This is a genomic window from Prescottella sp. GW823-FHT02E09, from assembly GCF_058797375.1.
In genome coordinates this window covers 246778-302644 of sequence record NZ_JBXAJP010000006.1, presented here as the reverse complement: position 1 = coordinate 302644, position 55867 = coordinate 246778, and the positions used below count along the sequence as shown (strand labels likewise).

General features: G+C 68.4%; 57 protein-coding genes, 2 tRNA genes and 1 pseudogene (2 of these 60 running past the window's edge). 41 read left to right on the top strand and 19 right to left on the bottom strand.

Features of this window, described 5'->3' with window-relative positions:
* From AC1RIF_RS17640 to AC1RIF_RS17605, 8 genes are all read left to right on the top strand, one after another.
* Positions 1-675, top strand: the 3' portion of a protein-coding gene (locus AC1RIF_RS17640; protein ID WP_492602651.1) for an enoyl-CoA hydratase/isomerase family protein. It extends 111 nt beyond the left edge of the window; only the last 675 of its 786 coding nucleotides appear in the window; its start codon lies beyond the left edge, outside the window; it ends in the stop codon at positions 673-675.
* Positions 676-684: 9 nt separating this feature from the next.
* Positions 685-1845: an acyl-CoA dehydrogenase family protein gene (locus tag AC1RIF_RS17635; protein WP_492602650.1), complete on the top strand. Its 1161-nt coding sequence runs from the start codon at positions 685-687 to the stop codon at positions 1843-1845.
* 44 nt (positions 1846-1889) lie between these two features.
* Complete coding sequence (locus tag AC1RIF_RS17630) at positions 1890-2648, top strand: 3-hydroxyacyl-CoA dehydrogenase (protein WP_492602649.1); 759 nt, start codon at positions 1890-1892, stop codon at positions 2646-2648.
* Between the two features lie 11 nt (positions 2649-2659).
* Positions 2660-3136 carry a MaoC/PaaZ C-terminal domain-containing protein gene (locus AC1RIF_RS17625; RefSeq protein ID WP_492602648.1) on the top strand — a complete coding sequence of 159 codons (477 nt, stop codon included), beginning with the start codon at positions 2660-2662 and terminating at the stop codon, positions 3134-3136.
* Between the two features lie 120 nt (positions 3137-3256).
* On the top strand, positions 3257-4018 hold the full coding sequence (locus tag AC1RIF_RS17620) for a 3-oxoacyl-ACP reductase family protein (protein WP_492602647.1): 762 nt from the start codon (positions 3257-3259) through the stop codon (positions 4016-4018).
* Positions 4015-4785, top strand: coding sequence for an SDR family oxidoreductase (locus AC1RIF_RS17615; protein ID WP_492602646.1), 771 nt, complete (start codon positions 4015-4017; stop codon positions 4783-4785). The genes AC1RIF_RS17620 and AC1RIF_RS17615 overlap by 4 nt, the downstream gene beginning before the upstream one ends.
* Positions 4785-5237, top strand: coding sequence for a MaoC family dehydratase (locus tag AC1RIF_RS17610; RefSeq protein WP_492602645.1), 453 nt, complete (start codon positions 4785-4787; stop codon positions 5235-5237). Before AC1RIF_RS17615 ends, AC1RIF_RS17610 begins: the two co-directional genes overlap by 1 nt.
* 215 nt (positions 5238-5452) lie before the next feature.
* The gene (locus AC1RIF_RS17605; RefSeq protein WP_492602644.1) at positions 5453-6823 is read left to right on the top strand and encodes an MFS transporter; all 1371 of its coding nucleotides are present in this window, start codon (positions 5453-5455) and stop codon (positions 6821-6823) included.
* A gap of 68 nt (positions 6824-6891) precedes the next feature.
* Here AC1RIF_RS17605 and AC1RIF_RS17600 read toward each other — a convergent pair whose 3' ends face one another.
* Complete coding sequence (locus AC1RIF_RS17600; RefSeq protein WP_492602643.1) at positions 6892-7989, bottom strand: glycerophosphodiester phosphodiesterase family protein; 1098 nt, start codon at positions 7987-7989, stop codon at positions 6892-6894.
* A 104-nt stretch (positions 7990-8093) separates the two neighbouring features.
* On the opposite strand from AC1RIF_RS17600, the gene AC1RIF_RS17595 reads away from it, so the two are divergent.
* Positions 8094-8264: a hypothetical protein gene (locus tag AC1RIF_RS17595; protein ID WP_492602642.1), complete on the top strand. Its 171-nt coding sequence runs from the start codon at positions 8094-8096 to the stop codon at positions 8262-8264.
* A gap of 25 nt (positions 8265-8289) precedes the next feature.
* Here AC1RIF_RS17595 and AC1RIF_RS17590 read toward each other — a convergent pair whose 3' ends face one another.
* Genes AC1RIF_RS17590 through AC1RIF_RS17580 form a run of 3 tightly spaced genes read right to left on the bottom strand, consistent with a single transcriptional unit; the run spans position 8290 to position 10771 of the window.
* A complete protein-coding gene (locus AC1RIF_RS17590; protein WP_492602641.1) occupies positions 8290-9120 on the bottom strand; it encodes an NAD-dependent epimerase/dehydratase family protein in 831 nt (276 codons plus the stop codon).
* A gap of 60 nt (positions 9121-9180) precedes the next feature.
* Positions 9181-9585, bottom strand: coding sequence for a very short patch repair endonuclease (locus tag AC1RIF_RS17585; protein ID WP_492602640.1), 405 nt, complete (start codon positions 9583-9585; stop codon positions 9181-9183).
* Between the two features lie 22 nt (positions 9586-9607).
* Positions 9608-10771, bottom strand: a complete 1164-nt coding sequence (locus tag AC1RIF_RS17580; RefSeq protein ID WP_492602639.1) for a DNA cytosine methyltransferase — start codon at positions 10769-10771, stop codon at positions 9608-9610.
* A gap of 136 nt (positions 10772-10907) precedes the next feature.
* Here AC1RIF_RS17580 and AC1RIF_RS17575 point away from each other — a divergent pair, with 136 nt between their 5' ends.
* Positions 10908-11831, top strand: a complete 924-nt coding sequence (locus AC1RIF_RS17575; RefSeq protein WP_492602638.1) for a GNAT family N-acetyltransferase — start codon at positions 10908-10910, stop codon at positions 11829-11831.
* A gap of 28 nt (positions 11832-11859) precedes the next feature.
* Here the strand turns inward: AC1RIF_RS17575 and AC1RIF_RS17570 are convergent, their stop codons facing one another.
* Positions 11860-14361, bottom strand: coding sequence for an ATP-dependent Clp protease ATP-binding subunit (locus tag AC1RIF_RS17570; RefSeq protein WP_492602637.1), 2502 nt, complete (start codon positions 14359-14361; stop codon positions 11860-11862).
* Positions 14362-14525: 164 nt separating this feature from the next.
* Between AC1RIF_RS17570 and AC1RIF_RS17565 the strand changes: the two genes are divergently transcribed.
* The 3 genes from AC1RIF_RS17565 (at position 14526) to AC1RIF_RS17555 (ending at position 17019) form a co-directional block, all read left to right on the top strand.
* Positions 14526-15587, top strand: a complete 1062-nt coding sequence (locus AC1RIF_RS17565; protein WP_492602636.1) for a hypothetical protein — start codon at positions 14526-14528, stop codon at positions 15585-15587.
* 68 nt (positions 15588-15655) lie between these two features.
* Positions 15656-16267: a putative glycolipid-binding domain-containing protein gene (locus AC1RIF_RS17560; RefSeq protein WP_492602635.1), complete on the top strand. Its 612-nt coding sequence runs from the start codon at positions 15656-15658 to the stop codon at positions 16265-16267.
* 155 nt (positions 16268-16422) lie between these two features.
* Positions 16423-17019 carry a CueP family metal-binding protein gene (locus AC1RIF_RS17555; protein ID WP_492602634.1) on the top strand — a complete coding sequence of 199 codons (597 nt, stop codon included), beginning with the start codon at positions 16423-16425 and terminating at the stop codon, positions 17017-17019.
* Between the two features lie 15 nt (positions 17020-17034).
* Here the strand turns inward: AC1RIF_RS17555 and AC1RIF_RS17550 are convergent, their stop codons facing one another.
* A complete protein-coding gene (locus AC1RIF_RS17550) occupies positions 17035-18381 on the bottom strand; it encodes an amidase (RefSeq protein WP_492602633.1) in 1347 nt (448 codons plus the stop codon).
* A complete protein-coding gene (locus AC1RIF_RS17545) occupies positions 18378-19343 on the bottom strand; it encodes a prephenate dehydrogenase (RefSeq protein ID WP_492602632.1) in 966 nt (321 codons plus the stop codon). The genes AC1RIF_RS17550 and AC1RIF_RS17545 overlap by 4 nt, the downstream gene beginning before the upstream one ends.
* A 49-nt stretch (positions 19344-19392) precedes the next feature.
* On the opposite strand from AC1RIF_RS17545, the gene AC1RIF_RS17540 reads away from it, so the two are divergent.
* From AC1RIF_RS17540 to AC1RIF_RS17495, 10 genes and pseudogenes are all read left to right on the top strand, one after another.
* Entirely contained in the window at positions 19393-19935 is a 543-nt protein-coding gene (locus AC1RIF_RS17540) for a tRNA adenosine deaminase-associated protein (RefSeq protein ID WP_492602631.1), read from the top strand.
* Positions 19936-19951: 16 nt separating this feature from the next.
* On the top strand, positions 19952-20410 hold the full coding sequence (locus AC1RIF_RS17535; RefSeq protein ID WP_492602630.1) for a nucleoside deaminase: 459 nt from the start codon (positions 19952-19954) through the stop codon (positions 20408-20410).
* A gap of 145 nt (positions 20411-20555) precedes the next feature.
* Positions 20556-20753 (top strand): CsbD family protein, encoded by a 198-nt coding sequence (locus tag AC1RIF_RS17530; RefSeq protein ID WP_225021425.1) that lies wholly within the window; start codon positions 20556-20558, stop codon positions 20751-20753.
* A gap of 51 nt (positions 20754-20804) precedes the next feature.
* Positions 20805-20895: transfer RNA gene (locus tag AC1RIF_RS17525), tRNA-Ser, on the top strand.
* A 172-nt stretch (positions 20896-21067) separates the two neighbouring features.
* Positions 21068-21502, top strand: a complete 435-nt coding sequence (locus tag AC1RIF_RS17520) for a hypothetical protein (RefSeq protein ID WP_492602629.1) — start codon at positions 21068-21070, stop codon at positions 21500-21502.
* A gap of 127 nt (positions 21503-21629) precedes the next feature.
* Positions 21630-22309: pseudogene (locus AC1RIF_RS17515) on the top strand (MBL fold metallo-hydrolase).
* 69 nt (positions 22310-22378) lie between these two features.
* Complete coding sequence (locus tag AC1RIF_RS17510) at positions 22379-23698, top strand: TerD family protein (RefSeq protein ID WP_492602628.1); 1320 nt, start codon at positions 22379-22381, stop codon at positions 23696-23698.
* 55 nt (positions 23699-23753) lie between these two features.
* The gene (locus AC1RIF_RS17505; protein WP_492602627.1) at positions 23754-24173 is read left to right on the top strand and encodes a GlcG/HbpS family heme-binding protein; all 420 of its coding nucleotides are present in this window, start codon (positions 23754-23756) and stop codon (positions 24171-24173) included.
* Between the two features lie 131 nt (positions 24174-24304).
* Positions 24305-24637 carry a histone-like nucleoid-structuring protein Lsr2 gene (locus AC1RIF_RS17500; RefSeq protein WP_492602626.1) on the top strand — a complete coding sequence of 111 codons (333 nt, stop codon included), beginning with the start codon at positions 24305-24307 and terminating at the stop codon, positions 24635-24637.
* A gap of 2 nt (positions 24638-24639) precedes the next feature.
* Positions 24640-25518, top strand: a complete 879-nt coding sequence (locus tag AC1RIF_RS17495) for a hypothetical protein (protein WP_492602625.1) — start codon at positions 24640-24642, stop codon at positions 25516-25518.
* A 78-nt stretch (positions 25519-25596) separates the two neighbouring features.
* Here AC1RIF_RS17495 and AC1RIF_RS17490 read toward each other — a convergent pair whose 3' ends face one another.
* Both AC1RIF_RS17490 and AC1RIF_RS17485 read right to left on the bottom strand, forming a co-directional pair.
* Entirely contained in the window at positions 25597-25929 is a 333-nt protein-coding gene (locus tag AC1RIF_RS17490) for a DUF4352 domain-containing protein (protein ID WP_492602624.1), read from the bottom strand.
* Positions 25930-26071: 142 nt separating this feature from the next.
* Positions 26072-26656, bottom strand: a complete 585-nt coding sequence (locus AC1RIF_RS17485; protein ID WP_492602623.1) for a helix-turn-helix domain-containing protein — start codon at positions 26654-26656, stop codon at positions 26072-26074.
* Between the two features lie 169 nt (positions 26657-26825).
* Between AC1RIF_RS17485 and AC1RIF_RS17480 the strand changes: the two genes are divergently transcribed.
* From AC1RIF_RS17480 to AC1RIF_RS17450, 7 genes are all read left to right on the top strand, one after another.
* A complete protein-coding gene (locus tag AC1RIF_RS17480) occupies positions 26826-27614 on the top strand; it encodes an aldolase (protein ID WP_492602622.1) in 789 nt (262 codons plus the stop codon).
* Between the two features lie 24 nt (positions 27615-27638).
* Positions 27639-28529 carry a dihydrodipicolinate synthase family protein gene (locus AC1RIF_RS17475; protein WP_492602621.1) on the top strand — a complete coding sequence of 297 codons (891 nt, stop codon included), beginning with the start codon at positions 27639-27641 and terminating at the stop codon, positions 28527-28529.
* A 115-nt stretch (positions 28530-28644) separates the two neighbouring features.
* The gene (locus AC1RIF_RS17470) at positions 28645-29316 is read left to right on the top strand and encodes an MOSC domain-containing protein (protein ID WP_492602620.1); all 672 of its coding nucleotides are present in this window, start codon (positions 28645-28647) and stop codon (positions 29314-29316) included.
* 143 nt (positions 29317-29459) lie between these two features.
* Positions 29460-29918 (top strand): MarR family winged helix-turn-helix transcriptional regulator, encoded by a 459-nt coding sequence (locus AC1RIF_RS17465; RefSeq protein ID WP_492602619.1) that lies wholly within the window; start codon positions 29460-29462, stop codon positions 29916-29918.
* A complete protein-coding gene (locus tag AC1RIF_RS17460) occupies positions 29915-31243 on the top strand; it encodes an MFS transporter (protein ID WP_492602618.1) in 1329 nt (442 codons plus the stop codon). Before AC1RIF_RS17465 ends, AC1RIF_RS17460 begins: the two co-directional genes overlap by 4 nt.
* Positions 31244-31276: 33 nt before the next feature.
* Complete coding sequence (locus AC1RIF_RS17455) at positions 31277-32317, top strand: DNA polymerase III subunit beta family protein (protein WP_492602617.1); 1041 nt, start codon at positions 31277-31279, stop codon at positions 32315-32317.
* Between the two features lie 41 nt (positions 32318-32358).
* Positions 32359-32841 carry a hypothetical protein gene (locus tag AC1RIF_RS17450; protein WP_492602616.1) on the top strand — a complete coding sequence of 161 codons (483 nt, stop codon included), beginning with the start codon at positions 32359-32361 and terminating at the stop codon, positions 32839-32841.
* A 25-nt stretch (positions 32842-32866) separates the two neighbouring features.
* Here AC1RIF_RS17450 and AC1RIF_RS17445 read toward each other — a convergent pair whose 3' ends face one another.
* Entirely contained in the window at positions 32867-34315 is a 1449-nt protein-coding gene (locus tag AC1RIF_RS17445) for a carotenoid oxygenase family protein (RefSeq protein ID WP_492602615.1), read from the bottom strand.
* 198 nt (positions 34316-34513) lie between these two features.
* On the opposite strand from AC1RIF_RS17445, the gene AC1RIF_RS17440 reads away from it, so the two are divergent.
* On the top strand, positions 34514-35197 hold the full coding sequence (locus AC1RIF_RS17440; RefSeq protein WP_492602614.1) for a YceI family protein: 684 nt from the start codon (positions 34514-34516) through the stop codon (positions 35195-35197).
* Here AC1RIF_RS17440 and AC1RIF_RS17435 read toward each other — a convergent pair.
* Entirely contained in the window at positions 35129-36091 is a 963-nt protein-coding gene (locus AC1RIF_RS17435) for a sterol desaturase family protein (RefSeq protein WP_492602613.1), read from the bottom strand. The genes AC1RIF_RS17440 and AC1RIF_RS17435 overlap by 69 nt on opposite strands.
* A gap of 121 nt (positions 36092-36212) precedes the next feature.
* Between AC1RIF_RS17435 and AC1RIF_RS17430 the strand changes: the two genes are divergently transcribed.
* Positions 36213-36668, top strand: coding sequence for an RrF2 family transcriptional regulator (locus AC1RIF_RS17430; protein WP_492602612.1), 456 nt, complete (start codon positions 36213-36215; stop codon positions 36666-36668).
* Between the two features lie 252 nt (positions 36669-36920).
* On the opposite strand, the gene AC1RIF_RS17425 is transcribed toward AC1RIF_RS17430, so the two are convergent.
* The 5 genes from AC1RIF_RS17425 to AC1RIF_RS17405 form a co-directional block, all read right to left on the bottom strand.
* Positions 36921-37547 (bottom strand): non-canonical purine NTP pyrophosphatase, encoded by a 627-nt coding sequence (locus AC1RIF_RS17425; protein WP_492602611.1) that lies wholly within the window; start codon positions 37545-37547, stop codon positions 36921-36923.
* Between the two features lie 86 nt (positions 37548-37633).
* Positions 37634-37705: transfer RNA gene (locus AC1RIF_RS17420), tRNA-OTHER, on the bottom strand.
* Between the two features lie 34 nt (positions 37706-37739).
* The gene (locus AC1RIF_RS17415) at positions 37740-39080 is read right to left on the bottom strand and encodes an aminotransferase class III-fold pyridoxal phosphate-dependent enzyme (RefSeq protein WP_492602610.1); all 1341 of its coding nucleotides are present in this window, start codon (positions 39078-39080) and stop codon (positions 37740-37742) included.
* 423 nt (positions 39081-39503) lie between these two features.
* A complete protein-coding gene (locus tag AC1RIF_RS17410; protein WP_492602609.1) occupies positions 39504-39968 on the bottom strand; it encodes a GNAT family N-acetyltransferase in 465 nt (154 codons plus the stop codon).
* A 120-nt stretch (positions 39969-40088) separates the two neighbouring features.
* A complete protein-coding gene (locus AC1RIF_RS17405; protein ID WP_492602608.1) occupies positions 40089-41315 on the bottom strand; it encodes a benzoate/H(+) symporter BenE family transporter in 1227 nt (408 codons plus the stop codon).
* Positions 41316-41402: 87 nt separating this feature from the next.
* On the opposite strand from AC1RIF_RS17405, the gene AC1RIF_RS17400 reads away from it, so the two are divergent.
* Positions 41403-42785, top strand: a complete 1383-nt coding sequence (locus tag AC1RIF_RS17400) for an aminotransferase-like domain-containing protein (protein ID WP_492602607.1) — start codon at positions 41403-41405, stop codon at positions 42783-42785.
* A 257-nt stretch (positions 42786-43042) separates the two neighbouring features.
* Here the strand turns inward: AC1RIF_RS17400 and AC1RIF_RS17395 are convergent, their stop codons facing one another.
* Complete coding sequence (locus AC1RIF_RS17395; RefSeq protein ID WP_492602606.1) at positions 43043-43828, bottom strand: class I SAM-dependent methyltransferase; 786 nt, start codon at positions 43826-43828, stop codon at positions 43043-43045.
* A gap of 164 nt (positions 43829-43992) precedes the next feature.
* Here AC1RIF_RS17395 and AC1RIF_RS17390 point away from each other — a divergent pair, with 164 nt between their 5' ends.
* The 6 genes from AC1RIF_RS17390 (at position 43993) to AC1RIF_RS17365 (ending at position 52415) form a co-directional block, all read left to right on the top strand.
* On the top strand, positions 43993-44601 hold the full coding sequence (locus AC1RIF_RS17390) for a TetR/AcrR family transcriptional regulator (RefSeq protein WP_492602605.1): 609 nt from the start codon (positions 43993-43995) through the stop codon (positions 44599-44601).
* A 27-nt stretch (positions 44602-44628) separates the two neighbouring features.
* Positions 44629-46977, top strand: coding sequence for an MMPL family transporter (locus AC1RIF_RS17385; protein ID WP_492602604.1), 2349 nt, complete (start codon positions 44629-44631; stop codon positions 46975-46977).
* 100 nt (positions 46978-47077) lie between these two features.
* Positions 47078-48811 carry an ABC transporter ATP-binding protein gene (locus tag AC1RIF_RS17380; protein WP_492602603.1) on the top strand — a complete coding sequence of 578 codons (1734 nt, stop codon included), beginning with the start codon at positions 47078-47080 and terminating at the stop codon, positions 48809-48811.
* Complete coding sequence (locus tag AC1RIF_RS17375; protein WP_492602602.1) at positions 48808-50736, top strand: ABC transporter ATP-binding protein; 1929 nt, start codon at positions 48808-48810, stop codon at positions 50734-50736. The genes AC1RIF_RS17380 and AC1RIF_RS17375 overlap by 4 nt, the downstream gene beginning before the upstream one ends.
* Position 50737: 1 nt before the next feature.
* A complete protein-coding gene (locus AC1RIF_RS17370; RefSeq protein WP_492602601.1) occupies positions 50738-51901 on the top strand; it encodes an acyl-CoA dehydrogenase family protein in 1164 nt (387 codons plus the stop codon).
* A 52-nt stretch (positions 51902-51953) separates the two neighbouring features.
* Positions 51954-52415, top strand: coding sequence for a PPOX class F420-dependent oxidoreductase (locus AC1RIF_RS17365; RefSeq protein WP_492602600.1), 462 nt, complete (start codon positions 51954-51956; stop codon positions 52413-52415).
* Between the two features lie 40 nt (positions 52416-52455).
* Here the strand turns inward: AC1RIF_RS17365 and AC1RIF_RS17360 are convergent, their stop codons facing one another.
* Positions 52456-53634, bottom strand: a complete 1179-nt coding sequence (locus tag AC1RIF_RS17360) for an acyl-CoA dehydrogenase family protein (protein WP_492602599.1) — start codon at positions 53632-53634, stop codon at positions 52456-52458.
* Positions 53635-53837: 203 nt separating this feature from the next.
* Positions 53838-54638, bottom strand: coding sequence for a DUF1206 domain-containing protein (locus tag AC1RIF_RS17355; RefSeq protein ID WP_492602598.1), 801 nt, complete (start codon positions 54636-54638; stop codon positions 53838-53840).
* Positions 54639-54801: 163 nt separating this feature from the next.
* Here AC1RIF_RS17355 and AC1RIF_RS17350 point away from each other — a divergent pair, with 163 nt between their 5' ends.
* Together AC1RIF_RS17350 and tgt are read left to right on the top strand one after the other, a co-directional pair.
* Entirely contained in the window at positions 54802-55641 is an 840-nt protein-coding gene (locus AC1RIF_RS17350) for a class I SAM-dependent methyltransferase (RefSeq protein ID WP_492602597.1), read from the top strand.
* 31 nt (positions 55642-55672) lie between these two features.
* Positions 55673-55867 carry the 5' end (the start) of a tRNA guanosine(34) transglycosylase Tgt gene (gene tgt, locus AC1RIF_RS17345; protein ID WP_492602596.1) on the top strand. It continues 1071 nt past the right edge of the window, so only the first 195 of its 1266 coding nucleotides appear in the window; its start codon is at positions 55673-55675; its stop codon lies beyond the right edge, outside the window.

Here is a 55867-nt window from a genome sequence, read left to right as displayed (position 1 = left end):
GACAGCGAGTTGCAGGCACTGCAGCATGACGAGCGGACGCGTGCGGTGGTCATCACCGGTGCCGGTGGCGTCTTCTGTGCCGGCGCCGACATCACCGGATTCGACGAGATGCGCGAGGTCGCGCTGATCGGTGATGCCAGGGCGATGGACACGCGGTTGTGGCCCGTGCTGGCGGGATTCCCCAAGCCGGTCATCGCCGCAGTCGAAGGGCCCGCGCTCGGCGGCGGCCTCGAGCTGGCGCTCGCCTGCGACATCGCCATCGCCGGTGCCTCTGCGCGGTTCGGGGTCCCCGAGGTCAAACTCGGGGTCATCCCCGGTGCCGGCGGCACCCAGCGACTGGTCAAGGCAGCCGGTAAGTCCAAAGCCATGACCATGCTGCTGTCCGGCGACTTCGTCGATGCCGACACCGCGCTCGCGGCCGGGCTGGTTTCGGAGGTGGTGCCCGACGGCCAGGCTCTCGAACGTGCACTCGCGCTGGCAGTCCGGATCGCGCGCAACTCGCCGATGGCGGTGGCGCTCGCCAAGGACGCCGCCCTCGCCTCGTTCGAGACCAGCCTCAGCCACGGCCTGCAGCACGAGAAGCGCAACTTCCACATCGCGCTCGCGTCGGACGACTGCCGTGAGGGTCAGGCCGCGTTCATGGGCAAGCGCACCCCCGACTTCACCGGAAAGTAGAGAAACGACATGTCCGAACTGTTCCCCGATTACCGCTCGCCCTGGGAGACTGACGATCAGGCGATGCTGCGCAAGCATGCCGCCGAGTTCTTCCGACGCGAGGCGACGCCCCACCAGGAGCGTTGGGCCGAACAACACGGAGTCGACCGCGACTTCTGGAACAAGGCCGGAGACGCCGGACTGCTCTGCCTCGAACTGCCCGAACAGTACGGCGGCAGCGGAGGCAACTTCGGCCACGACGCCGTCGTCCAGCAGGAGCTGACCCGGGCCGGCGACTCGGCATTCGGGTACGGCGTGCACTCGACGATCTGCGCCCACTACATCTCGGAATGCGGAACCGAGGAGCAGCACGCGCGGTGGTTGCCGAAGGCGGCCACCGGCGAGTCGGTCATCGCGATCGCGATGACCGAGCCTGGTACCGGATCGGACCTGCAGGCGGTGCGCACCACTGCTGTCCGTGACGGCGACGAGTACGTGATCAACGGCTCGAAGACGTTCATCTCCAACGGATCCCACTGCAATCTGCTGATCATCGTCGCCAAGACCGATGCCTCGAAGGGTGCAAAGGGGATCTCCCTGATCGTTGCCGAGACCGAGGGGTTGGCCGGCTTCGAACGCGGCCGGGTGCTGCGGAAGGTCGGCCAGCACGGGCAGGACACCCGCGAGCTGACCTTCGTCGACATGCGGGTGCCGGTGCGCAACCTGCTCGGCGGGGTCGAGGGTCAGGGTTTCTACCAGTTGATGAAGCAGTTGCCCCGGGAGCGGCTGAGCATCGGGATCGTCGGTGTGGCCGCCGCCGAGGCGGCTGTACTCGAGACGATCCGATACGCCAAGGAGCGGCAGGCTTTCGGCAAGCCGATCCTCGACTTCCAGAACACGAAGTTCGTTCTGGCCGAATGCAAGACCGAGGTCCTGGCCGGAAAGACTCTGATCGACCACTGCATCCAGCGCGCGATCGACGGCACCCTCGACGCCGCGACCGCGTCGATGGCGAAGCTGTGGGGCTCGGAGATGCAGTGCAAGGTTGTCGACCGGTGCCTGCAGGTCTTCGGTGGTTACGGCTACATGATGGAGTACCCGATCGCGCAGATGTACACCGCGGCGCGCGTCCAGAAAATCTACGGCGGCACCAACGAGATCATGAAGGATCTCATCGCCCGCACCCTTTGATTGCTGAAATCGTTTCTACAACAGAATTTTCGAGGAGGCAGTAAATGGATATCGCAGGAAGTGGTGCGCTGGTCACCGGTGGTGCGTCGGGCCTCGGCCTGGCCACCGTCACCGCGTTGGCCCGCTCCGGGGCGCGAGTCGTCGCGATAGATCTTCCGTCTGCGAACACCGATGCGCTCGCCGCGCTCGGGCCGGCGGTCGAGTTCGCTCCCGCCGACGTGACCGACGAGTCGGCCGTCACCGCGGCCGTCGAACGCGCCAACGCCGATGGGACTCTGCGGATCACGGTCAACTGTGCCGGCATCGGCAATGCGATCAAGACCGTCGGCAGGAACGGCCCGTTCCCGCTCGCCGACTTCGAGAAGATCATCAAGGTCAACCTCATCGGAACATTCAATGTGATTCGTCTCGCCGCGCATGCGATGTCGCAGAACCAGCCGGTGGACGGCGAACGCGGTGTCATCGTCAACACCGCGTCGGCCGCGGCATTCGAGGGCCAGATCGGCCAGGCCGCGTACTCGGCATCCAAGGGTGGCGTGGTGGGCGCGACGTTGCCGATCGCTCGCGATCTCGCGTCGCTGCTGATCCGGGTGAACACGATCGCGCCCGGGCTGTTCAAGACCCCACTGCTGGGCACCCTGCCGGAAGAGGCACAGCAGTCGCTGGGCGCGCAGGTGCCCCATCCGAGCCGACTGGGAGACCCGGCCGAGTATGCCCAACTGGTCGAGGCGATCGTCGCCAACCCGATGCTCAACGGCGAGACGATCCGCCTCGACGGTGCGATCCGCATGGCACCGCGCTGACGCAGAGTGCCATGACATCGACCGACGAATGTAACTCGTACGCACAGGATCTCGAGATCGGTCGGGTCTACCGACTGGGCGACTACACCGTGACTGCCGAAGAGCTGGTCGAGTTCGCGTCGGCGTGGGACCCGCAGTGGTTTCACGTCGACGCGTCGGCCGCCGAACAGGGGTCGTTCGGCGGTCTGATCGCCAGTGGCATCCACACCCTTGCGATCTTCCAACGGCTCGCTGTCACTGCTGTTTTCGATCACTGGGCCGTGATCGCGGGGAAGAGTCTGCGTGAGGTCCGCTTCCTCCGCCCGGTACGACCGGGCGACCGGCTCACCGGTTCGATCACCGTCGACGCCATCCGGACAAGGCCCGAGCGAGGCCGTGCCCAGGTGACCACCACGGCCTTCCTGGTCGACGGGGCTGGTAACGCCGTCCTTTCCGTAGTGGCCGACATCGTTCTGATGTACCGGCCCGTATCCGAGCCCAACCGATAGGAACCGACATGCCGGAGATTCGTCAGCCTGGCTGACCCGAGGCAATCACGAAGGACATCACCGGGCGCGATCTCGCCCCGTGGCAGACGCCGGCATCGGCCGGTAGAAGGGAACCAACCCATGACCGAGGCCATAGCAACGGCTCCGTCCAATCTGGCATTCGACTTCATCGGTCGGACAGTGATCGTCACCGGGGGCGCGCGAGGAATCGGCCTCGAACTCGGGCGCTTCTTTCATCAGTCGGGTGCAACGACGTACCTCGTCGACTTCGATGGCGAGGCGCTCGCCGAGGGAGCCGCGGCCGTGGGCTGCCGCTCGGTGGTGGCGGACGTCAGCGACAGCGAATCGGTCCAGGCCGTCGTCGACCGCGTCGCGTCTGAGACCGGCCGAATCGACGTGCTGATCAACAACGCCGGCATCCTCCGCGACCGCGTGGTGTGGAAGCTCACCGACGACGACTACGAGCAGGTGATGGCCGTGCACGCCGGTGGCACCTTCCGGTTCACGCGCGCGTGCGTCCCACATTTCCGCACCCAGCGCTTCGGACGGGTGGTCAACGTCACCTCGTACACCGGGCTCCGCGGGAACGCGGGACAGTCGAACTACGCCATGGCCAAGGCCGGCATCATCGGATTCACCAAGACGACCGCAAAAGAACTGGCCCGCTTCGGCGTTACCGTCAACGCGATCTCCCCGAACGCCGAGACCCGGATGACAGCGTCGATCCCCGAGGACAAGAAGGCCGAGTTGATGGCGCAGGTCCCGCTGGGCCGATTCGCCGAAGCCGAGGAGATGTCCGCGGCGGTGGCGTTCCTCGCCTCCGCCGAGGCCGCGTACATCACCGGTGCCGTCGTGCCCGTCGACGGAGGTATCTCCATATGAGCGAGTTCGTAGCAGGCGCAGGACGTTTCGAGGGTCGCGTCGCCGTCGTCACCGGTGCCAGTCGTGGGATCGGGTTCGCGGTGGCGCAGCGCCTCGTCGCGGAAGGGGCCCGCGTGGTTGTCACGGCCCGCAAGGCGGACGCGCTCGAGCGGGCCGTGGCCGATCTCGGAGGTGCCGCGGTGGCGGTGGCGGTGGCCGGACACGCGGACGACGACGCCCATCAGCAGGCAGCGTTCGCGCGCGCCGTGGATGCCTTCGGTCGCGTCGACGTCCTGGTCAACAACACCGGGATCAACCCGGCCGCGGGCCCCGTACTGGACACCGACCTGTCGGCGGCACGAAAGATCCTCGAGGTCAATGTTCTCGGTGCGCTGGGTTGGACCCGGCACTTCCGACAGCACCTCGGTGACCGGTCGGGGACCGTGGTCAACGTCGCCTCTGTCGCGGGCGTCCGTCCCGCCGCCGATATCGGCGTGTACGGCGTGAGCAAGGCGGCGGTGATCGCGTTGACCGCGCAGCTCGCGATGGAGAACAGTCCCACCGTCCGTGTCAATGCAGTCGCACCCGCCGTGGTCCGGACGAAGTTCGCCGGACCACTGTTCGAAGGCCGCGAGGCCGACGTCGTGGCCCGCTACCCGCTGGCCCGGCTCGGTGAGCCGGAGGACGTGGCCTCGGCCGTCGCCTTCCTCGCCTCCGACGACTCGGCGTGGATCACCGGCCAGACGCTCGTCGTCGACGGAGGCCTGACACTCGGGGGAGGTGTGTGATGGCGAGGTTCGCTTCGCTCGACGAACTGCGGGCATCCGCCGTCGCGGACCTGGGCGTGAGTGACTGGGTTACCTTCTCCCAGAAGAGGATCGATGCGTTCGCCGACTGCACCGAGGACCGGCAGTGGATTCACACCGATCCGGTACGCGCGGTCGACGGCCCCTTCGGTGGCCCGATCGCACACGGCTATCTCACGCTGTCGATGCTCTCCCGGTTCCTCGAGGACCTGATCGCGGTGGACGGGGTGAGCGCCGCCGTCAACTACGGCCTCGACCGGGTGCGGTTCCCCGCCCCCGTTCCGGCCGGTGCGCGGCTTCGTGGACGCGGAACGCTCGCGTCCGTGCACGACATCCCGGGGGGAGTCCAGGTGTCCCTCGGTATCACCGTCGAATGCGAAGGTGTCTCCAAGCCGGTCTGCGTCGCGGAATCGCTGGCCCGCTACCTCGCCTGATCCGGCCGGTACTCCTGTACAGGGTGTGGCTCTCCGACGCTGCCGGAGAGCCGCGCCTTCCTTCCCTCGTGCCCTGACGAAGCGCATGCCGCACTCAGGGGAACGCCGGCGCCGGCGAGGGGCTGGGAATCGACTGCTGCGCCGCACCCGATCGCGTTCCATTTCCCGTCCTGTTGTTTCTCCCTTCCTGTACGACCCGTACGAGAGGCAAACCCATGGCTTCAGCTCGAGAACTGATCGACTCGGCACCGATCAGCAGACTTCAGATACGCGTACTCATCGTGTGCCTCGTCGCCAACATGGCCGAGGGCTACGACGTACTGTCCATGTCGATTGCTGTCGTACCGCTTTCGGACGCCTGGGGCCTGTCCGGCACCCAGACCGGACTCCTCCTGGCTATCGGGCCGATCGGCATGGCTGTCGGATCGATCCTCCTCGCACCGCTGTCCGACCGCTACGGCCGCCGCGCTCTGCTAATCCTGTCGTTGATCGTCATCGCAGTCGGTCTCGCTCTCTCAGCGGGCGCGAGCGACCTGAATCAGCTCGCCGCGTTCCGCCTGCTCGCTGGTATCGGCATGGGTGGAATGCTGCCCGTCCTGACCATCACCGTCGGTGAGTTCGCGCCCGTCAAGCGACGTCCCGCCGCCATCGCACTGTTGTCGTCCGGAATGGCACTCGGCGGCGTGATCGGGGGAGCTATCGCGGCAGCGCTGATGTCGTCGACGAGCTGGCGCAGCGCCTTCGTTCTCGGCGCCGCGATCACGGCAGTTGCCTGCGTCCTCGTCGTCGTCACCGTCCCGGAGACTCCGGATTACCTCGCCACGAAGAACTCCGAGTCCGCCAAGCGGAAGCTGACCGAGCTGCTCGCCAGAATGGGAATCGAGACACCGGCGGATGGTATCCGCACTTCCGTGCCGACGCGAAAGCAGACTACGCCAGGCTCGACCCCTGCCGGAATCCCCATCCGGTCGTGGAAGACGGTCATCGTCGTTCTGATCTTCGTCCAGGTAGTCACGACCTACTACTTCGGCAGCATGTGGCTGCCCAAGCTCCTGGTCCTGGCCGGTATGTCCGCCAATGAGGGGATCAGTGGGGTACTGCTGCTCACATTGGGTTCCGCGGCAGCGGGCGTCGTCATTGCCTTCCTATCCGGCCGTTTCTCACCATTCGCGCTCACAGTTGCGTTCGGGATGGCGTCCGCGGCTCTCCTCGGCGTGTTCGCGATGGTTTCCGCGAACCTCACTTTGGCCCTCGTCATCGCTCCGCTACTGGGACTGTGCCAGTTCGCGACAGCGATTGGGCTCTACGCGCTGGTTCCGGAACTGTTCTCGGCCGATAACCGCTCAGCAGCAATGGGTCTCGGGGTTGGTATCGGACGAATCGGTATGATTGCGATGCCGCTCGGCATCGGCATGCTCATCGACAGATCGTGGCAGCCGGAATCACTGTTCCTCCTGATGATCATTCCCACCGTCATCGCGACCGCACTGGTGTACTACCTCTGGCGAACCCAGCGCACGGTGCGGGCCGTTCCGGCATCCACTGGCACACCGGACCGTGCCGCAACGGTCGACGCAACGAGCTGACGCACCGGGCTCCGGCAAATGCGGAAGCCCCCGCCGACATCGGCGGGGGCTTCTCGAAAGGGACGGTCCTACTTCTTCGCGGCGGGTTCGGGCAGTTCGAGGCCACGCTCGGTGAGGACGGTGCGCAGGCGGTCCGGGCGGTCGGTGATGATGCCGTCGACGCCGAGGTCCATCAGGGCGTGCATGGTCTCGGGATCGTTGACGGTCCACGGGATGACCTTGATGTCACGCGCGTGGGCCGAGTCCACCATCTCCTGGGTCACGTACAGCGTGAAGCCGGGGTCGGACACCTTGCCGCCCTGCGGGGTTCCCTGCACCGGAGAGTACGCCGACGCCCCGAAGGTGGAGATCGCGGCGATCGCGTCCCCGCCGAAGTCGTCGATGTCGAGTCCGCCGAGCCACGGCGAGGCGCCGTCCTTGCCGATCTGCAGGAAGTCGCCGTTGGTCAGTGCGACGACCGGAACGGACGGCGCGAGCTGACGGGTGAGCATGAGCGATCCCCAGTCGAAGCTCTGGATCGTGACGCGGTCGAGCATGCCGGCGTCGCGGATGGTGTCGAGCACGGTGCTCACGAACAGCTCGCGGGGCGCGGTCTCCGACGGCGCGCCGGCCTCCACCTTGGTCTCGATGTTCATCATGACGTCGGGTGCGTTGTACGACTTGACCAGGTCCAGGACCTCGGTGAGGGTCTGCATCTTCGCGCCGGGCACGGTCTGCTGTTCGGGGTGGTCGGCCAGACGCAGCGAGCCGCAGTCCATCGTCTTGACCTGAGCGAGCGTCAGGTCCTTGATGTACTTGCCGACGTACGGGAACTCCGGATCGCCAGCCGTCGCCGGGGCGGTGTCCTGACACTTCTTGTTCGAGATCTTGCGGTCGTGGGTGACGACGGCGACCCCGTCCTCGGTGATCTGGGTGTCGAGTTCCAGTGTGGTGACACCCATTTCAAGTGCGTTCGAGAAGGCCGGGAGGCTGCTCTCGGTGTACAGGCCCAGGCCACCGCGGTGCGCCTGGACGTCGAAGTTGGGCTCGGCGGGGGCGCTGCTGCCCGCCGAACCGAACCAGTCGAGGCTGCCGGTGGCGGAGGCGACGGCCGGAGTGAGGGTCGCGAGCGGCAGGGCCGCGAAGGACGCGACGGCAAGGGCGGAGACGGTACGGCGGAAGCTCATGCGGGCAAAGCTAGGTGGCGGTAGTGGACGCGTGGTGGTTCTCAGGTAAACGAAAGGTAATGATTCGATTCGCCCACTTGTCGGGGTCCCCGAGTCTGGTTCGGTTGGAAGTCAGCAGCCCCGAGCAGTGGGTGGTGATCTACGACATGGAAGATGACGCCGTCTGTGTCGAGCCGCAGTCGGGACCACCCAACGGGGTCAACACGATGCCGCGACTGGTGACGCCGGAATCCCCGCTCGTCGCCAACTGCCGATGGGCGTGGAAGCGTCTCTAGGTCGTGATGTGTGAAGTGCCCGTCGTCAATCCGACATCCCCGTCCGCCACGACGGGTACCGGGGCACCCAACCGAGCCGGCGTGCCTTGGCATTCGACGCCCCGCGTCCGTGGCCGGGGCCGAGGCCGCTCGGCTCCTGCGCACCCACCCAGCGACAGAACGTCGGCACCCAGGTGTCCGGTCCGGCGGGCTCGTCGTCGACGATGTTGACGATCCCGGCGGGCCAGTCGAGGGCAGCGACGGTGGGGGTGACGGTGTCGGTGATGTGCAGGAAGCTCTCGATCCCGTTGCCGGCGAACACGCCGTCGCGTGCGGCGCGGCCGAAGTCGCCGTCGGGGGAGTACCACGTGCCCGGTCCGTACAGCTTGCCGTAGCGCAGGATCACGTGGTTCGGGATCTCCGCCGACGTGTGCTCCATCGCCACGACGCCCTCGACGGTGCGGGCGCTCGGCCCGGTAGGCGCCATCAGAGGCACCGTCTCGTCGGCGAGACCGTCGCCGTCGGCGTAGAGCCACGCGATGGACTGCGTGATCAACCGTTCGACGCCGTACCGGCGCATCGCGTCGACCAGGTTGCGGGTGCCGACGATGCGCAGTTCCGCGTTGGCCTCGAGGTCGACGGCGGACAGGTCGGTGAGCTGGTGGATGACGGCGTCGGGCCGGGCTTCGGCGACGGCATGATCGACGGAGGCGGCGTCGAAGGCGTCCAACCGCACGACGGTGGCGCCGGCCTCGCGTAGTTCGGGACGCGTGTCCGGATTACGCGAGGTGCCCACCACCTCGTGGCCCTGCGCGATCAGTTCCCGGGTCAATGGCAGTCCGACGACGCCCCCGGCGCCGGCGACGAGGATCCTCATGCCGACGAGCCTAGGAAACTGGCGACGGCTGCGCCGGTTTCGCGGCCGATTCGAGACCGATCACCCGTCGATCAGGACGGCCTGCACCCGGTCCGCGGCTTCCGTCGGATCCTCGTGTTCCCACACCCGCACCACCGTCCAGCCGGCCGCGGCCAACCGTGTGTCGGTGTCGCGGTCACGAACGACGTTGGCGGCCAGTTTGTCCGCCCACCACTGCGCGTTGTTCTTGGGTGCCGTCGCGTGCAGCGGGCAGCTGTGCCAGAAGCAGCCGTCGACGTACACCGCGACCCGCTTGCGGGGGAACACGAGATCGGCCCGCCGCCGCAGCCCGCGCAGTGGCGCCCGGTCGACGAAGAAGCGGGCCCCGCGGCGGTGCAGTTCGCGGCGCAGTGCCACCTCCGGCGCGGTGTCGCGCCGGCGCTGCGCCCGCATCCGGGCGCTGGTCAGGGGATCGGTGGACGGCATCGCCACCATCCTCGCACCGGTGTCAGGCGGCCGCTTCGGGATAGCCGCCCATCCGGTCGAGGTGGCTCTCGACGTCGTCGAGGAAGCCGGGGACGAACCGCAGGCTGCCGGTGCGGGCGCGCTTGAGGAACCCGGCGGTGGCCCGCGCCGACAGCAACTGCGAGTGCTCGAGGAACCCGCTGAGATCCTCGTACGGGTCCTGCACCGGCCAGTGCGACTCGTGGACCCGGAACGCCTGCCGGTTGCGGCCCCACGCGGCGCTGGGCCATGCGTCGCCCGGCCTCAGCGGCGTCTCGTGGTCGGGGCTGTAGTGGATGCGCTCGGTGAGACGTCCGCCTGCCCACGCCGCCATCCGAACGCTCACGGCGTTGCCCACCAGCCGCCACCGGTGACCGTTGCGGACGCCCTTCGCCTCGACGGCCGGGGCGGTCCAGTCCGGGTCGAAGCCCTGCAGGCGTTCGGCGTCGATCAGGCCGGGGGTGACGATCTCGCCCGACGGCAGCCGTACTGCGGGCGGCGATGCGATCCCGACGGTGGAGCCGCCCTTGAGTGTGGGTACCGCATTGACCGCCCAACCGAGACCGCGGATGCCCTCGGTCCAGTAGAAGCCGCACGGGTGCAGCGATGCGTCGCCCTCGTCGGGGGTGCCGGCGTCCTGCCCGAACAGCACCTCGCGGGGGTCGTCGGTGCGCGACGCCAGCATCAGAACGCGCTGCCGACGCTGCGGTAGGCCGAACGCGCGGGCGTCGACCACCCGGTACGCCCACGTGTAGCCGAGGTCCTCGAGCGCATCGGTGATGTGCCGCATCGCGGCACCGCGGCTCAGCTGCAGCATGAACGGCACGTTCTCGATGAGGAGCCAGCGCGGGCCCTTCTTGCGCTTGACCAGCCGGAACACCTCGTCGACCAGGCCCGAGCGGGAGCCGGTGATGCCGGCGGTGCGGCCGGCCTGCGACAGGTCCTGGCACGGGAAGCCGGCCGCGACAAGCTCGGTGGCCTGCGGCAACGACCGCAGTCGGGTGACGTCACCGTGCAGTTCGACGCCCGCGAACCGTGTCCGCAGCACCTGCTGCGCCCCGGGGTCGATCTCGCACAGCAGTTCGGTTTCCCAGCCGTGGCCGCGCAGACCCAACTCCACCCCGCCGATGCCGGCGAACAGCCCAACCATGTTCCCCGTCGACGTCACGGCACCCTTCCTCACGCACAGATACAGGAGCACGTTACTCGAGTCCTACGACGTGTCCGCGTCACACCGCCCGCCCGCCCGGGTCGACGCACCCGCCGGGTGGGCGGAGCCGACTTGTCTGACTAAAGTCAGCTAAATGAGAGACCTACCGAAGGACACCGCCGCACTGCGCTCGTTCAACATGGGCATCACCGAGCAGTTGGGCGTGCTGCACGATCGCTACCTTGATCTGCCCCGCCCGTACTCGCAGGCGCGGATCCTCTGGGAGGTCGGCCACGACACCGTCCGAGTGCGCGATCTGCGTGCGCGATTCGACCTCGATTCCGGCTACGCCAGTCGTCTCCTCGCGGCCCTCGCCGACGACGGGGTCCTGCGGATCGAGCCCGATCCGGACGACGGCCGCGGGCGGGTGGTCACGCTCACCAGTGGCGGGCGCACGGAGTACGACGCCCTCGAGAAGGCGTCGCAGGACAGAGCCGAGCGGATCCTCGGGGCGCTGCCCGACCGTCAGCGCGCCGAACTGCTGGCCGCGATGGGCACCGTGACGCGTCTGCTCGACGCCGCGGCCGTCGAGATCGCCGTCACCGATCCCGACTCGGAGGCGGTCCGCTTCTGCTTCGGCCGCTACTTCGACGAACTGGACGAGCGGCTCGACCGGGGTTTCGACCCGGCCGCGAGCACGCCCGCCGACGGCGACGAACTGCGTGCCCCCAACGGCGCCGTCCTGATCGCGGACCTGCGCGGCACCCCGATCGGTTGCGGCGCCGTCAAACTGCACGACGGTGTCGCGGAGATCAAACGCATGTGGGTGTCCCCGGACGCGCGCGGTCTCGGTCTCGCGCGCCGACTGCTCGACGACCTCGAGACCCGCGCCGCCGACCACGGCGCACGAACGGTCCGGCTCGATACCAACGCCGCACTCACGCAGGCCGTCACGCTCTACGAGCGCTCCGGCTACCGGCGCATCCCGCCCTACAACGACAACGCCTACGCCACCCACTGGTTCGAGAAGGACCTCGTGTCCCGGTCCGGGGAGGACCGCGCGTCCGCGGCGGACTGATCGCCCACCGCGGACGCGCGGATCGCCGTCACGACTCCGACGCCGCGGTGGCCCCCGACTTCTCCGACTTCTCCGGCCCGGTCGGCAGCGAACCCTCACCCTTGCCGGGATGCACGACGCCGAGTTCGAGGCCGCCGTTCGCCGACACCCGGACGATGTCCTCGGGTTCGAGCTCGCCCGACAGCAGCAGTCCGGCCAGGCGGTTGTCGAGTTCCTTCTGGATGGTCCGGCGCAGCGGGCGCGCGCCGAACTCCGGCTGGTAGCCCTTGTCGGCGAGCCAGTCGACGGCGTCCTCGGTGATGTCCAGCTCGACGTTCTGGGCGTGCAGCTGGCGGCGGGTGCCGTCGAGGATGAGCTCGATGATCTGCCGCAGCTCGGTCTGGTCGAGCCGGTGGAAGACGATGGTCTCGTCGATCCGGTTGAGGAACTCGGGCCGGAAGTGCGACCGCAGCCGCTCCATGAGCGTGGGCACCAGATCCTCGACGTCCTCGCCCTTCGCCCCGAGGATCAGGTCCGAACCGATGTTGCTGGTGAGGATCACGATGGTGTTCTTGAAGTCCACGGTGCGGCCCTGCGCGTCGGTGACGCGGCCGTCGTCGAGGAGTTGCAGCAGCACGTTGAACACGTCCGGGTGGGCCTTCTCGACCTCGTCGAACAGCACCACCGAGTACGGCTGCCGCCGCACCTTGTCGGTGAGCTGCCCGGCCTCCTCGTAGCCGACGTAGCCGGGCGGGGCGCCGACGAGCCGGGAGACGGTGTGCTTCTCCTGGAACTCGCTCATGTCGAACCGGATCATCCGACCCTCGTCGCCGAACACGGCCTCCGCCAACGCCTTCGCAGTCTCGGTCTTGCCGACGCCGGTGGGACCGAGGAACAGGAACGAGCCGATGGGCCGGTTGGGATCGGACAGCCCGGCGCGCGAGCGGCGGACCGCCTCGGCCACCGCGGTGACGGCCTCGTTCTGCCCGATCACCCGGGAGTGCAGGACGTCCTCGAGCTTCATGAGCCGCTCGCGCTCCTCGGACGTCAAGTCCGCTACCGGGATTCCCGTCTGCCGCGACACGACGTGCGCGATGTCGTCGACGGTCACCTCCGGGGTGGATTCATCGGGAGCCGTGTCCAGCCGTTCTCGGGCCTCGGTGATCTGCCGCTTGATGGCGTTGGCGCGCTCGTAGTCCTCCTGCCCGACGGCGGAGTCCTTCTCGCGATTGAGTCGGGCGATCTCCTCCTCCGCGGCCCGGGTGTCGACGTCCGGGGTGCGGGTGCGCAGGCGCACTCGCGCGCCGGCCTGGTCGACGAGGTCGATCGCCTTGTCCGGCATGAACCGGTCGGTGATGTACCGGTCGGACAGTTCGGCCGCCGCGACGAGCGCCTCGTCGGTGTAGTGCACCTGGTGGTGTGCCTCGTAGCTGTCGACGAGGCCGCGCAGGATCTCGATGGTGTCGTCCACCGACGGCTCCGCGACCAGCACCGGCTGGAAGCGCCGCTCGAGCGCGGCGTCCTTCTCGATGTGCTTGCGGTACTCGTCGATGGTGGTGGCGCCGATGGCGTGCAGTTCGCCGCGGGCCAGCGCCGGCTTGAGCAGGTTGCCGGCATCCATCGCGCCCTCGCCGCCGGCCCCGGCGCCGACGATGGTGTGCAACTCGTCGATGAACAGCACCAGTTCGTCCGAGTGCGCCTTGACCTCGTCGAGGATCTTCGTCAGCCGCTCCTCGAACTCGCCGCGGTACTTGGTGCCCGCGACGAGCGACCCGACGTCGAGCGCGACGACCCTGCGGTCCGCGAGCGTCGACGGCACGTCGCCGTTGACGATGCGCTGCGCGAGACCCTCCACGATCGCGGTCTTGCCTACGCCCGGATCGCCGATGAGGACCGGATTGTTCTTGCGGCGGCGGGACAGGATCTCGATGGTCTGCTCGACCTCCTTGGCGCGGCCCACGACCGGGTCGACGTTGCCGGCACGGGCCTCGGCGGTGAGGTCGCGGCCGTACTCGTCGAGCGTCGGTGTGGAACTCGGCGGCGCCGACGTCTTCTCGCCCTCGATGGTGGCGCCCAGCAGCGCCTTGCCGGCGGGACTCTCCGAGTTCGCGGCGATGCCGATGAGGATGTGCTCGGGACCGATGAAGCTGCTGCCCGACTCGCTGGCCTGCTGCTGTGCGGTGCGCAGTGCGAGCTTCGCGGCCGGACTGAGGCTCGGCGCGCCGGGTGTGGTCTTGGGGGTGCCGTGCTTGTCCAGGTGCGCGGCCATCTTGGAGGCCAACTCGTCCGGATCCAGATTGATGCTGCTGAGCACGCCGCGCGTCGGATCGTTCTGCGCCGCCGCGTACAGCAGGTGCTCGGGGGTGATTTCGCTGTTTCCCCATTCGCTCGCCGCATCCCGCGCGACGGCGATCAGGTGGCGGGCGTCGTCGTTGAGCAGCCGACCCAGATCGACGCGTTGGACCGGGGGCTGAGACGACAACCCCGATCCGAAGAACCTCGCGAAAATGTCGTCGAAGGGGCTGTCCATGCGTCCCCAACCTTCGGTCATGTCCTATCCTCCAAATCTCTGACTACAGCTATCTGGTTCGGACTCGTCCTCACTTCCGGGTGGACCACCCTCAACCTTGCGACCACCACGGATGAAAGTAAAGAGTCCTCCGCCCCGAGTTCGCGGCACGTGCCGCCGACACCTGCCGAAAGGGTTTGTGCCGCATGGTGACCGCTCCTGCACCCACCGAACACCCATCCAGGACCCGTAATCCGAGGCTGCTGCGTGACGCGCAGGCCGGTGCGCTGGTCGAGGCGTTCGTCGTCATCGGAATCCTGACGATCCTGGTGACCCGCGCGTATCTGCACGCGACCGGATACCCGCAGATCGGTGGCGCCACGCTGCACATCGCGCACTCGCTGTGGGGCGGACTCGGCCTGGTGATCGCCCTGGTGGTCGTCTTCTCGTTCCTCGGTGACCTGCCACGAATGGTCGCGGTGGTGGCCGGCGGCATCGGCTTCGGTCTGTTCCTGGACGAGGTCGGCAAATTCGTGACCAAGACGAACGACTACTTCTTCCAGCCCGCGGTCGCGATCATGTACGTGGTCGTCGTGGCATTGCTGCTGATCAACCGCTGGATCCACGACGCCCGGCAGCGGACCGTCGCCGAGGACCTCGTCAACGCCGCCACCACCGCCGCGGATGGACTGGGTCGTGGTCTCACCCCGAACCGCCTGACCCAGGCCCGCCGGCAGTTGCGTCGGGCCGCGGCGGACGGGGCCGATCCCGCGGCGATCGCGAGTGTCGAGGACCTGCTGTCGCGGTGCGCGCCCCGTCGGATCGGACGCCTCGACACCGTCGGCGCGTGGTTCCGCGAGCACCTGTCGCGGGTGTTCGACGGCACTCGCGCGCTGTGGATCGCCGCCGTCGCGCTCGCGCTGTTCTCCACCGCCGGTCTGGTCAACGCCGTGGTCACGCTGGCCGACGACCTCGCGGGCGGGACCGGCACCGACATCACCACGATCGGCCAGATGTGCGGGTCGACCGTGGCGTTCGTGCTGTGCTGGGTGGCGATCGGCCGACTGAAGGGCGGCGGCGTCTGGCCGGTGCGGATGCTGCGGGCCGCGGCGCTCGTGACGATCCTGCTGACGGAGGTCTTCAACTTCGTCGCGGAGGAGTTCGGCGCACTCATCAACGTCGCGGTCGGCCTGAGTGCCCTGGTGGTGTTCTCGCGGCGCATCGCGGTGCTCGAGCGCGCCGAGGGACGCGCCGAATTGTCCGAATGACGACCCGCGCGAACCAATCCCACCCGCGGTCCACGCCTGGACGGCCTTCGTCGCCTACCGTAGAGACCGTGAGCAACCCCGTCCCCGGCGCATCCCGGGCGTCCGCGAGCGCCGCGTCACGCTGGCCTGCCGTCCTGACGTGGCGTGCGCACGACGCGCCCCGCATGGAGTCGGTACGGGTGCAGCTGAGCGGAAACCGGATCAAGGCCACCGGACGCGTCGTCGGCGGCCCGTGCCCCGAGCACCCCGCGTTCAGCGCGTCCTACGACCTCGTCACCGACGAGAACGGCGTCACCCGTCGTCTATCGCTGCACACCGCGCTCGCATCGGGGGAGCGGCACATGTCGATCAGCCGTGACGAGGAGGGCGTCTGGATGGTCGAGACCGGAACCACCCACCTGCGCTCCGGGTTCGCCGGTGCGAAGGACGTCGACGTCGTGCTCAGCCCGTTCTTCAACACCCTGCCGATCCGACGCTTCGGCCTGCAGCACGGGTCCGAGGACATCCAGGTCCCCGTCGTGTACGTCAACCTGCCCGACCTCGCCGTGCAGGAGGCGTCCCTGACCTACAGCAGCGGCGCCGACGGCATCCACGTGCTCTCGCCGGTGTCGAGTTCGTCGATCACCGTCGACGAGGACGGTTTCGTCCTCGACTACCCGGGCCTGGCGGAGCGGATCTGATCGGTCGCCGAGCCATGCTCGCGCCGAGCTGGCCGTCGAAAGGTGTTGCCGCAGTTTTCGATACGTAGACGTCTCGGCGAGGTGCGTCCGCGCTCGTCGGCTCGCGGCCATGCCGCATACCCCTACCCCGTAGCTGTCAGGTTACGGTGGGAGGCATGGCTTCCAACCGGTTCGCGAAGACAGTCACGGCCCTCGCCTGCGCCCTGGCGGGGGTGGGGCTCCTCGGCGGATGCGCCTCGACCGACGGCAACGAGCCGTCGACGACGGCGTCCGAGGCGCTGCTCGCCGAACACGACCTCGACGGACTCGACGCTCGCGAGGTGATCACTCGACTCGACACGATGCCGGTCGCCGACCGCCCCGCCGACCTGCTCGCCTCGGTCAGATCCCGCACCGTCGAACTCTCCGACAGCAACGGTGCCACGGTGTCCCTGCCGCTCCCGGACGACCAGTTCTACGTCTCGATCGCGCCCTACGCCACGCAGACCCACGAGTGCTACCTCCACAGCCTCACCACGTGCGTCGGCGAGATGTCGAACGAGGACATCCGGGTCGCGGTCACCGACCGGGCGAACGGCGCCGTGCTCGTCGACGAGACGCTCCGCACCAACGACAACGGGTTCCTGGGGCTGTGGCTGCCGCGAGCCGTCGACGCGACGATCACGCTCGAGGCCGGGGGCCGCTCGACCACCTCGGTGATCTCCACCGGCGACGACGACCCGACCTGCGTGACGACGCTGCAGCTCACCTGACCCGCCGGCGCGCGGTCAGCCCACCGCCAGTGCGCAGGCGAGCGCCACGGACTCGGCCGGGTGCGACCCGTGCCCGCCCGCGGTAGTGGGCAGTCCGATCAGCTGGATCCCGACCGGTGCGCCGTCGTCGATCGTGACGGGCGCCGAGATCGCCGGGATGCCGAGCGCGTTGAAGGGACTGCACATGCGCAGCAACGGGGTTCGGGCCACGGCGGGATCGGTCGACAGGGCCTGCTCCCGGGTGACGGTCCGCAGGGGAGAGGTGGCGGTGATCAGCGCGTTCAGGCCCAGGTCGCCGCGTAGCCGTGAGAGTGCCTGGCGGCGCAGCCGTTCCACGGTCCGCAGCGCGTGCAGGTACTCGACGGCGGGACGGTCCTTCTGCGCGGCCAGCAGCGCGGCCGTCGGCGCCTGGTAGCGCTCGGGCGTGGACTCGAACCAGGCCCGGTGCGTCTCGTACGCCTCGGAGCCGGTGACGATCGGGTACGCGGCCAGGAGTTGCGGCGTCTCGGGCAGTTCCACGTCCACCACCTCGGCGCCGGCGTCGGAGAGGCGGCGGCAGGCCGCGTCCACCGCGGCGGCGATGCCGGCGTCGGCGACGTCCCAGTTATCCCCGCGCAGCCGCCCCACCCGCAGCCCCGCGACCGGGGTGCGGACGTGCGCGATGCCGGGGATCGCGCCCCACGCCAACGAGACGTCGAGGACGTCGGTGGCCAGCAGGCCCACATGGTCGAACGTGGTCGACAGCGGGAACACCCCGCCGGTCGGCAACGCGTCGAAACTCGGCTTGAAACCGACCACACCGCACAGGGCGGCGGGAATGCGTGCGCTGCAACCGGTGTCGGTACCCAGCGCGAGCGGGACGACACCCTTCGCGACCAGCGCCGCCGACCCGGACGACGAGCCTCCGGTGATCAGCACCGGATCGTGGGGGTGCGCGGCCGGGCCGGACGCGTTGACGGCGCCCGTCGGGCCGTACGCGAACTCGTGCAGGTGCGTCTTGGCGACGACGATCGCGCCGGCCTCCCGCAGCCGCGTCACGATGCGGGCGTCGGACGCGGCGGGCGGGGCGTCGGCGAGCACGGCGCTGCCGCAGCGGGTCGGCATCCCGGCGACGTCGATGTTGTCCTTCACCGCGACCGCGACGCCGTGCAGCGGGCCGATCCAGTCGCCGTCGGCGATCGCGGCGTCCGCGCGCGCGGCGGCGGCGAGGGCGGCCTCGTCGTCGCGCGCGGCCACCAGGTTCGCCCACGGCGTGCCCAGCAGCGCGTCGAGCGCGTCGAGTGTCGCCCGCACGTGCTCGCCGGCGGTCATCTCCCTCTTGGCGAGCAGTCCCGCGACGTCCCGCAGCGTGGGCATGCTCACGGTCGCAGCACCCCGCCGCGGCGGCCGGCGTCGCGCAGCCGTTCGAGCCAGTCCGCGGAGCCGGGCTCGACGTCTGTGATGGTCCAGCGCTCGCGCTGCTCGTAACGCAGGCGGGCCGCGTGGCCGGACTCGACCAGCTCGCGCAGAGTCCCCTGCTCGGACAGTTCGGTGCGCGCGCGGTTGAGGACGTCGAGGGTCTCGTCCAGCGCGGTCAGCAGCGCGTCCCGGTTGCCCTCGCACATCGCCCGCACCAGGCCCGGCGCGCTGCCGGCGACGCGGGTGCCGTCGCGGAACGACCCGGCCGCCAGACCCAGTGCCAGATCGCCGCCCGCCGCCCCGGACAGTGCGAGCGCCTCGGCGAGCACGTGCGGCAGGTGCGAGATGCGGGCGACGGCGGCGTCGTGCGGGGCGGACTCGGCGGGCACCACCACCGACCCACAGTCCAGCGCCAGCCGCGCCACCTGCGACCAGATCTGCGGGTCGACGCCGTCGTCGGCGCTCACCACCCACACTGCGTCACGGAACAGGTCGGCGTCCCCGGCGCCCCACCCGGACTGCGACGTCCCCGCCATCGGATGGCCACCGACGAACCGGTCCCGCAGACCGTGCCGGGCGACCGCGGCGGCCACCTCGGCCTTGACGCTGACGACGTCGGTGACCGGGCAGCCGGGCGCGTGCTCGGCGATCGCGGCGAGCGTTGCGTCGACGGCGGGCATCGGCACCGCGACCACGATCAGCGCGCGGGACTCGGCGGCGCGGCGCAGCACCGCGACCAGGTCGGTGTCGGCGTCGAATCCGTCCGCGCGGGCGGCGTCCACCGCCCCGGCCGAGCGGTTCCAGCCCCAGCCGTCACGTCCCGCCGCCACCGCCGCACGGAGCAGGGATCCACCGATCAGGCCCAGCCCGAGAACACAGACTTCAGGTGCGGAAACGTCGTCAGCCACCCGAACAGGTTGGCACATTTGCCGCTGGACTTCTTATAGCGGCACTGCGCGGGCTACCGTTGCGCGCATGGGTGCACAGCGCGCGAACGACAACAGCGCCTCCGCGGGTTCGATGGAGGACCTGGACGGCTTCGGCATGGCCGTCGTCCGCGAGGAAGGCCGCTGGAAGTGCACGCCGCTCACCGGCGGCGCACTGACGAGTTTGCGGACCGCCGAGAAGGAACTGCTCGAGCTGCGTAGCTCCGGCGCCGTGTTCGGATTGCTCGACGTCGACGAGGAGTTCTTCGTCATCGTCCGTCCCGCACCGACCGGCACCCGCCTGCTGATCTCCGACGCGACCGCCGCGATCGACTACGACATCGCAGCCGACGTCCTCGAGTCCCTCAACATCGAGATCCCCGACATCGACCCCGACGAACTCGACGACGTCGAACCGTGGGAGGAGGGCGACCTCGGGGTGCTCGCCGATCTGGGTCTGCCCGACGCCGTGCTCGGGGTGATCCTCGCCGAGACCGATCTGTACCCGGACGAGCAGCTCGCGATGGTCGCGCAGCGCTGCGGATTCGAGGCGGAGCTGTCGGCGGAGCTCGACAAGCTCTCGTCGCGCTGACCGCGGGCGGTCCGGCGTGAGCCTGCAGGACGACCGACGGATGATCCGTGTCGCCCTCGACGCGGCCGCCGCCGCCACGGACGCGGACGTGCCGGTGGGCGCGGTGGTGTTCGACGCGGACGGTGTGGAGCTGGCGCGGGCGGCGAACGCCCGCGAGGCGGCCGGTGACCCCACCGCGCACGCCGAGATCCTGGCACTGCGCGCCGCGGCGAAGGTGCACGGCGACGGCTGGCGACTCGAAGGTACGACGCTCGCGGTGACGCTGGAACCCTGCACGATGTGTGCCGGCGCGCTGGTCCTCGCTCGCGTCGGCCGGGTCGTGTTCGGCGCATGGGAACCCAAGACCGGAGCGGTCGGTTCGCTGTGGGATGTCGTCCGGGACCGTCGCCTCACCCATCGCCCGCAGGTGCGCGGCGGGGTCCTCGAGGACGAGTGCGCGGGTCTGCTCGAAAATTTCTTCCGGGATCAGCGATGAGCCTCTGATCTGCGCAAACGTCCCGCTGGCGGCCCGATCGGCGCGGAGTTCCTCGGCAGAGTTCGTCGGATCGTGCTCTGGTGGAGACAGGTGCTCGTGTGGCACCGGGACCGCAAGGTCCACGCAGATTCACGGAGGAGTGCTCATGGGAATCGCAGACAAGGCACAGAACAAGGCTCAGGATCTCGGCGGTAAGGCCAAGGAGGCTGCCGGCAAGGCGACCGACGACGAGGATCTGAAGAACGAGGGCAAGGGCGACCAGGTCGAATCCGCCGTCAAGGATGCAGGCGAAAAGGTCAAGGATGCCGCCTCGACGATCAAGGACAAACTGACCGGAAAATAGCGCTGACCTGCCGATTTCGGGCTGAGCTTCGGCTCCGGTACAGTTCTCGGCGGTGGCGTGTCCGAGCGGCCGAAGGTGCAGCACTCGAAATGCTGTGTACGGTAACCCCGTACCGAGGGTTCAAATCCCTCCGCCACCGCCACGAAAGTCCCTCACCTGTGAAGACAGGTGGGGGACTTTTTTGTCTCCGGGACTGTCGGGAGGGTCTTCTTCGCATCGCTCTTGACTGCACGAGTCATGATTAATACGGTGACTTAAATTGTCGCCATCAGTACGACCCCCCCTTCGGTACGACTCGAGGAGCAGACCGCGCCGTGAAAGCCGATCCGACCCACGCTCGATTGGAATACCTCGACGCGGCCGCAGCCGAGGGTCGTGTCCTCGGAGTACGGGAACTCGTCCAGGCGGTGGTGTACCCGCTCGCGGACCATATTCGGGACGCACCGCCGCCCTCCGACTTCGCCCGGTACGCCGCACGCATGACCCCGCGCGTCGATTACACATCCGATGACTGCGTCGCCACACTCGCTCCGGCAGATCAGCGGATCGTCCACGGTCTGCGTCAGGCCCTCGTCGACCAGCCGGGCGCCGTCGCCGCCGACCGCATCGACACCGCCTTCAACATGATCGTCGGCGTCTTCGCGGCCTACGAGTCCCGGGCCGAGGCATCCCTGAACTACGGACCCGACTCGCTCGATGCGCTCGCCGAAACAGTCATCGACATGGTCACCGCCGGGCTTACCGCCTAGCGCCACACCCACGCCGAGTCTCGTCTGGACCGGAGGCGGCGCATTCGGCTGTTCGCTGGTGCCGAAATTCGTTCGCCGAGAACGAAACCGGGAGACATGGCCCGCGCCGGCTGCCTACCGTCGCAGTATGCCCCGACCCGACCTGCAACAGCTGACGCCCTCGCTGCATCGCCTCCGGATCCCCACCGGTCCGGCGCACCTGCTGAACTGCTACCTCTGGCTCGGCTCCGACGGGGTGACGCTCGTCGACACGGGCTGGCCCGACAGTGCCGACCTGATCGCCGAGGCGCTGTCGGCGCTCGGCCGGCGGCGCGCCGACGTCACGCGGATCGTGCTCACGCACTTCCACGAGGATCACGCCGGTTCGGCCGCCGAGATCGCGCGATGGTCGGACGTGGAGGTGATCGCGGGCGCCGCCGACGCGCCGTTCGTGTCGGGTGCGCGGCGCGGTCCTCTTCCTCTTCTGACGGAGCGCGAGAAGACCATTCACGCCGAGTTCGACGAGCCGTCCCACGGACCTGCCTGCCGCGTGGACCGTGAGGTCCGCGACGGCGACGTCCTGGACTTCGCGGGCGGGACGCGAGTCATCGGCGTTCCCGGACACACCCCCGGGAGCATCGCTCTGTACCTGCCCGATGCCGATGCCGTCCTCACCGGCGACGCGGTGGCCGAGTTCCAGGGCGAGGTGATCCTCGGTGTCTTCGACGTCGACCGGGATTCGGCCACGGTGAAGCCGTCGTCGAGGATGCGTATGCGCGAATCGGCACCGCCACAGACCCGTTCGCGCCTTCCGCCGGAGCGCGCTGACATCGTCGGCGCCGTGGTGTGTCAGCATGGTGCGCGGTCGACAGGACCGTCGCACGACGAACAGGAACGGTGGGGAACGCGATGCTGGACGTGGTCAAGGGGTCGAAGACCGACCTGACCGAGGATCGGTACACGGTCCGGTTGACCACGGCCGGTCAGCCGGGACAGGTCGACATCGCGGCGGTGCTGCTCGCCGACGACGGCAAGGTGCGTTCGGACGACGACTTCGTGTTCTTCAACAACCCGAAGGCGTCGGGTGTCGCCCTCACCGCGGACGACAGCGTCTCGGTCGATCTGACGGCCGTGCCGGCGGACATCCATCGGGTCCTGCTCACCGCGAGCACCGAAGCCCAGGGCATCCGATTCAGCGCGGTCGAGGGTCTCGCGGTCGAGGTGCAGGGGGTGTCGCAGGTGCTCCGTTTCACGCCGTCGAGCCTGTCGACGGAGACGGTGCTGCAGGTCGTCGCGCTGTACCGGCGGGGAACCGGTTGGCGGATGGATGCGATCGGGCAGGGCTACAACCAGGGACTTGCGGAGCTGGCCGCCGAGCACGGAATCGACGTCGACGATCCCGGCACGGCGGACGATGCCGTGCCGGCTCCCGTGGCGTCGGCTCCGGAGATCGCCGCGGTCCCGGCGGCACCGATCTCCTTCGAGAAGGTGACGGTGACGCTGACCAAGGACTCGCCCGACCGGACCGCGCGGATCGATCTGCGGAAGGGGCAGGGGGATCCGAACTGGGTGCTGACCGTCGGCCTCGAATGGGACGGGCGCGGCGCCACCTACGACCGCAACGGCAAGGTGAAGAAGTACGGCACCGGGGACCTCGACGTGTACTTCTTCTGCCGCAACGAGGAGACCGACGAGTACGTCGTCATCAGCGGCGACAAGGGGCACCGGGGCAGCCTCGAGCACTGGCCGTTCATCCACCACTACGGGGACAGCAAGGGCCCGGGCAAGGGCAAGAAGCCGGCCGTCGAGCAGGTGCGGGTGCTGCCCAACGAGAACGGCGACCTGCTGGTCAACATCTATCAGAGCGTCGACAACGGGGCAGGCGCCCTGGACACCTTCGGTACTCCGCGCGTGGCGATCCGCTACGGTCGCGCCGGCAAGGACGGACTGCCCGGCGCGGATGCCGACGAGATCCTCGTCCACGTGGGCAACAGCAAGAACTCGTTCTGGGCGACGGTCGCGCACATCGACGTCCAGGACGGGGTGCTCACCGTCGACGGCGAGACGCGCTACAGCCGCATCGGCAGCGAACGGATGCCCGGACTGGACTCGAAGGGCAAGTGGGTGCGCAAGCCGTCCGGTGGCCCCACCGGGCGCAGCAAGAAGCGCAACGGCGGCCTCGGACTGGACCGCTACAGCGGCAGGTGTCCGGCCTGATCCGGGCGTTCGTGTTCGATCGAGACCGACGACAGCAACCGAGGGAGAAAGTCCTATGGCGGACACGAAGCAGGTACGGCTCGACCTCGCGGCGGCCAGGAGCGCGGCGGACGCGGCGATCGACGCCGCGCGGCGGGACGGTAACCGGGTCAGTGTGACCGTCGTCGATGCGCGGGGACACGATCTGCTGGTGGTCCGCGACGACGGCGCCGCGTGGTTCACCCCCGGGGTGGCGCGGGCCAAGGCCGCGACCGCGGCGCTGATCGGCATCCCCACGACCGCCTACTCCGGACTGGCCGACGCCCATCCCGCGCTGGTCGAGTTGATCGACGCGCAGACTCGGCAGTCGCTGACCACGCTGCCCGGCGGCCTGCCGGTGGTGATCGACGGCGAGGTCGTCGGCGGGATCGGTGTCAGCGGCGCTCAGCCGGAGCAGGACGTCGAATACGCCCAGGCAGGTGTCGCCGCACGCTGATCGGCGCTGGGCGGGACGAAGGCCCCGTCGTCACGGTCGATGCCGTGACGACCCTGATCCGCATCGGATTGTGGGACGGTGGTCCCGTAGGCTCCCGATGCAGCCTGGTTGACGAACCTCGGGAGTGACACGTGGCACAGAAGGTAATTGTCGAGCTCATCGATGATCTTGATGGGGAGCCCATCGACTTCGGTGGCGAGACCATCAGTTTCGCCGTCAACGGCGTCGAGTACACCATCGACCTCAACGACAAGAACGCCACCGAGTTCCATCGCAAGCTGGACTACTACATCCGCCATGCCACCAAGGTCGGTGGACGTCAGACCACCCGCGCCGCCAAGCCGACGACCGACGGGGCCAGCACCCAGGAGATCCGCGAGTGGGCGGCCCGCAACGGCTACGCGGTCTCGGCCCGCGGCCGGATCTCGGGTGACGTCGTCAAGGCGTATGCGGCCGCTCACTAGTCATGGCCACCGTCAGTAAGCGCAAGAAGGCGGCTGCCGCGTCCGAGCCCGTGACCGCTCAGCAGTCGGACGCTGCCGTGCCCGCCCCCGAGGCGGTCACCGAGGATCCGGGCCCGGCGGAACCGGACGGGGCCGGCGCCGAGGACACCGCCGACGAAGTGCCGGGTTCGGATACGTCCTTCTCCCACGGCGATCCGATCCGTGTGTTCCTCTACGACATCCCGAACGACGGTGGCGAGTGGACCGCTCGCTACGAGGCCGGGATCACGCGGATCCGCAGCAAGAAAGTGGGTCCCGGCGTCTACCTGGACCTGCTGCACCGGGTGTTCCCCAAGCACGAGGTCCTCGTCAAGGGTGAGCTGCTCAGCGTCAAGAGCCGGCCGCACCCGGAGGATCCCAAGGTCCTCACCGAGGTCGCCCTGCTGGTCTACCTGGCCACCGAGGTGGCCCTGTTCAAGGCGTTCCTCGACTGGGCCGGGCGGGATGTCGCGCCGATGCGGATCACGGGGGACAAGCTCGACGACGTGGCCCGAAAGATCCACACCGACCTCTACCGCATCCATCTGTTCAAGCAGCGGCTCGTCACGGCCGGCATCGACGATCCCGCCGAGCTCGACGAGGACGTCGCGCGGCCGCTCGAGGTCATCAAGAGCGAGATCGACGCGATCCAGGACCTGCGCATCTCGGTCAGGCGCTACCGCGACCGGGTGGTGCAGGCCAAGCGCGAACGTGTGGTCAAGGAGAGCCAGAACCTCGTCGGCAACATCGAGATGGCGACCTGGGACTCGGTGCAGCGGCGCGAGGAGATGGTCGTGATGCGCGAGTGGGTGGACAACCAGCAGCGTCTGCTGCCGGTCGTGCGGGCCGTGAAACTGACCTGACGAGCGGCATGAAAAGGCGGGCCCATCCTCGAACAGTCGAGGATGGGCCCGCCGCATTCGTTCGATGCCGGGGTGCGACTACTGGGTCAGTGAGATGCTCTCGCCGCCCGAGAACGCGGAGTCGTGGACCTCGAGTTCTGCCGGGGTTGCGTCGGCCGGGATGTCGAAGACGATCGTCGTGGACTGCTTGATGCCCGGGTTGATCTCGCCGCCGATCGCGGTCTCCGGGTTCAGGTTGATCGCGGCCATGTCGTCGGTCGAGAACTCACGACCCTGCGCGTCGATCAGCTTCTGATTGGAGGCGAAGTACGACTGGGGCTTGTCCGCGATGTTCGTCACGTCGAGGTGGACGAGGACGAACTGACCCTGAGCCTGCTTCTGCAGGTAGGGGTTGTCACCGACCGTGGTCACACCGGTTTCGATACGGGCAGCAATATCGTTTCCCCTTCGATCCACGGAGCTGCCACGACATCGGGTGCACGAAATGTGAGTAGGCGGATTCGGTCGTATGCGGGTGTGGACGCGACCTGCCGGAACCGGTCGGAGTGACCGCTCAGGCCCCGGGCCCGCAGCGCCGCTGCGCCGTCCGTGTGTCCGGACCCGGGGTGGTGTCCTGGTCGTGCACGACGACCACCATCTGCGCCCGTGCCGGTGACACTGACCGCACGCGGTGCGGGGTGTTGGCGTCGAAGTACAGGCTGTCGCCCTCGGCGAGGGTGATCACCTGATTGGGGATGCTCACTTCGACGGTGCCGCTCGTGACGAGAATGAACTCCTCGCCGGGGTGCTCCATGTGGTCGTCCGCGAATTCGGTTGCCGGGTGGACGATGAACGGTTGCATCGACTTCCCGATCATCGGGGCTGCGACGGGGTCGTAGACCGCGGCCCCGGAATCGTCGACGGGCAGACGCTGGTCGCGGCGTTCGACGGCCATCGTGTGGGAGTCGATGCCGTCGGAGAACAGTTGCGCCACATCGGCATCGAGGGCTCGGGCGATCTTCAGTGCGACCGCGATGGACGGCGTGCTGATCCCGCGTTCGACCTTGGACAGATAGCTCTTCGTCAGCCCGGTGCTCTCGGCGAGGGCTTCCAGGGTGAACCCGGCCCTGCGCCGATGGGACCGGAGAAACGCCACCACCGTCCGACTCTCCTTCGCTCGCCGCTGCCTTCTCGACCCCGCGCTGGTCTCGAGGGGCTCAGTTCGTTTCCGGATTCTACTTCCCGGGACGGCCCCGTTGCACATAGGACACAAAGTGTCCTACAGTGCATGTTGTGTCATTGACCGGCGAAGAGTGAAGGAGGCCGACATGGCGACCACGATGAATCTCGGCAAGGCCGAACTGATGGAGACCGCGAAAGCGGCGATGCTCGAGAACGTTCCGAGGCAGCAGTGGACCGATCGGCAGAAGATCGCCCTCACCTGTCGCGCGTTGTTCGACGCCGGCCACGACTCGGGCCTGGCCGGACAGATCTCGGCCCGGGGTGCGACGCCGGGTACGTTCCTGACCCAGCGACTGGGCCTGGGCTTCGACGAGATCACCGAGGGCAACCTGCTGCTCGTCGACGAAGACCTCACCGTCCTCGAGGGTGACGGAATGGCCAACCCGGCCAACCGTTTCCACAGTTGGATCTACCGAGCTCGGCCTGACGTCAACTGCATCGTCCACACCCACCCACTGCACGTTGCCGCGTTGTCGATGCTCGAAGTGCCGCTCGAGATCTCGCAGATGGACATGGCCCCGCTCTACGACGACTGCGCGTTCCTGCCGGACTGGCCGGGTGTCCCGGTCGGCAACGAGGAGGGCGAGATCATCGCCGGTGCCCTGGGCGACAAGCGTGCGATCCTGCTGGCCCATCACGGGCAGCTCGTCGTCGGGTCGACGATCGAGGAGGCGTGTTCGCTGGCGCACCTGATCGAAAGGGCGGCCCACCTGCAGTTGCTGGCGATGGCCGCGGGCGAGATCAAACCGCTTCCGCCGCGGCTGGCGAAGGAAGCGCACGACTGGACGCTCACCCCTCGCCGCAGCGAGGCGAACTTCGGGTACTACGCGCGCAAGGCGCTGCGGGCGCATCCGGACGCCGTCGACCTTCCCTGACCCCCGACCTCTCCAGGAGCAGTCATGACCAACGCCGTAAGCGGCATCGTCGCGTACCCCGTGACCCCGTTCCATCCCCGTGATTCCGACACTGTCAACGTCGAGATCCTGCACGTCTTGCTCGACCGTCTGATCGGCGCGGGCGTCGATGCGATCGCGCCACTCGGCAGTACCGGGGAGAGCGCCTACCTCGACCACGACGAATGGGTCACCGTCGCAAGTGAATCCGTCGGTCACGTCGACGGCCGCGTGCCGACCGTCGTCGGGGTGTCCGACCTGACCACGGCCGGCGCGATCCGCCGGGCGCGGATCGCCGAAAGCCTCGGTGCCACCGCGGTGATGGCGCTGCCGACGTCGTACTGGCGGCTCACCGAGGGTGAGGTCCGTCAGCATTTCACCGCCATCGCCGAATCGGTGTCGATTCCGCTGATGGTCTACAACAACCCCGCCACCACGGGCATCGACATGAACCCGGAGTTCCTGTTCGACCTCGTCTCGACCGTCGACAACATCACGATGGTCAAGGAATCGAGCGGCGACATCACCCGCATGCGCCGGCTGCGCGAGCTCAGCGGCGGCGAGTTGCCGTTCTTCAACGGGAGCAATCCGCTCGCGCAGCAGGCATTCGATGCCGGTGCGGCCGGGTGGTGCACGGCCGCACCGTGCCTGATCCCGGAGCAGATCGTGACCTTTCACCGTTTGGTCGCCGCAGGGGACCAGGCTGCCGCGTCGGACTACTTCGACCGGATCCGGCCATTCCTCGACATGATCGTCAGTCGCGGGCTGCCCACGACGATCAAGTCCGGGTTGCGAAGTATCGGCATCGATGCCGGGGATCCACGTCGGCCGCTGCTGCCACTCGACGAGGCCGAGGCCGTGCACCTGCGCGGGCTCATCGCCGCCGTGTGCCGGTAGTAGGAGCAGTGGACACCGGTCTCGGAACGGACACCGTCGTCACCCTGCCCGTGGCCGGGCCCACCTTCGTCGCCGGGCAGATGTTGTGAGTCGGGGCGAGGAGATGCCTCCGGTGATGTTGGAGGAGTTACTCGTCGGCGGGATCCGCGAGTTGCCCGGCGGACGCGCGTCGAGTGGCATCTACAAGAAACCTGTCGACCGCCCGCTGTGGCTGTCGGTCACCGGTCTCACCGGTGACCGACAGGCCGACACTCGGCACCACGGCGGCCCCGACAAGGCGGTGCACCACTACCCGTCGGACCATCTGGCGTTCTGGCGGCGCGAGCTCGCGTCGTCGGCGGTGGCCCGGGGCGCATTCGGCGAGAACTTCTCGACGACGGGCCTGGTCGAATCGCAGGTATGTGTGGGCGATACATTCGCGATCGGAACGGCGATCGTGCAGATCTCGCAGGGCCGACAGCCGTGCTGGAAACTCGATCAGCGTTTCGAGGCCAGGGGAGTGGCGCGGCGGATGCAGGCGGTCTGCAACACCGGCTGGTACTACCGCGTGCTGCAACCGGGACGCGTGCGGCGGGGCGATCGTCTCCTTCTGGTGGACCGGCCCGAACCCGACTGGCCGGTCTCGCGCCTGCTGCGTCTGCTCTTCGAACGAGGATCGAGCGGCCCGGACGAATGGGCCGCCGCCAGTCGGGTGTCGGCACTCGCGCCGGGTTGGCGCGCCACGTTCGCCGCACGAGTCGGTAATGGCGCGATCGAGGATTGGAACGCCCGCTTGAACGCGCCGTAGGCCGGCGTTCGTCCGGTGGCGGTTCGGTGGACGAGCCTGGGGACTGCCCTGGCATCCGTCGTTGTGGTGGCCGTCTCGAGAGCTGGGGATCGGCGCCCGCCCGGTGTATGCTTGCCGATAAGCAAGTAAATTGGAGGTGGACGTTGACGAGCCTCTTCGACGACGACGAGGTCTCCCGGCTGCGCGTCGCACTCGGACGCATTTCCCGGCAGGTCGACCGGCAGACATCCGGCGGCGAGCTGACCAAGACGCAGTTCTCGATCCTGACCACGGCGGTGCGCCGCGGGCCGATCCGGGCCAGCGAGATGGCCGAGATCGAGACCCTCAACCCGACGATGCTCTCGCGGATGATCGGCAAGATGGCGGCCGAGGGGCTGCTGATGCGCTCGGCCGATCCCGACGACGGCCGAGCCGTCGTCGTCGCCGCGACGCCCGAGGGGGTCGCCCTACACGCGCAGTTGCGGGACAAGCGGACCCGGCTGTTCGCCGAGTACCTCGCCCAACTTCCCGAGACCAAGACCCAGGATCTGCTCGACGCCCTGCCGGCCCTCGAGGCCCTCGGTGAACGGATGTGTCAGGCCCGGGCCACGGCCCGCTCATGACGGCCGCGGGGAAACTCGGACGTCAGACGTTCGCGGCGCTCGCGAACCGCAACTTCCGCCGCTTCATCAGTGGCCAGGCCGTCTCGCTCATCGGCACCTGGATGCAGCTCGTCGCGCAGTCGTGGCTGGTCCTCGAGCTCACCGGCTCGGGCACCGCGATCGGCCTGGTCGTCGCGCTGCAGACGCTGCCGGTCCTGCTGCTCGGGCCGTACGGCGGCGTGATCGCCGACCGCACCGACAAGCGACGGCTGATGATCGCTCTGCAGACGATGATGGGCGTCCAGGCCCTCGTCCTCGGCGTCCTCACGATCACCGGGACCGTCCAGCTGTGGCACGTGTACGTGCTCGCGCTGCTGCTCGGCCTCAACAACTGCTTCGAAAACCCTGCGCGGCAGTCGTTCCTGCTCGAGATGGTGGGCCCGGCGGACCTGCGAAACGCCGTCAGCCTGCAGTCCACGTTGGTCAGTGCCTCGCGCATCGTCGGTCCGGCGGTCGCGGGTGTCACGATCGCGGCCGGCGGGCTGGGCGTGTGCTTCCTGCTCAACGCCGCCAGCTTCGTCGCGGTGGTGACGTCGCTGCTGCGGCTGAACGTCGCCGAGCTGCATCCGTCGCCGCCGATGGAACGCGCCCGCGGCCAGCTCCGCGAGGGCCTGCGCTATGTGAGGGCCAACCGCAATCTCGCGGTGCCGCTGCTGATGATGGCGTTCATCGGATGCCTCGCGTTCGAGTTCCAGGTGGTGCTCCCGATCGTCGCCGACCAAACGTTCGGCGCCGGCTCGGAGGCGTACGGCTTCATGACCGCGGCGATGGGCATCGGCGCGGTGTGCGGCGGACTGCTGGTCGCGACATGGGGCCGCACCGGCACCCGCGTCCTGATCGTCGCGGCCGCAGCGTTCGGATTCTCGATGGTCGCCGCGGCCGCCGCGCCCACGCTGGCGCTGGAACTGATCGCGCTCGTGATCGTCGGCGCGGTCAGCATCGCGTTCAACTCCACCACCAACAGCACCCTCCAGCTCGAGGCCGAACCGCAGATGCGCGGCCGCGTGATGGCACTGTGGGCCACCGCGTTCCAGGGCTCGACGGCCATCGGTGGCCCCATCGCCGGCTGGGTCAGCCAGGAGTGGGGCGGCCGGGCCGGGCTGATGCTCGGCGCGATCACCTGTCTGGTCGTGGCCCTGGTCGCGGCCGTCGTGATCGGTCGCGGCAAGGAGGCCACCGCCCAGACCCGGCCGGTCCCCGAGGATCCGCAACCGATCGCCGCCACCCCGGCGATCACCGAGGACCGCCCGGCTCCCGCCGAGGGCGTGCGGTCGAAGGCGGCTTGACCTTCACGCTGGTCGAGACTCCATGATGTCCGGGTGAGCGCATTCGGAGCGGACGGGTTGATCACGATCGGCGTACTCGCGCGGGCGAGCGGACTGACGCCGAGCGCGCTGCGCTTCTACGACGACTGTGGACTGCTCGTCCCGGAGTGGGTCGACCCGTCGACCGGGTACCGATACTACACCGAGACCCAGCGCGACCGGGCGACGACGATCCGACGGCTGCGCGAGATCGACGTTCCGCTCGACAGCGTCGCCCGGATCCTCGAAGGGGGCGACGACGCCGGACCACTCCTCGACGCGCACGTCCGCGCTCTGCGGGAGCGGGCCGACGCCGCCGCCGCGGTCGCCGCGGCCATCACGACCGCGCTGCCGACGCGACCGTCGGCGTCGCTGTCCGCCGCCGCACTCGCCGACGCCGTCGCACAGGTACGGGCCGCCGCCGCGTCGGATCCCGAGTTCCCGGTCCTGGCCGGGATTCTCGTGGAGGCCGGCGGCGGTACCGTCACGCTGACCGCGACCGATCGCTACCGGCTGTCGACGCGGAGCATCGCGTGCCCCACGGCCTCGGCCGAGTGGTCCGTCGTGGTGCCCGCGTCCGCCCTCGACGACCTGACGTCGTGGTTGCGCGCACGACGTGAGGTCGTGCTCCGCAGCGGCGCGGACGGTCTCGTGCTCACCGCCGACGGCTTCGAACGACGCTGCGTCACGATCGACGACGCGTTCCCCGACTACCGGGCGATGCTCGCCGCCCTGCCCGCCGCGTCCACCCGGGTCGTCGTGTCCCGGGACGCGCTGCTCGCCGCGGTCGAGGACAGCCCCGACACGCGGCTGCGGTGCACCGTCGGGGCCACCGGTGTGACGGTGCGTGTGGGGGAGCGCGAGCGGCACCTCACCGCCACCGTCACCGGCCGCGACATCGAGGTGTGGTTCACCTCCGGCACGCTGCACGCCGCCGTGGCGACCGCCGTCGGACCCGACGTCATGCTCGACCTCTCCGCCGCCGACATGCCCGCCGTCATCCGGTCCGCCTCCGACGGCGACCTCACCACGCTCGCCATGCCCACTGCCCCGTGACCCGAACTGCTCCGTAACATCCACCACGACAGGAGAACCGAGTGACCACAGACCTCACCACGGATGCGATCGCCCGCGCCGTCACGCTCGGGCGTGACGGCGATCCGGACGCCGCCCGCGCCGCGCTCGTCGAGATCTGGACCGAGTTGGGCCCGCTCGGCGATCCGCTGCACCGGTGCACGCTGGCGCACTATCTCGCCGACCTGTACGACGATCCCGCGCAGGCGCTGGTGTGGGACGTGCGGGCGCTCGACGCCGCCGATGCCCTCACCGACGACCGGTTGCGGCAACAGTACGCGAGCCTCACGGTTCGCGGCTTCTATCCGTCGCTGCACCTGAACCTGGCCGACAACTTCCGTCGGCTGGGCTCGTTCGACCGGGCGCGTGAGCATCTCGATGCGGCCGGCCGGTACCTCGACGCACTCGGCGACGACAGTTACGGTGCGATGATCCGCACCGCGAGCGACGAAGTCGGGGCGGCCGTCGCCGAACGGTCCGTGGAACGGCGCCCCTCGCACCCGTAGGCCGCGCGACGTCGACTCCGACGGGTCAGGACGTGTGCGTCGCGGTCGGAATCCAGTTGCCGTGGAATCCGGCCGGGACCCGTTGCGGCAGTGTGACGGTGGCGCGGTCCTCCAGGGTCTGGGCGTCCAGGATCCGCAGCTCGGTCTGGCGGCGCGCGAGATCGGTGACCAGTCCCATCACGATGCCGTCACCCTCCGCGCAATCCGGAGACGCGGGCTGGAAGACGAACTCTCCGACCGCCGATCGGGGACCGAAGTCGCGGGTGGCGGCCACGCCGCGGTCACGATCCGCGCGGAGCAGCCGGTGTTCTCCCGAGAGGTCGTCGGTTCCCGAGACCAGCCAGCAATCGCGGTGGGCGGCGGTGGTGAACCGTTCGTCGATTCGCGGGAACTCGACGTGCTCGTCGCCGAGCCTCTCGCGTCGGACCGAACTGCCGGCCCGCGGAAGGTGCCACCGTTCCAGGCGAGGCCGGCCCTCGGAGGGCCCGGTGAGGTCGCCGTCGAAGACCCGTTCGTGGACGACCAGGTCGACGACGACACCCTCCCGAGTGCTGGACGCGTTGACGGGATGGAACACGTAGCAGGGCTCCACATCCAACCAGATGGGCGTCGGATCGCCGTTCCGGGGAATCAACCCGACGCGGGCGCGATACCCGGTGTCCCACGAGTAGGGGAAGCTGCCCGCACGGGTTCGCGGAAGGCGGTTCAGGAGGGGATGCGGCACTCGGACCCGCCCGATCGCCGCGCTCAGGGCCAACGCCGCCAAGGGGCGCAGTGGCCGGGCCACGTTGGCCGCGACGGCGCTCCGGACGTCGAACGTCACCGGCAGGTCGTAGACCACCACGTAGTCACGGGTCAGGGAGAAGGCATGCATCATCGGACTGCCCCCGACGCGGATCGGGAGCTTCTTCCGGAGCCGGCCGTCGGCGCCGATCACGGTGTACTGCACCGTGTCTCCCCTGCCGAGATGGTACGAGACCGCATGGAGCTCACCGGTTTCCGGATCCTCGATGGGGTGCGCGGTGTATCCGCCGTGGACAGTGCCGTCGAAGTCGCAGACATCGACGGTGTCGAGTTTCTCGGACAGTTCCGCGCACGCCAGGCCGCCCTCGACCAGTGCCAGCGTCCGGCCGGCGAAGCCGATCACGTTCGTGTTCGCCGACGGGCCGTGCAGGGGTGAACGGCCGCGCTCGGACGGCGCCGACCGTTGCAGCGCCGCCGACGTCACCTCCGAGTCGACCCACCGGTTCCGATACCACAGCGCCTGACCGTCGCCGAGTCGGACGCCGTGAACCATGCCGTCGCCGGTGAACCAGTTGTATTCGGCAGGAAGCACATCCGCGATCGGGTTGGGGCCGTTGCGGAGATACCGGCCGTCGAGCCAGTCGGGGATCGTGCCCCGCACGGGAAGGTCGTACTCGGTCGTTTCGGTGCGGACCGGTGCATAGCGTTCGTCGACGAAACTCGTCGCCATCGAAGATCCCCCCTCGTGAACGGCTTGCGGCCACGATAGCCGGATGGACACGACGGGAGGGCCGGTCCGGAAGATCTGCCCGTGCGGGACCGAGTCGGCAGATTCGAGCCGAGGCTTCCGCTCTGCGCGGTGAGGATGCGGGATTCGGACAGCAGCGTAGCTGTGGCGCGTATCCCGTCGTGCTCATACGCTGTGCCGATGAAGAAATGGTGGCTCATCGGTTGTGCGGTTCTCGTGGTGCTCGTCGGTATTGTTGCGGGCCCGTGGATCTATGGTGAGTTCATCGCCGAGGACGACGCCCCGGCCGCATCGGTGTCCACCGAGGGTGCGCAGGCCGCCTCCGGCTCCGTCGACGGTGATTGGGCGGTCGGCCCGGGGGAGGGGGCCAACGCGACCGCCGCCGGGTACACCGTCTCGGAGATTCTCAACGGCGCCCGGGTCACCGTCGTCGGAACCACCGATCAGGTGCACGGAAACGTCAGCATCGCCGGCGAGAAGATGACCCTCGCCGAGGTCGTCGTGCAGGTCGCCGACATAGCGACCGACAATGCTCGTCGAGACGGTCAGTTCCGCGGCAACGTGATGGATGTGGAGACCTTCCCGACCGCGAAGTTCGCCCTCACGACGCCGGTCGACCTCGCGTCGCTGCCCACCGACGGCACGGCCGCGACGGTGAAGGCGGACGGCACGTTGACCCTCGAGGATCAGACCCGGCCGGTGAGCGTCGACGTGAAGGTGCTGCACACCGGCGACGAGCTGGTCGCGTCCGGCAGCATCCCGGTCACGTGGTCCGACTACGGAATCACGCCGCCGTCACTGGGGTTCGTGACCGTCGACGACAGCGGCACGGTCGACTTCCTGGTGAGCCTCGCCCGCGCCTGACGGCGCCCACCCGGGCGGGCCGAACGCGTAGCCCAGTCGGTCGCGCCACGACGCGGCCGCACGGACGTCGCGGGCGATCGCGGCGTACTCGTGGGTCTGTAGCCGCCAGATGTCGTAGGTGCCGACCGGTTTCGTCAAACCGTAGGTGGGGCGCTGCTTCTCGGCCTGGAACGTGCCGAACAGGCGGTCCCACACGATCAGGATCCCGCCGTAGTTGCGGTCCAGGTACTCGGGATCGCAGCCGTGGTGCACGCGGTGGTGCGACGGGGTGTTGAGGACGAACTCGATCGGTCGCGGCAGCTTCCGGACACGCTCGGTGTGCACGAAGAACTGGTACACCAGGTTCACCGAGAATCCGACGAAGATCATCCACGGTGGAATGCCGATGAGTGGCAACGGGATCCACATCAGGATCTCGCCGCTGTTGTTCCACTTCTGCCGCAGCGCGGTGGAGAAGTTGAAGTACTCGCTCGAATGGTGTGCCTGGTGGGTGGCCCAGATCAGCCGGATCCGGTGCGCCATGCGGTGGTACGCGTAGTACAGCAGGTCGATGCCGACCAGCAGTATCACCCACGTGTACCAGGCGTTCGCCGGCAGGTGCCACGGAGCGACATACACCCAGATCGCGGAGTAGCCGATGAGAGCGAGGAACTTCCAGAACGCCGTCGTCGCGATCGAGACCAGGCCCATCGAGATCGACGCCCGCGCATCACGGAACTCGTAGCCCGCGGTGGGCGGGAAGGCTCGACCGTCGCGGACGTCGGTCTCCTCGAGCTTGCGGGCCGCGAACCACTCCAGCCCCAGGAACACGAGGAAGGCCGGTATCGCCAGGGTCACCGGGTCACCGAGCGGTTCGAGCAGCGAACCCCACGCGGCGGTGAGGGTCTCCCACATGTGTCCTCCAGGCTGTCGCGCACTCCTGGAAAATCTACCGCGCGGAGTGACGTGGGTCACCATCCGGTGCGGGGTCGGTAGGATTTCCTACCGAAACGGTGGGGATCGACGAGGGGGTACCGTGCACATCACCGCGCGAGTCGACTACGCCGTCCGCACGCTCGTCGAACTGGCGGCGGTCGGCCCGGCGCCGGCGAAGGCCGAGTTCCTGGCCGGTGCGCAGTCCATTCCGCACAAGTTCCTCGAGGCCGTGCTCGCCGACCTGCGTCGTGGCGGGCTCGTCAACAGCCGCCGCGGCCCCGACGGCGGCTACTGGCTGGCCCGACCGGCCGCGGAGATCACCGTCGCCGACGTCATCCGCACCGTCGAGGGCCCGCTGGCCTCCGTGCGCGGTGAGCGACCCGAGGACGTCACGTACGACGGCCCGGCCGAGTCGCTGCAGCAGGTGTGGATAGCCGTTCGGGTGAATCTGCGGTCCGTGCTCGAGGGTGTCACGATTGCGGACGTCGCGGCAGGTGCACTGCCGTCGTTCGTCGACGAACTCACCGCGGATCCGGGGGCGTGGCGTCGGCGCTAGATTCGTCCGCCGAGGCGCTGCCCGAGGGGACAATCCAGCGTCAGCGATACGACATCGGCGGAAACCTGCTCGCGGGATGCCACACGCAACGCGGCCGACATCGGACCGGTCAGGAGGGCTGCCGACTTGCCGGCATCGCTTACGTTCGTCGCGCTCGTCGGAAGTCGCCCGAGAGGTCGAACGCATGATTGCCGGGGCGATGCGGGCTTTCGGCGGAGTCGACATCATGTCCCCAATAGTGCTCGGGCGTGGTCATCGGCACATTTGGACATCGGTCAGCGCTTCGAGAGCCGGAACGAGGGCTTTGAATGCGCGGGCCCGGTGTGAATTCCGGTATCTGTCCTCGGTGTCCCACTCGGCGACGGTGCGCTCGTGACCGGGCGCTTGGCCGTCCGGGACGAAGATCGAGTCGTACGGGAATCCGTCGTCACCTGCCGGCGTGAGAGTCAACCGGCCCGACCAGTGTTCCGTGGCGACGTATTCGGCACCGCTGGGGGCGACGAGCGCGAGCGCGGAAGTAAATCGTGCGGTGCGGTGCGGGTCGGCGACCTCCGAGAGTTGGTCGAGCAGCAGATCGAGGTTCGCGGTGGGGTCCTTGTAGTGGCCGGCCCAGTAGGCCGAGAACACGCCGGGCGCGCCTCCGAGCACGTCCACACACAATCCGGAATCGTCGGCGACAGTTGGAAGGCCGGAGTGTGCGGCGGCAACGCGTGCCTTGATGAGGGCGTTGTCACGGAAACTGAGCCCGTCCTCGACCGGCTCGGGACCGTCGTAGGCAACCGGTGTCCAGTCGGGGAGGACCAATCCGGTGATGTGGCGGTACTCGGCGACTTTGGTTGAGTTGTGTGTCGCGAGGACGAAGGTGTTGTGTTCGAGCATGTTCGACTTTCCTTGGTCGGCAAAGGATCTGGATATGTCTCGGATTGCTCCCCAGTGGGACCGGGCCTGCCGTGCGGCATACCACCGAGGTGGGGCAGGATTCGAACCTGCATACGCGGTGGTGCGCACCGCTACCTGGCCATTCGGTCACCCCACCGTGTGTGCCGACGTCTTCACCGGCACAGGGCCGACTCATTCGTGCCCGTTCAGTGCTTCCTCGATCACCATGAGCGCGTACCGGAGCAGATCGTCGGTGACGTCGAGGGTCGGCAGGAACCTGATGACGTTGCCGTCGCTGCCTGCGGTGATCAGGACCACGCCCCGCCGGGCCGCGTGCTCGCTGATCGCAGCGGCGCTCCCGGGCAGTGGTCGAGTCGTTCCCGCCTGGGTCAGCTCGAACGCGATCATCGCACCGCGTCCCCGGACATCGCCGATGGTGGGGTGGTTTTCGGCAATTCGCCGTAGCCCACTGGTGAGGGTGTTGCCGATACGGCGTGCGGCGGCGAACTGTTCCTCGTCTTCCAGAAAGTCGAGAACGGCGTGCGCGGCGGCGATCGAGACGGGGTTGCCGCCGAAGGTCCCGCCGAGGCCGCCGGGCGCCGCGGCATCCATGATCTCGGCTCGTCCGGTGACCCCGGCGAGGGGTAGACCGGCGGCGATCTGTTTGGCGGTGAGCACCACGTCAGGGACGAAGCCGAACAGTTCGCTGGCGAACCAGGTCCCGGTCCGTCCGAGCCCGCACTGAATCTCGTCGGCGACGAGAACGACGCCGCTTCGGTTGGCCCATTCCTGCAGGGCGGGTAGGTATCCGTCTGCGGGCACGATGAATCCGCCCTCGCCCTGGATGGGTTCGACGACGAGAGCGGCGAGGTCGGCGGAGCCTACGCGCTCTTCCAGGTATGCGATCGTCCGATCGGCGGCCTGCCGACCGGTCAGCCCGTCCCGGAACGGGTAGGAGTTCGGCGCCCGGTGGACATCGGGTGCGAACGGCCCGAAACCGGTCGCGTACGGGACTGCCCGGTGGTTCATTGCGAGAGTCAGATTGGTACGGCCGTGGAACCCGTGGTCCAAGGACGCGACTGCTCGCCGCCCCGTGTACGCCCGGGCGACTTTCACGGCGTTCTCGACCGCTTCGGCACCGGAGTTCACGAACATGGTCTTCTTCGCATGCGAGCCGGGGGTCTTCTCGGCCAGGCGTTCGGCCAGCCGCACGTACCCCTCGTAGGGGGTGATGCCGAACAGGGTGTGGGTGACCCGGTTCAGTTGAGCTGACGCAGCATCGATGATGCTCTGCTGGTGGTGGCCGACCATGTTGACGCCGGCGCCGCAACCCAAGTCCAGAAACCTGTTGCCGTCGACGTCGATGAGCCACGGACCCGCTGCGTGGTCGATGTAGATCGGCAGCGCGCTCCCGATTCCGCGCGGGACCGCCGCGGCCTTGCGGCTGTGGAGCGCGCGACTCTTCGGCCCGGGAACCTCGGTGACCAGGGCTGGTCGCGTGAAAGTGGTTGCTATTGATTGTGTTTCGGTCATGCTGGTTCTTTCTTCGGTCGGTTCGGCTTCTCGGAGTCCACACACCGCGTGGGGGGTGCCTGGTGCCGGTAGTCGGTGAGGAACCGGGCGAAACGTTCCAGGGCGTCGGCGAGAACCCGAGTGTGTGGAAGGAACGCGATGCGCAGGTGGTCGATGACCGTGAGTGCTGATCGGGCGACCTGCATCGGCGCCTGCTACAACGATCCGAATACGGCTGCAGCACTCCGGCGTCGACCGCTTCGACGCCCCCCGCTGGTAGGTGGGTGCAGGCCGCTGTCGACGAGGAAGCCTCGTCTCCGAACCGGCCTGCCCTGGCCCGGTCGGTAGGACCAGGGCAGGCCGATGGATCAACTCGCATTCTCCGCTGTCGCCCGTGCTGTCACTCGGAGGACCTCTGGCGACAGCGAGTTCATGTCGCAGTGCTCACTTCGCGGCGGGTTCGGCCTCGTAGGTGACCCAGTTCGTGCGCGTGGCGAGGGTGTTGTAGAGCGCCTGGGCTTGATGGTTGTCTTCGGCGGTCACCCACTGCACCGCGGTGCGACCCTCGGCGGTGGCCATCTCGGTGAGACGCCCGATCAGTGCACGTCCGACGCCCCGGCCTCGGGCTGCGGGGTCGGTGAACAGGTCGTCGAGGAAGAGGCCGGTGGTTCCGGTGTAGGGCGAGGAGAAACGGCGATGGTGTGCGAACCCGAGGATCTCGCCGTCCGCTTCCGCAACAAGAGCCTTGCATTCGTGCCGGGGATCCATGAACCAGCCCCATGCACGGGAGACGATGTCCTCGGACTCGGGCAGCTTGTAGAACTCGCGGTACTCGCGGAAGAGGACGCGCCAGCGATTCTCGTCGGCAGGGGCGAGCGGCCGGATCGTCGGCAGGGAAGTCGTTGCCATTGGTGGCTCCTATCGGTGTTCGAAGGTCTCGGCAGAGTGGTACTGCCAGTTACTGTCTGAGCGTTCTGTGCCCGCGAGGATTGAAAGTTCGATGCGGGATGTGCCACGCCCAGGATCCGGTCACGTAATCACTGCGTTCTCCTTTCTCGTCTTGCCTGTTCGGCTGGGTGGCCGGCGCGGAGAGAGGAGGAGATACACGGCGCTGCCCGCGACGAGGCCCCAGAACGCGGCGCCGACGCTGAAGAACGCGACGCCCGACATGGTGACCGCGAGCGTGGTGAGGGCCGCGATCCCGGTGTGGGCATCGCTTCCCATCGCGCCCTCGAGCGCGGTGAGCGCTGATCCGAGCAGCGCGACGGCGGCAAGTACCGAAACCGTTTCGCTCGGGATCGCCTGGAACCCGGCCACAAGCACGCCCCCGAACGAGCCGACCAGCAAGTAGGTGAGGCCGCCCGAGAGGCCCGCGATATAGCGCTTCGAGGGATCCGGGTGCGACTCGGGGCCGAGCGCGATCGCCGCCGTGATCGCGCCGAGGTTGATGCCGTGGCAGCCGAAGGGCGCGAGGATCGCCGAAACCGTCGAGATGGAACCGACGAGCACTCGGTCGTTCGGCTCATACCCCTGCGAGTGGAGCAGTGCGAGGCCCGGCGCGTTCTGCGAGGCCATCGTGACGATGAACAGCGGAAGCGCGATGCTCACGAGAGCGGACGGGGTGAACGCCGGCATCGTGAACACAGGGCCGCCGAGCGCGAGCGACGGCGCGACCTCGCGGAAGGATCCGGTCGCCCAAGTCGCCGCGAGTCCGGCGACGAGCCCGGCGAGCACTGCGTATCGGTCGAAGTAGCGTTTGCCGAGAAAGAACGCGACGACGATGCTCCCCGCGATCAACGGCGCGCTCGTGAAGGCGCCCGCCGCGGTCACGACGAAAGGCAGCAGGATCCCGGCGAGCAGCGCCTGCAGCACCGGGCCGGGCACCCTCGCGAGTAGCCGGCCGAACCAGCCCGTGTACCCGACCACGGCGGCGGCGACGGAGGCGACGAGGAACCCGCCGACCGCCTCGGCGAACGAGAAGCCACCGATCGAGGCGATCAGCAGCGCCGCTCCGGGCGTCGACCAAGCGACGATCACCGGCATGCGGGTGAAGAGGCTCAATGCGATGCTGCACACGCCGTTGCCGATCGATACCGCCCACACCCAGGATGCGGTCTGCGCCTCGTTCAGACCCGCTGCGCGGGTGGCTTCGAGCACGATCAGGAACGGGCCGGCGAAATTGATGAGCGCCGAGAGGAAGCCGGCGACAACCGCGGATACCGAGACATCACGCAGAACGGAGGAAACCCGACTCATCGCCGTGCCACCGAGGCCGCCGACTTCACGCCCGATCGATAGCGTAACAATCTTGCGGAAATTGGAGTAACGTTATTCACTATCTTCATGTCGAATGATAACAGGGCTTCGGAGATTGCGGCACGCATCCGCCAGCGGATCGCGACGATGCGTACTGGGGAGAAACTGCCGGGTGTCCGAGAACTCTCCGCAGAGTTCCAGGCGAGTGCGGCCACCGTCTCGGCGGCTCTTTCGGAACTGAGCGCGTTCGGACTGGTCCGGGCTGAACCCGGACGGGGAACGTTCGTGGCGGGCCACGACCGACTGCCGGAACCGGACTTTTCCTGGCAGTCTCAGGCGCTCGGCCGTGCCAGAGTGGACGCAGACCGGGCCGCTCGTCTGGGCGGCTACGGCACTCCCGAACACATCCCGCTCTCCTGGGGATACCTCGCTCCCGAACTACTGCCGAACGAGGAGCTGCATCGGATCGGCTCGCGTGCGGCAAAGAGCGGTCGTGCCTGGATGATGACACCGCCGGCGGGATCGCCGGAACTAAGGCGCATCCTCGCCTCCGAGTACCGCGCCGACCCGAACGACGTGCTCGTGGTCTCCGGCGGGCAGCAGGGGCTCGTCTTCACAATGCGCACGCTCGCCGAGCCGGGGTCCGCGGTCATCACCGAGAGTCCGAGCTATCCGGGTGCGATTCTCGCTGCGCAGAGCGCGGGCCTCAACCTCTCGTCGGTACCCGCCGACGCCGACGGGATCCAGGTCGACCGCCTCGCCGACGAACTCGAACGCACGCGAGCGCGAGTGGTCTACCTCCAGCCGAGCTACGCGAATCCGACCGGCGCGGTCCTGAGTGCAGAGCGCCGGACACAGGTGCTCGAACTCGCCGCCCGACACGGCGCGTTCATCATCGAGGACGACTGGGCGAGATACCTCGGCATCGACGGACAGGCCCCACCCCCCCTTTTCACCGAAGACCCCCACGGACACGTCGTGTCGATCCTCACCCTGTCGAAGCCTGCCTCCCCAGGTCTCAGGCTCGGCGCGGTCATCGCGCGCGGCCCGGCAGGCGAGCGGCTCCGGGCCGCGCGCACCGCCGACGACCTCTGCGTCGCGCCGCTGGTACAGGAAATCGCCTGCGGTCTCCTGACCTCGAATGTGTGGCCCCGGCACCTGAAACGCCTGCGCGCCGAGCTCGCGACGCGACGCGACGCACTCGCCTCCGCGATTCGTGCCACGACGCCCGGCATCCGCATCCCGCGCGTCCCGCACGGTGGCATTCACCTGTGGGCCAGGCTTCCCCAGGGCGCGGATACCCGCGAGGTCTGCGCGGCCGCGTACGCGGCCGGGGTGCTCATCGGAGACGGACGCCACTTCTTCGTGGACGAACCACCCGCACCGTTCCTGCGCTTCTCCTACGGGGCCGCAACCGAAGCCCAGATCGCCGAAGGCGTCAGGCGACTCTCCGAAATTCTCCAGCGGTGAGGGTCGGCGGTGCGAACCGGCGCGGGTGTGTCACCTAGCCGCCCGCCACGCGCCTCGCCGACGGCTACCGCAGCTACAACCGAATGCACCTTGCCGCGCTCCAAGGGTTCGTAGTGCTCGCCGCAGCAATCGGCCACGGACCCGCCCGCAACCGCTGCTCCTACGAACCGGCCGCCGGGCCGACATCAGGCCCACCACCAGCAACGATCAGCCGAGCGGTGTTCGTCGACAACGTCACGACCGACAACGGCCAGCCATCAGCTCCCTGTCGGGTGGGCGCTCGGGGTGAGCGCTGCTCGCATCTGCATGAACCGGAACAGCCCCGGCCGCCCCGAGACCTCTTCGTACGCACGGACCCAGTCGTCGACGAACCGTGGCCGGTCGTCGGGGTCCAGTCGGTGCGTCCAGGCGTCGGCGCCGGCGGCGCACCACTGCGCGAATGCGTCCCGGCTCTCGAAGTCCCATGTGGCGTCGTGGATCGCCAGTTCGGTCACGCGCAGGCCTGCGGCGGCCGCGAGTTCCGGGTAGTCGTCGGGGTCGACGTGGACGAACGGTGGCGCGAATCCGGCGAACCGGTCCACCCATCGGGGTGTGCCCGCGACCTCCATCGCGACGGTCTCGAGACTCTCGCGGTCGCCCGCGCACACCATCTGGACGAGGATCCGCGCGCCCGGGTGCGCGGCGCCGGCGATCGATTCGAGTGCCTGCTGCTGTTCGGGGACCCAGTGCAGCGCGTTGAACGACACCACGACGTCGAACTGATCCCGGAACGGCAGTCGGCGTGCGTCCGCGACCGTGAACCGGACCCGGGGATCCGTCTCGCCGGACGCGGCCTTCTCGATCATCCGCGGCGACGCGTCGACGCCGACCGCGTACCCGTCGGTGAGTCGGTCCGCGAGTATGCGGGTGACGAAGCCGTCCCCGCAGCCGACGTCGAGCACGTGATCGTGCGGATCCAGGTGAAGTCCGTCGAGCGCGCGGGCCGCCATCGTCCGCTGCAGTTCGCTCGCCTGTGCGTACTGTTCGCCATCCCAATCAGGCATCGTCGCCGCCGTTTCCGAGGTGCGCGGGGTGTGGGATCAGCGTAGGCCGCGGAAGCGTGTGATGTGACCCCGATCACGATGGACGGGTGAGATGTGCCGAAGCCCACAAAAGTGCACTCGCCTGCAACATTGCAGAGCTCTGCAACTTCGGTACTTTCGAAGGAGTGAGTGAAGCAATCGGTCTGCGGGACCGGAAGAAAGCGGCGACACGCATCGCGCTCAGCGAGGCCGCCGCGCGTCTCGCGCGTGAACGCGGCATCGAACTCGTCACCGCCGACATGATCGCCTCCGCGGCCGGGGTGTCCACCCGCACATTCCACAACTACTTCTCCTGCAAGGAGGAGGCCGTTCTGCACCACCTCGAGGCCTCGGTCTACGAGTGGGCGGACTGGCTGCGGGAGCGGCCCGAAGCCGAGCCGATCCTCGATTCTCTCGAGTGCGTCGTGATCCGGGCGGTCACCGATCCGGCCCACGACATCGAGGAGATGCAGGCGCTCGCCGAACTCATCGACGCCAGCCCCACCCTGCTGGCGAAGAAACTCGAGATGCACGTGCGGATCACCCCCGTGCTCGCGGACGTCATCGCCGAGCGCACCGGGACCGACGGTGCCACCGATCTGTATCCCAACCTGCTGCACATGGTCGTCGGTGCCGCCTGCAAGGCGTCGATGGACCTGTGGATGAGCGGCCGAACCGCGGCCGCGAACCCCGAAGAAGTGGTTCGCCAGGCATTCGATCAACTGCGGCACGGCCTCGCCCTGCCCGTCCGCTAGTTCCCACCCGATCAAGAAGGAGCCACCATGGCCACCTACCTCTATCGGATCGGCAGATTCGCCTACCGGCGAAAAGGCACGGTCCTGTCCATCTGGCTGGCCATCCTGGTTCTGATGGGTGTCGGAGCCGCGACGCTGTCGGGCCCGACCAACGACTCGTTCTCCATTCCCGGAACTCCCGCGCAGAAGGCGCAGGACCTGATGGCCGAGCGATTCCCCGCGTCGGCCAAGGACCCGTTCAGCTCCATCTCCGCCCGGTACGTCTTCGCGGCTCCGGACGGCGAGACCCTCGACAGCGCGGAGAACCAGGCCGCGATGGACGCGACCCTGTCCCGGATCCGCGGCATCGAACTCGTCGACCCGGCCGCGAAGGTCGATCCCGCAACCGCTTCCCCCGAAGCCTCGCAGGGTGCGCTGGTCAACCCGGTGGTCGCCGACGCCGGTCTGACCGCGATGGTGACGGCTCAGGCCGAACAGACCGGCAAACCCCTCGACGTCGCGCTCGCCGATGCCGCGGCACTGTCCCCACTGAGCCCGGACAAGGCGGTGGGCTACGTCGAGGTCCCCTTCAGTGGCACCTTCGAGAACGTCGACACCGCACTGACCGACCAGATCGACGCTGCAGCCCAGGTCGCGCGTGACGCCGGGCTGACGGTCAAGGTCAGCGGCAGCGCTGCGCAGGTCCCCGAGATGCCGGGTGGATCCGCCGAGCTGATCGGCCTGGCCGTCGCCGCCGTGGTCCTGCTGCTCACGTTCGGTTCCCTCGTCGCCGCCGGACTGCCGCTGATCTCCGCGATCATCGGTGTCGGCGTCGGCAGCCTCGCGATCACCGTCGCGACCGGCTTCACCGAGCTCGGGTCGATGACCCCGACGTTGGCGGTGATGATCGGTCTCGCCGTCGCCATCGACTACTCGCTGTTCATCGTCTCCCGCTTCCGGCACGAGGTCAGCGTCAGCGGCAACCGCGAGGAGGCTGCGGGCCGTGCGGTCGGCACCGCCGGTTCGGCGGTGGTGTTCGCCGGCCTGACGGTGATCATCGCGCTCGTCGCACTCCGTGTCGTCGGCATCAAGTTCCTCAGCGACATGGGCATGGCGGCGGCGTTCGCGGTGTTCGTCGCGGTGCTCGTCGCGCTCACCTTCCTGCCGGCCTTCCTGGGCCTGCTGGGCCGCAAGGCGTTCGCCGGCAAGGTTCCGTTCGTCAAGGCTCCGGATCCGGAGGCCGAGGACGCGGTTCCCGGCCCGGCCGCCCGCTATGCGGGCTGGGTCGCCCGCAAGCCTGCGATCCCGCTGATCGCCGGCATCGTGGTCCTCGCGGCGCTGGCGCTGCCGGCCGCCGGACTCAAGCTCGCCCTGCCCTCCGAGAGCACCGGTGACCCCGCCACCAGTTCGCGGCAGGCTTACGACCTGGTGTCCGAGGCGTTCGGCCCGGGCAGGAACTCACCGCTGCTCGTGGTCGTCGATGCCAAGGACGCCACGGTCCCGGCACCGGAGGCGTTCGGCGAGGTCGTCCGGACCATCTCGGCGCAGGACGACGTCGTCAACGCCCAGATCGTGGCGATGAACCCGGACGGGGACACCGCGCAGATCATGGTCACCCCGGGAAGCTCGCCGACGGACCAGAAGACCATCGACCTGATGCAGTCCATCCGTGACGGCGAGGGCGCCCTGCACGACCAGATCGGCGTCAACTACGGCGTCACCGGCCAGACCGCGCTCGAGAGCGACATCTCCGACCGCCTGCTCGACGCGCTGGTGCCGTACCTGATCATCGTGGTCGGGCTCGCGTTCATCCTGCTGATGCTCGTGTTCCGCTCGATCCTGGTGCCGCTGACCGCGGCCCTGGGCTTCCTGCTCAGCGTCGCCGCCACGTTCGGCGCCACCGTCGCGATCTTCCAGGAGGGCTGGGGTGGGCTGATCGCGAACCCGCAGCCGCTGGTCAGCTTCATGCCGATCTTCCTCATCGGCGTGGTGTTCGGTCTCGCGATGGACTACCAGGTGTTCCTGGTGACCCGGATGCGGGAGGAGTACGTGCACGGCGCCTCGGCCAAGAAGGCCATGACCATCGGCTTCAACCACGGAGCCCGTGTCGTGACCGCCGCGGCGCTGATCATGATCTCGGTGTTCGGGGCGTTCATGCTCGAACCCAACGCGTTCATCAAGTCGATCGGCTTCGCGCTCGCCGCGGCGGTGCTCTTCGACGCTTTCCTCGTCCGCATGGTGATCATCCCCGCGGTGATGGCTCTGCTCGGCGACAAGGCGTGGTGGCTGCCGAAGTGGCTGGACAAGATCCTGCCGAACGTCGACATCGAGGGCGAGAAGTTGGCCCGTGCCCTTCCGCCCGAGGGACGCGAGCGCGAGGGCGCGACCGTCTCCTGACCACCCTTCGTGACAGTTTCGTGAACAGGGAGGGATCGGTCCCGGCAGTCCGGCCCGATCCCTCCTTTTTCGCCTTTCGGATTGGTAACCTTCGCGAACCATGCTGATCAGACTTCTCGGCACCTACCTGGGGCCATACAAGCGCGACCTTGCCGGCGTCGTATTCCTACAACTCGTCGCCACCGGCGCAGCGCTGTATCTGCCCAGCGTCAATGCCGACCTGATCGACAACGGTGTGGCCGCCGGCGATACCGGCTACATCATGACCGCGGGCGCGAAGATGCTGCTCGTGACGCTCGTGCAGATCGTCTGCTCCATCGGGTCGGTGTACTTCGGTGCCCGCGCCGCGATGGGCTTCGGTCGAGACGTGCGCAGTGCGGTCGTGAGCCGCGCCCGGTCCTTCTCGTCCCGCGAGTTCGGGCGGTTCGGGGCGCCGTCGCTCATCACCCGCAGCACCAACGACGTGCAGCAGGTGCAGATGATGGTGGTGCTCAGCGCGACCATCCTCGTGATGGCCCCGATCATGTGCGTCGGCGGCATCATCATGGCGGTCCGTCAGGACGCCGGCCTGTCGTGGATTCTCGCGGTGAGCGTGCCGCTCCTGGCCCTCGTGATGATCGTGATGATCTCGAAGATGGTGCCCGCGTTCCGCACCATGCAGACGCGGATCGACGCCGTGAACCGCGTACTGCGCGAACAGATCACCGGCATCCGCGTGGTCCGCGCCTTCGTGCGTGAGCGGTCCGAGGCGGAGCGGTTCGACGAGGCCAACTCGGCCCTGACGAACACCGCGTTGAAGGTCGGCCGCTTGGGCGCGTTGATGATTCCGCTCGTGATGATGATCGCGAACCTCACCAGTGTCGCCGTCATCTGGTTCGGTGGACACGAGATCGACAACGGCTCCATGGGCATCGGCTCGCTGACGGCGATGCTCAGCTACATCATGCAGATCCTCATGGCGGTCATGATGGCGTCGATGATCGCGATGCTCGCCCCCCGCGCCGCGGTGTGTGCCGAGCGCATCACCGAGGTCCTCGACACCGAGCCGTCGGTGCTTCCGCCCACCGCCCCCGTGACGGTGATGGACCAGCCCGCGCTCGTCGAACTGCGCGACGCCGAGTTCAAGTACCCGGGCGCAGAGGAGCCGGTCCTGCGCGGCATCAGCTTCACCGCCGAGCCCGGCAAGACCACCGCCATCATCGGCGGCACCGGTTCCGGAAAGACCACGCTGCTGGGCCTGATTCCGCGTCTGATCGACGTCACCTCCGGTGTGGTCACCGTGTCGGGCACCGACGTCCGCGACCTCGATCCGGAGTTGCTGCGCGCGCAGATCGGCCTGGTGCCGCAGAAGGCGTTCCTGTTCTCCGGCACCGTCGCGACCAACCTGCGCTACGGCAAGCCCGACGCCACCGACGAGGAACTGTGGCGGGCACTCGAGATCGCGCAGGCGGCCGACTTCGTCCGTGCGATGCCCGAGGGGCTCGACACACCGATCTCGCAGGGCGGCACCACCGTCTCCGGTGGGCAGCGGCAGCGTCTCGCGATCGCCCGCGCGCTCGTGCGCCGCCCCGCGGTGTACCTGTTCGACGATTCGTTCTCGGCGCTCGACCTGAGCACCGACGCCCGGCTGCGCGCGGCGATGCGGCCCGAAACCGAGGATGCCTGCGTGATCATCGTGGCCCAGCGCGTGTCGACGATCATCGACGCCGACCAGATCGTCGTCCTCGAGGAGGGCGCGACGGTCGGTATCGGGACACACGAGCAACTGCTCGAGACCTGCTCGACGTACGTCGAGATCGTCGAGTCCCAGCGTTCCGTGCAGGAGGCGCTGTGAGCACCGCGACCCAGTCCTCGCCCCCCATCCCCGGCGCGGCCGGGGCCCCGGCCGCGAAGGCGGAGAACTTCGGCGCGTCCATGAAGCGACTGCTGGGGCGGCTGCGGTCGCACCGGATCGCGGTCACGGTCGTGCTCGTCCTCGCTGCCGCCAGCGTCGTGCTGTCCGTGATCGGCCCCCGCCTGATGGGCCACGCCACCAACATCATCTTCGACGGTGTGATCGGCAGGCAGCTGCCGGAGGGGCTGACCAAGGACCAGGCCGTGGAGGGGCTCCGTGCAGCGGGGGAGAACCAGTTCGCCGACATGGTCTCGGGCATGAACGTGGTGCCCGGAGTCGGTATCGACTTCACCGCCGTCGGTCAGGTGCTCGCGCTCGTGCTGGCGCTGTACCTGGGGTCGGCGTTCGTGTCGTGGCTCGCCGCGTACCTGCTCAACATCATCGTGCAGGGCGTCGTGCGGGACCTGCGTAACGAGGTCGAACGGAAGATCAACCGACTTCCGTTGCGCTACTTCGACACTTCGTCGCGTGGCGATCTGCTCAGCCGCGTCACCAACGACATCGACAACGTCTCGCAGAGCCTGCAGCAGACGCTCAGCCAGCTGGTGACCGCGACACTCAGCGTCATCGGCATCCTGGCCATGATGATCGTCATCTCGCCGCTGCTGGCGCTCATCGCGGTGCTCACGGTGCCGCTGTCCGCGATCGTCGCGGCCAAGATCGCGAAGCGGTCCAAGCCGCACTTCGGTGCGGTGTGGAAGACCACCGGCGAGCTCAACGGTCAGGTCGAGGAGGCCCTCACCGGCCACGAACTGGTCACCGCCTACGGCCGTGGCCGTGAGGTTCAGGCACAGTTCCAGGAGAAGAACGAGCAGCTGTACCAGTCCGGGTTCAAGGCACAGTTCATCTCCGGCATGGTGATGCCGGCGATCATGTTCCTCGGCAACCTCAACTACGTCGCGATCGCCGTGATCGGTGGCATGCGAGTCGCATCGGGCACGATGAGCCTCGGTGACGTGCAGGCGTTCATCCAGTACTCCCGCCAGTTCACACAGCCGCTCACCCAGATCGGTGCCATGGTGAACCTGCTGCAGTCGGGCATCGCGTCCGCCGAGCGCGTGTTCGCGGTCCTCGACGAGGAGGAGGAGTCGAAGGATCCGGATCCCGCGCTCACCCCGACCGAGGCCCGTGGGCGTGTGCAGTTCGAGGACGTCCGATTCGGGTACGACGCCGAAACCCCGCTCATCGAGGATCTCTCGCTCACCGCGGAGCCCGGTCAGATGGTCGCGATCGTCGGCCCCACCGGCGCCGGCAAGACCACGCTGGTGAACCTGATCATGCGGTTCTACGAGCTGGACGGTGGCCGTATCACTCTCGACGGCGTCGACATCTCGCAGATGACCCGCGACGATCTGCGCTCGCGGATCGGCATGGTCTTGCAGGACACCTGGCTGTTCGGCGGCACCATCCGCGACAACATCGCGTACGGCCACCCGAACGCCACCGACGAGCAGGTCCGCGAGGCCGCCCGGATGAGCTACGTCGACCGCTTCGTGCACATGCTGCCCGACGGCTACGACACGATCATCGACGAAGAGGGCAGCAATGTCAGCGCCGGCGAGAAGCAGCTGATCACGATCGCACGAGCATTCATCGCCCAGCCGTCGATCCTGATCCTCGACGAGGCCACCAGTTCGGTCGACACCCGCACCGAACTGCTCGTCCAGCAGGCCACCGCGGTGCTGCGCAGCGACCGGACCAGCTTCGTGATCGCGCACCGGCTGTCGACGATCCGCGACGCCGACCTGATCGTCGTCATGGAGGACGGCCACATCGTGGAGCAGGGCAACCACGACGAGCTGCTGGAGCGGCGCGGCGCCTACTACACGCTGTACAACAGCCAGTTCGTGGGAGCGGTGGACTGACATGACCATGAAGCCGCTGGACCTGTTCGGGATCGACGCCCTCCTCTCGGAGGAGGAGCGGGACATCCAGGCGACGGTCCGGCGGCTCGTGGATCAACGACTCCGGCCGCAGCTGCCGGAGTGGTTCGAGTCCGGCACGCTGCCGCGCGAGGTCGCCCGTGACCTCGGCGGGCTCGGGCTGTTCGGTATGTACCTGCAGGGTTACGGGTGCGCCGGCACCAACGCGGTCAGCTACGGGCTCGCGTGCCTCGAGCTCGAGGCCGGCGACAGCGGGCTGCGCAGCTTCGTCTCGGTGCAGGGCTCGCTGTCGATGTTCTCCATCCACCGCTACGGCTCGGAAGAACAGAAGCAGGAGTGGCTTCCTCGCCTCGCGACGGGGGAGGCGCTCGGCTGCTTCGGCCTCACCGAACCCGATTTCGGCTCCAACCCGGCGGGCATGCGGACCCGTGCCCGCCGGGACGGTTCCGACTGGGTCCTCGACGGCACCAAGATGTGGATCACCAACGGCAGCCTCGCCGACGTCGCGACCGTGTGGGCGCAGACCGACGACGGGGTCCGCGGATTCCTCGTCCCCACGGACACACCGGGATTCACCGCCAACAACGTGCACGGCAAACTGTCGATGCGGGCGTCGGTGACGTCCGAACTGGTGCTGGACGGCGTCCGCCTGCCTGCGTCGGCGCAGCTACCGGGCGCGCACAGCCTCGGCGCCCCGCTCTCGTGCCTCAACGAGGCCCGGTTCGGCATCGTGTTCGGCGCTCTCGGTGCGGCCCGGGACAGCCTGGAGACCGCGATCGCCTACGCCGGGACGCGTGAGGTGTTCGACCGTCCGCTCGCCGGCTATCAGCTCACGCAGGAGAAGCTGGCCGACATGACCCTCGAACTCGGCAAGGGCATGCTGTTGGCGATCCAGTTGGGGCGCATGAAGGATCGCGGCGAGATCACGCCCGACCAGATCAGTGTCGGCAAGCTCAACAACGTCCGCGAGGCCATCGCGATCGCCCGCGAGTGCCGCACCATTCTCGGCGCCAACGGCATCACGCTCGAGTACTCGCCGCTGCGGCACGCCAACAATCTCGAGTCGGTGCTCACCTACGAGGGCACCAGCGAGATGCACCTGCTGTCGATCGGTCGGGCGCTCACCGGGCACGCCGCTTTCCGCTGAGACTCGTCGTTAGGCTGGACCGCGGAGTGGATGTCTACCAGGGGAGCCCATCATGGCCGTTGCCACCGCCGATCACGTCACCCGCGATCAGTTGCTCGACTTCATCCGTCCGCGCCATCGCAGTGTGCTCATCACGCGCAAAAGATCGGGCGGACTGCAGATTTCGCCCGTGGCGTCGGGCCTCGACGCGGACGGGAGAATGGTCATCTCGACGTACCCGCAGCGGGCCAAGGCCACCAACCTGCGTCGGGATCCCCACGTGAGCGTGTGCGTGCTGTCCGACGAGTTCAACGGCGCCTACGTGCAGATCGACGGCACCGCCGAGGTCCTCGATATGCCCGATGCCCTCGAACCGCTGGTCGAGTACTTCCGATGCATTTCAGGGGAACATCCCGACTGGGACGAGTACCGCGAGGCGATGCGCAAGCAGGACAAGAGTCTCATCCGGATCACCATCGAGGAGTGGGGCCCCATCGCGACGGGTGGTTTTCCTCCGAACCTGGCGCGCGACTAGACGTGTCGCCCGGCCCGCACGCCGGGCCGGGCGACACGTCTCAGATCATCGCGCGGTGGATGCCCTGGGGCTCGCCGCCGAGTTCGGTCAGCGCGGAGGCGTAGAAGATCGACCCGGGCACGTGGATCGCGTGCACAAGGCCGGCGTGGGCGTCCCGCCAGAACCGCTGCATCGGCGTCTTCATCTGCAGTGCACCGCCGCCGGCGCGGGCGAAGACCTCGTCCACGGCGCGCACGGCCCGCCACGCCGCCGCGGTCTGGGTGCGTCGGCCGACGGCGCGCTCCTCGAAGCTGACGGTCTCGCCGCGCTCGGTCATGTCCCAGAACCGGTCCACCGTCGAGAGGATCGCGGCTCGGGACGCGGCGATCTCCGCGGCCGCCTCGCTGATCGCGAACAGCACGTGCGGATCCTCCTTGGCGGCGGTGCCCGCGACCGTGATCCGGGTGCGCTGCGCCGCCATGTGGCAGGCCAGCGCGCCCTCGGCCATGCCGATCAGTGAGGACGTGATGCCGAGCGGGAAGATGCACGAGAACGGGAAGTTGTACAGCGTCTCGTTGCGTCCGGCCTCCTTCGGTGCGGTGCCGTCGAACACCTTCGACGCGTCCAGCGTGCGATGTGTCGGGATGAACGCGTCCTTCACGATGAGGTCTTTGCTGCCGGTACCGCGCAGGCCGACGACGTCCCAGCTGTCGTGGTCGATCTCGTAGTCGCTGCGGGGCAGCAGCACGTGCAGAATCTGCGGCGGCATCAGCCGGCTGCCGTCCTGGTCGCCGACGGCCGCGCCGATCATGACCCACTGGCAGTGGTCGGTGCCCGACGAGAACGACCAGCGCCCGTTGAGGATGTAGCCGCCGTCGGTCGGCACCGCGACGCCCATCGGTGCGTACGGCGACGCCATCCAGGTGTCGGGATCCTTGCCCCACACCTCGTCCTGAGCCTCGGGATCGAAGAACGCCAGCTCCCACGAGTGCACGCCGACGATGCCGCCGACCCAGCCCGTGGCGCCGTCCATGGCGCCGATCGCCATCGCGGTCTCGGCGAACTCCCGGGGGTGCGCCTCGAGGCCGCCGTGGCCCTTGGGCTGCAGCATCCGGATGACGCCGGCCTCCTTCAGGCGCTTGGCGTTGGCGTCGGTCAGGCGCATCAGCTTGTCGCCCTCGACGCCGTCCGCGCGGATTTCGTCCGCGTACTGCTCGATCCGATCCAGGACGTGTCCCATGTGGCTTTCCCTCGTCTCTACTTGCGGCGATCCGATCCGAACGTCCCAATATTAGAACGTGTTCACGCAAGAAGGATGCGCGTTTCGGAAAGAGATCGAGAGTCAAGTGCCGAGGTGCACGGGGTTTACGTCCGGCGGATAGGGGATTGGCGAGGGGGTCAAAGTAGAACACGTGTCAGAATGAGGGTGAGTGCCTTCGCGAGTCACATCTTCCCGTAACGCGCCAGGACGAAGCAGTACGCGCCGTAGGCGACGACACCGAGCCCGGCCGCGACGAGGAGCACCTGACCGAAGGGGGCCGTGCCCAGTGTCTTGACGGCGCCGTCCAGTCCGCTCGCCTTGGAAGGATCGGTCGTGAACGTCGCGACGACGACCAGGATGCCCGCGCCGCCGATCGCCAGGCCCTTCGCGATGTAGCCCACGACACCGAGGGGCGTCGCCACTCGGGGCAGGTCGCCCCGGTGCAGGTCGTCGAGAAACTTCTTCCTGGCGCCCTTGTAGACGTGGTAGGCGCCGATGCCGATGATCGCCAGACCCACGACGACGAGAACCGCCTTGCCGCCGACGGATTGCATCAACCGAGCACTCACGCTCATGTTCTGTTCGGTGCTCGACTTTCCGCCACCGCGCGCGAACTGGAACGCAGTGAAGGCCAGCGCGAGATAGGCCACGGCGACACCCGCGGTCTTCACCCGGTCCAAGGTGGACGGCTCCTCGACGTCGGAGCGCTTCCCGACGAAGGCCTCCACCACCCGCCACGCCGCGAGCGCGGCGAGGGTCACGGCCGCCACCCACAGAGTGATTCGACCGCCGGGCTGCGAGGCCAGAGCCGTCAGGGCGCCCGACTGATCGGCGGTCCCCGCATCGCCGAAAGCCAACCTGATGACGATGTAGCCGATCAGGAGGTGCACGAGCCCGCTCGCCGCCTGGCCGACGCGGGCGATCTTCTCGAAGGCGGGATGCTGCGCTGAACTCGCGGTTCCCGCCGCAGTGCGTGGTGTCACGCGCAGGCCTCCGTTCTCGCGGTGATCCTCGACTCGAAAAAGCGTATCGCCGCCCCGCGGTGCCTGCCGGGGACGACCGGAACACACTTCACGTGGGTGTGGGTGGTGGGATTGCTCCCTGGGGTGGGTTGCTCCGTTCGGTGTCCCGGCGCAGGCTCGAACCATGAGCGAATCACTTGTAGCCAAGGAAGCCGATCGCGTACTCAAGGCGAAACACCGGGCGGTGTGGGCGTCGGGCGACTACCCGGCCGTCGCGGCGGACGTCATCCCCGACCTGGGAGCGGTCCTGACCCGGGCGTCGGGCGTCCACGACGGGCAGCGGGTGCTCGACGTCGGGGCCGGCACGGGGAACGCCGCGATCCCGGCGGCCCTCGCCGGTGCCGAGGTCATCGCGTCGGATCTCACTCCCGAGCTGTTCGACCGCGGCCGGGAACTCGCGGCCAAGCGCGGTGCCCGACTCGAGTGGCGGGAGGCGGACGCGGAGGCCCTGCCGTTCGCCGACGACGACTTCGACGTCGTGCTGTCGTGCGTGGGCGTGATGTTCGCGCCGCACCACCAGACCAGCGCCGACGAGATGGTCCGGGTGTGCAGACCGGGCGGCACCATCGGGCTGCTCAGCTGGACACCGGACGGTTTCATCGGCCGGATGTTCGCCGCGATGAAGCCGTACGCGCCGCCGCCTCCGCCCGGTGCGCAGCCGCCGCCGCGGTGGGGCGACGAAACTCACGTGCGGGACCTGCTCGGGGATCGGGTCACCGACGTCGTCGCGCACCGGGACACCGTCCGCGTCGACCACTTCGACCGTCCCGAGGCGTTCCGCGACTACTTCAAGGCCAACTACGGACCGACGATTGCGGTGTACAAGGCCATCGCCGACGATCCGGACAAGGTCGCGGCGCTCGATCGTGACCTCGCCGACCTGGCCCGACAGTTCGACGTCGGTGACGGCTCGTTCGCGATGGACTGGGAGTACCTGCTGCTCACCGCGGTCGAGCGCGCGTAACTCGCCCCCGCAGCTGTGACACTATGGCCAGGTGAGTGATGTTGTGCCGACCCCGCCCGAGCCGTTCTTCACGGTGGGCACCCGCCTGCCCGACAAGCTGGGCCGCACCGGCACCATCCACACCCCGCACGGCGACATCCGGACCCCGGCGTTCATCGCGGTAGGTACCAAGGCCACCGTCAAGGCCGTGCTACCCGAGGCCATCAAGGATCTCGGTGCGCAGGCG

Coding starts and splice junctions, on each gene's coding strand:
- AC1RIF_RS17370 (WP_492602601.1), top strand. CDS start 50,738: ATGACCATGAAGCCGCTGGACCTGTTCGGGATCGACGCCCTCCTCTCG.
- AC1RIF_RS17635 (WP_492602650.1), top strand. CDS start 685: ATGTCCGAACTGTTCCCCGATTACCGCTCGCCCTGGGAGACTGACGAT.
- AC1RIF_RS17385 (WP_492602604.1), top strand. CDS start 44,629: ATGGCCACCTACCTCTATCGGATCGGCAGATTCGCCTACCGGCGAAAA.
- AC1RIF_RS17630 (WP_492602649.1), top strand. CDS start 1,890: ATGGATATCGCAGGAAGTGGTGCGCTGGTCACCGGTGGTGCGTCGGGC.
- AC1RIF_RS17435 (WP_492602613.1), bottom strand. CDS start 36,091: ATGTGGGAGACCCTCACCGCCGCGTGGGGTTCGCTGCTCGAACCGCTC.
- AC1RIF_RS17480 (WP_492602622.1), top strand. CDS start 26,826: ATGGCGACCACGATGAATCTCGGCAAGGCCGAACTGATGGAGACCGCG.
- AC1RIF_RS17415 (WP_492602610.1), bottom strand. CDS start 39,080: ATGACCGAAACACAATCAATAGCAACCACTTTCACGCGACCAGCCCTG.
- AC1RIF_RS17365 (WP_492602600.1), top strand. CDS start 51,954: ATGGCCGTTGCCACCGCCGATCACGTCACCCGCGATCAGTTGCTCGAC.
- AC1RIF_RS17585 (WP_492602640.1), bottom strand. CDS start 9,585: ATGCCGTCCACCGATCCCCTGACCAGCGCCCGGATGCGGGCGCAGCGC.
- AC1RIF_RS17395 (WP_492602606.1), bottom strand. CDS start 43,828: ATGCCTGATTGGGATGGCGAACAGTACGCACAGGCGAGCGAACTGCAG.
- AC1RIF_RS17615 (WP_492602646.1), top strand. CDS start 4,015: ATGAGCGAGTTCGTAGCAGGCGCAGGACGTTTCGAGGGTCGCGTCGCC.
- AC1RIF_RS17570 (WP_492602637.1), bottom strand. CDS start 14,361: ATGACCGAAGGTTGGGGACGCATGGACAGCCCCTTCGACGACATTTTC.
- AC1RIF_RS17410 (WP_492602609.1), bottom strand. CDS start 39,968: ATGGCAACGACTTCCCTGCCGACGATCCGGCCGCTCGCCCCTGCCGAC.
- AC1RIF_RS17620 (WP_492602647.1), top strand. CDS start 3,257: ATGACCGAGGCCATAGCAACGGCTCCGTCCAATCTGGCATTCGACTTC.
- AC1RIF_RS17605 (WP_492602644.1), top strand. CDS start 5,453: ATGGCTTCAGCTCGAGAACTGATCGACTCGGCACCGATCAGCAGACTT.
- AC1RIF_RS17540 (WP_492602631.1), top strand. CDS start 19,393: ATGGGTGCACAGCGCGCGAACGACAACAGCGCCTCCGCGGGTTCGATG.
- AC1RIF_RS17625 (WP_492602648.1), top strand. CDS start 2,660: ATGACATCGACCGACGAATGTAACTCGTACGCACAGGATCTCGAGATC.
- AC1RIF_RS17400 (WP_492602607.1), top strand. CDS start 41,403: ATGTCGAATGATAACAGGGCTTCGGAGATTGCGGCACGCATCCGCCAG.
- AC1RIF_RS17445 (WP_492602615.1), bottom strand. CDS start 34,315: ATGGCGACGAGTTTCGTCGACGAACGCTATGCACCGGTCCGCACCGAA.
- AC1RIF_RS17360 (WP_492602599.1), bottom strand. CDS start 53,634: ATGGGACACGTCCTGGATCGGATCGAGCAGTACGCGGACGAAATCCGC.
- AC1RIF_RS17505 (WP_492602627.1), top strand. CDS start 23,754: ATGGCGGACACGAAGCAGGTACGGCTCGACCTCGCGGCGGCCAGGAGC.
- AC1RIF_RS17470 (WP_492602620.1), top strand. CDS start 28,645: ATGTTGGAGGAGTTACTCGTCGGCGGGATCCGCGAGTTGCCCGGCGGA.
- AC1RIF_RS17590 (WP_492602641.1), bottom strand. CDS start 9,120: ATGAGGATCCTCGTCGCCGGCGCCGGGGGCGTCGTCGGACTGCCATTG.
- AC1RIF_RS17475 (WP_492602621.1), top strand. CDS start 27,639: ATGACCAACGCCGTAAGCGGCATCGTCGCGTACCCCGTGACCCCGTTC.
- AC1RIF_RS17530 (WP_225021425.1), top strand. CDS start 20,556: ATGGGAATCGCAGACAAGGCACAGAACAAGGCTCAGGATCTCGGCGGT.
- AC1RIF_RS17350 (WP_492602597.1), top strand. CDS start 54,802: ATGAGCGAATCACTTGTAGCCAAGGAAGCCGATCGCGTACTCAAGGCG.
- AC1RIF_RS17565 (WP_492602636.1), top strand. CDS start 14,526: ATGGTGACCGCTCCTGCACCCACCGAACACCCATCCAGGACCCGTAAT.
- AC1RIF_RS17610 (WP_492602645.1), top strand. CDS start 4,785: ATGGCGAGGTTCGCTTCGCTCGACGAACTGCGGGCATCCGCCGTCGCG.
- AC1RIF_RS17425 (WP_492602611.1), bottom strand. CDS start 37,547: ATGCTCGAACACAACACCTTCGTCCTCGCGACACACAACTCAACCAAA.
- AC1RIF_RS17555 (WP_492602634.1), top strand. CDS start 16,423: ATGGCTTCCAACCGGTTCGCGAAGACAGTCACGGCCCTCGCCTGCGCC.
- AC1RIF_RS17440 (WP_492602614.1), top strand. CDS start 34,514: ATGAAGAAATGGTGGCTCATCGGTTGTGCGGTTCTCGTGGTGCTCGTC.
- AC1RIF_RS17405 (WP_492602608.1), bottom strand. CDS start 41,315: ATGAGTCGGGTTTCCTCCGTTCTGCGTGATGTCTCGGTATCCGCGGTT.
- AC1RIF_RS17460 (WP_492602618.1), top strand. CDS start 29,915: ATGACGGCCGCGGGGAAACTCGGACGTCAGACGTTCGCGGCGCTCGCG.
- AC1RIF_RS17495 (WP_492602625.1), top strand. CDS start 24,640: ATGGCCACCGTCAGTAAGCGCAAGAAGGCGGCTGCCGCGTCCGAGCCC.
- AC1RIF_RS17545 (WP_492602632.1), bottom strand. CDS start 19,343: ATGTGCCAACCTGTTCGGGTGGCTGACGACGTTTCCGCACCTGAAGTC.
- AC1RIF_RS17575 (WP_492602638.1), top strand. CDS start 10,908: ATGAGAGACCTACCGAAGGACACCGCCGCACTGCGCTCGTTCAACATG.
- AC1RIF_RS17600 (WP_492602643.1), bottom strand. CDS start 7,989: ATGAGCTTCCGCCGTACCGTCTCCGCCCTTGCCGTCGCGTCCTTCGCG.
- AC1RIF_RS17380 (WP_492602603.1), top strand. CDS start 47,078: ATGCTGATCAGACTTCTCGGCACCTACCTGGGGCCATACAAGCGCGAC.